The organism is Sorangium sp. So ce367 (genome assembly GCF_051520455.1).
In the GTDB taxonomy this organism is placed as follows: domain Bacteria; phylum Myxococcota_A; class Polyangia; order Polyangiales; family Polyangiaceae; genus Sorangium; species Sorangium cellulosum_B.
Genome location: NZ_CP150334.1, coordinates 9,286,650 through 9,343,246 on the forward strand (window position 1 = coordinate 9,286,650; position 56,597 = coordinate 9,343,246).

Annotated in this window: 50 protein-coding genes (1 of these 50 only partly in view); 18 read left to right on the forward strand and 32 right to left on the reverse strand. The window is 71.9% G+C overall.

The window, feature by feature from the left end; genetic code table 11:
- Positions 1-17: 17 nt before the first annotated feature.
- Positions 18-1,607: a hypothetical protein gene (locus WME97_RS35245; RefSeq protein WP_437544182.1), complete on the reverse strand. Its 1,590-nt coding sequence runs from the start codon at positions 1,605-1,607 to the stop codon at positions 18-20.
- A gap of 283 nt (positions 1,608-1,890) precedes the next feature.
- On the opposite strand from WME97_RS35245, the gene WME97_RS35250 reads away from it, so the two are divergent.
- Positions 1,891-2,022, forward strand: a complete 132-nt coding sequence (locus WME97_RS35250; RefSeq protein ID WP_437544184.1) for a hypothetical protein — start codon at positions 1,891-1,893, stop codon at positions 2,020-2,022.
- An 89-nt stretch (positions 2,023-2,111) separates the two neighbouring features.
- Here WME97_RS35250 and WME97_RS35255 read toward each other — a convergent pair whose 3' ends face one another.
- From WME97_RS35255 to WME97_RS35275, 5 genes are all read right to left on the reverse strand, one after another.
- On the reverse strand, positions 2,112-2,861 hold the full coding sequence (locus tag WME97_RS35255) for a hypothetical protein (protein ID WP_437544186.1): 750 nt from the start codon (positions 2,859-2,861) through the stop codon (positions 2,112-2,114).
- Positions 2,862-3,157: 296 nt separating this feature from the next.
- Positions 3,158-4,084, reverse strand: coding sequence for a hypothetical protein (locus tag WME97_RS35260; RefSeq protein ID WP_437544188.1), 927 nt, complete (start codon positions 4,082-4,084; stop codon positions 3,158-3,160).
- Positions 4,081-4,620: an RNA polymerase sigma factor gene (locus tag WME97_RS35265; protein ID WP_437544189.1), complete on the reverse strand. Its 540-nt coding sequence runs from the start codon at positions 4,618-4,620 to the stop codon at positions 4,081-4,083. The genes WME97_RS35260 and WME97_RS35265 overlap by 4 nt, the downstream gene beginning before the upstream one ends.
- Before the next feature lie 122 nt (positions 4,621-4,742).
- Positions 4,743-5,813 (reverse strand): hypothetical protein, encoded by a 1,071-nt coding sequence (locus tag WME97_RS35270; protein ID WP_437544190.1) that lies wholly within the window; start codon positions 5,811-5,813, stop codon positions 4,743-4,745.
- A complete protein-coding gene (locus tag WME97_RS35275) occupies positions 5,810-6,127 on the reverse strand; it encodes a lactonase family protein (protein WP_437544191.1) in 318 nt (105 codons plus the stop codon). The genes WME97_RS35270 and WME97_RS35275 overlap by 4 nt, the downstream gene beginning before the upstream one ends.
- Positions 6,128-6,737: 610 nt before the next feature.
- Here WME97_RS35275 and WME97_RS35280 point away from each other — a divergent pair.
- Together WME97_RS35280 and WME97_RS35285 are read left to right on the forward strand one after the other, a co-directional pair.
- Positions 6,738-9,329, forward strand: coding sequence for an RTX toxin (locus WME97_RS35280; RefSeq protein ID WP_437544192.1), 2,592 nt, complete (start codon positions 6,738-6,740; stop codon positions 9,327-9,329).
- A 140-nt stretch (positions 9,330-9,469) separates the two neighbouring features.
- Complete coding sequence (locus WME97_RS35285) at positions 9,470-10,915, forward strand: sigma 54-interacting transcriptional regulator (protein ID WP_437544194.1); 1,446 nt, start codon at positions 9,470-9,472, stop codon at positions 10,913-10,915.
- Between the two features lie 412 nt (positions 10,916-11,327).
- Here WME97_RS35285 and WME97_RS35290 read toward each other — a convergent pair whose 3' ends face one another.
- Both WME97_RS35290 and WME97_RS35295 read right to left on the reverse strand, forming a co-directional pair.
- Positions 11,328-12,170 (reverse strand): alpha/beta fold hydrolase, encoded by an 843-nt coding sequence (locus WME97_RS35290; protein ID WP_437544196.1) that lies wholly within the window; start codon positions 12,168-12,170, stop codon positions 11,328-11,330.
- Positions 12,171-12,469: 299 nt separating this feature from the next.
- Positions 12,470-13,474: a hypothetical protein gene (locus tag WME97_RS35295; protein WP_437544198.1), complete on the reverse strand. Its 1,005-nt coding sequence runs from the start codon at positions 13,472-13,474 to the stop codon at positions 12,470-12,472.
- Positions 13,475-13,537: 63 nt separating this feature from the next.
- Here WME97_RS35295 and WME97_RS35300 point away from each other — a divergent pair, with 63 nt between their 5' ends.
- Entirely contained in the window at positions 13,538-14,533 is a 996-nt protein-coding gene (locus WME97_RS35300) for a LysR family transcriptional regulator (RefSeq protein WP_437544199.1), read from the forward strand.
- A gap of 135 nt (positions 14,534-14,668) precedes the next feature.
- Here WME97_RS35300 and WME97_RS35305 read toward each other — a convergent pair whose 3' ends face one another.
- Complete coding sequence (locus tag WME97_RS35305) at positions 14,669-15,397, reverse strand: hypothetical protein (RefSeq protein ID WP_437544201.1); 729 nt, start codon at positions 15,395-15,397, stop codon at positions 14,669-14,671.
- Between the two features lie 679 nt (positions 15,398-16,076).
- Between WME97_RS35305 and WME97_RS35310 the strand changes: the two genes are divergently transcribed.
- Together WME97_RS35310 and WME97_RS35315 are read left to right on the forward strand one after the other, a co-directional pair.
- Positions 16,077-16,493: a peptidase inhibitor family I36 protein gene (locus WME97_RS35310; protein WP_437544203.1), complete on the forward strand. Its 417-nt coding sequence runs from the start codon at positions 16,077-16,079 to the stop codon at positions 16,491-16,493.
- 313 nt (positions 16,494-16,806) lie between these two features.
- Complete coding sequence (locus WME97_RS35315) at positions 16,807-17,394, forward strand: DUF1349 domain-containing protein (protein ID WP_437544205.1); 588 nt, start codon at positions 16,807-16,809, stop codon at positions 17,392-17,394.
- On the opposite strand, the gene WME97_RS35320 is transcribed toward WME97_RS35315, so the two are convergent.
- Complete coding sequence (locus tag WME97_RS35320) at positions 17,314-17,826, reverse strand: DUF3291 domain-containing protein (protein WP_437544207.1); 513 nt, start codon at positions 17,824-17,826, stop codon at positions 17,314-17,316. The genes WME97_RS35315 and WME97_RS35320 overlap by 81 nt on opposite strands.
- Before the next feature lie 94 nt (positions 17,827-17,920).
- Here WME97_RS35320 and WME97_RS35325 point away from each other — a divergent pair, with 94 nt between their 5' ends.
- Positions 17,921-18,190, forward strand: coding sequence for a hypothetical protein (locus WME97_RS35325; protein ID WP_437544209.1), 270 nt, complete (start codon positions 17,921-17,923; stop codon positions 18,188-18,190).
- A 6-nt stretch (positions 18,191-18,196) separates the two neighbouring features.
- Here the strand turns inward: WME97_RS35325 and WME97_RS35330 are convergent, their stop codons facing one another.
- The 5 genes from WME97_RS35330 to WME97_RS35350 all read right to left on the reverse strand — a co-directional run bounded on the left by WME97_RS35330 (position 18,197) and on the right by WME97_RS35350 (position 25,406).
- On the reverse strand, positions 18,197-19,000 hold the full coding sequence (locus WME97_RS35330; RefSeq protein ID WP_437544211.1) for a hypothetical protein: 804 nt from the start codon (positions 18,998-19,000) through the stop codon (positions 18,197-18,199).
- 530 nt (positions 19,001-19,530) lie between these two features.
- On the reverse strand, positions 19,531-21,972 hold the full coding sequence (locus WME97_RS35335) for a family 43 glycosylhydrolase (RefSeq protein ID WP_437544213.1): 2,442 nt from the start codon (positions 21,970-21,972) through the stop codon (positions 19,531-19,533).
- 626 nt (positions 21,973-22,598) lie between these two features.
- Positions 22,599-23,930, reverse strand: a complete 1,332-nt coding sequence (locus WME97_RS35340; protein ID WP_437544215.1) for a hypothetical protein — start codon at positions 23,928-23,930, stop codon at positions 22,599-22,601.
- 196 nt (positions 23,931-24,126) lie between these two features.
- A complete protein-coding gene (locus tag WME97_RS35345) occupies positions 24,127-25,092 on the reverse strand; it encodes a transposase (RefSeq protein WP_437544217.1) in 966 nt (321 codons plus the stop codon).
- Between the two features lie 92 nt (positions 25,093-25,184).
- Positions 25,185-25,406, reverse strand: coding sequence for a hypothetical protein (locus tag WME97_RS35350; RefSeq protein ID WP_437544219.1), 222 nt, complete (start codon positions 25,404-25,406; stop codon positions 25,185-25,187).
- A 147-nt stretch (positions 25,407-25,553) separates the two neighbouring features.
- Between WME97_RS35350 and WME97_RS35355 the strand changes: the two genes are divergently transcribed.
- From WME97_RS35355 to WME97_RS35380, 6 genes are read left to right on the forward strand one after another with little or no spacing between them, the layout of a single operon-like run.
- Entirely contained in the window at positions 25,554-26,612 is a 1,059-nt protein-coding gene (locus tag WME97_RS35355; RefSeq protein ID WP_437544220.1) for a hypothetical protein, read from the forward strand.
- Between the two features lie 57 nt (positions 26,613-26,669).
- A complete protein-coding gene (locus tag WME97_RS35360) occupies positions 26,670-27,242 on the forward strand; it encodes an RNA polymerase sigma factor (RefSeq protein ID WP_437544222.1) in 573 nt (190 codons plus the stop codon).
- Entirely contained in the window at positions 27,239-28,231 is a 993-nt protein-coding gene (locus WME97_RS35365; RefSeq protein WP_437544224.1) for a hypothetical protein, read from the forward strand. The genes WME97_RS35360 and WME97_RS35365 overlap by 4 nt, the downstream gene beginning before the upstream one ends.
- A gap of 34 nt (positions 28,232-28,265) precedes the next feature.
- A complete protein-coding gene (locus WME97_RS35370; protein ID WP_437544226.1) occupies positions 28,266-28,967 on the forward strand; it encodes a hypothetical protein in 702 nt (233 codons plus the stop codon).
- Positions 28,958-29,380 carry a hypothetical protein gene (locus WME97_RS35375; protein WP_437544227.1) on the forward strand — a complete coding sequence of 141 codons (423 nt, stop codon included), beginning with the start codon at positions 28,958-28,960 and terminating at the stop codon, positions 29,378-29,380. The genes WME97_RS35370 and WME97_RS35375 overlap by 10 nt, the downstream gene beginning before the upstream one ends.
- Complete coding sequence (locus WME97_RS35380) at positions 29,377-32,025, forward strand: KGGVGR-motif variant AAA ATPase (protein ID WP_437544229.1); 2,649 nt, start codon at positions 29,377-29,379, stop codon at positions 32,023-32,025. The genes WME97_RS35375 and WME97_RS35380 overlap by 4 nt, the downstream gene beginning before the upstream one ends.
- 160 nt (positions 32,026-32,185) lie before the next feature.
- On the opposite strand, the gene WME97_RS35385 is transcribed toward WME97_RS35380, so the two are convergent.
- From WME97_RS35385 to WME97_RS35400, 4 genes are all read right to left on the reverse strand, one after another.
- Positions 32,186-32,362 (reverse strand): hypothetical protein, encoded by a 177-nt coding sequence (locus WME97_RS35385; protein ID WP_437544231.1) that lies wholly within the window; start codon positions 32,360-32,362, stop codon positions 32,186-32,188.
- A 27-nt stretch (positions 32,363-32,389) separates the two neighbouring features.
- Positions 32,390-35,224 (reverse strand): serine/threonine-protein kinase, encoded by a 2,835-nt coding sequence (locus WME97_RS35390; RefSeq protein WP_437544233.1) that lies wholly within the window; start codon positions 35,222-35,224, stop codon positions 32,390-32,392.
- Between the two features lie 108 nt (positions 35,225-35,332).
- On the reverse strand, positions 35,333-36,379 hold the full coding sequence (locus tag WME97_RS35395; protein WP_437544235.1) for a DUF6268 family outer membrane beta-barrel protein: 1,047 nt from the start codon (positions 36,377-36,379) through the stop codon (positions 35,333-35,335).
- Positions 36,376-37,728, reverse strand: coding sequence for an alpha/beta hydrolase family protein (locus WME97_RS35400; protein WP_437544237.1), 1,353 nt, complete (start codon positions 37,726-37,728; stop codon positions 36,376-36,378). The genes WME97_RS35395 and WME97_RS35400 overlap by 4 nt, the downstream gene beginning before the upstream one ends.
- Before the next feature lie 100 nt (positions 37,729-37,828).
- Here WME97_RS35400 and WME97_RS35405 point away from each other — a divergent pair, with 100 nt between their 5' ends.
- Positions 37,829-38,491, forward strand: coding sequence for a TetR/AcrR family transcriptional regulator (locus WME97_RS35405; RefSeq protein ID WP_437544239.1), 663 nt, complete (start codon positions 37,829-37,831; stop codon positions 38,489-38,491).
- An 85-nt stretch (positions 38,492-38,576) separates the two neighbouring features.
- Here the strand turns inward: WME97_RS35405 and WME97_RS35410 are convergent, their stop codons facing one another.
- Both WME97_RS35410 and WME97_RS35415 read right to left on the reverse strand, forming a co-directional pair.
- On the reverse strand, positions 38,577-39,311 hold the full coding sequence (locus WME97_RS35410) for a ferritin-like domain-containing protein (protein WP_437544241.1): 735 nt from the start codon (positions 39,309-39,311) through the stop codon (positions 38,577-38,579).
- The gene (locus tag WME97_RS35415; RefSeq protein WP_437544243.1) at positions 39,308-39,997 is read right to left on the reverse strand and encodes a hypothetical protein; all 690 of its coding nucleotides are present in this window, start codon (positions 39,995-39,997) and stop codon (positions 39,308-39,310) included. The genes WME97_RS35410 and WME97_RS35415 overlap by 4 nt, the downstream gene beginning before the upstream one ends.
- A gap of 423 nt (positions 39,998-40,420) precedes the next feature.
- Here WME97_RS35415 and WME97_RS35420 point away from each other — a divergent pair, with 423 nt between their 5' ends.
- Positions 40,421-42,406, forward strand: a complete 1,986-nt coding sequence (locus WME97_RS35420) for a protein kinase domain-containing protein (RefSeq protein ID WP_437544245.1) — start codon at positions 40,421-40,423, stop codon at positions 42,404-42,406.
- Positions 42,407-42,504: 98 nt separating this feature from the next.
- On the opposite strand, the gene WME97_RS35425 is transcribed toward WME97_RS35420, so the two are convergent.
- The gene (locus WME97_RS35425; protein ID WP_437544247.1) at positions 42,505-43,440 is read right to left on the reverse strand and encodes an AraC family transcriptional regulator; all 936 of its coding nucleotides are present in this window, start codon (positions 43,438-43,440) and stop codon (positions 42,505-42,507) included.
- 92 nt (positions 43,441-43,532) lie between these two features.
- Here WME97_RS35425 and WME97_RS35430 point away from each other — a divergent pair, with 92 nt between their 5' ends.
- Positions 43,533-44,414, forward strand: coding sequence for an NAD-dependent epimerase/dehydratase family protein (locus WME97_RS35430; RefSeq protein ID WP_437544249.1), 882 nt, complete (start codon positions 43,533-43,535; stop codon positions 44,412-44,414).
- Between the two features lie 193 nt (positions 44,415-44,607).
- Here the strand turns inward: WME97_RS35430 and WME97_RS35435 are convergent, their stop codons facing one another.
- From WME97_RS35435 to WME97_RS35460, 6 genes are read right to left on the reverse strand one after another with little or no spacing between them, the layout of a single operon-like run.
- On the reverse strand, positions 44,608-45,870 hold the full coding sequence (locus tag WME97_RS35435; protein ID WP_437544251.1) for an MFS transporter: 1,263 nt from the start codon (positions 45,868-45,870) through the stop codon (positions 44,608-44,610).
- Complete coding sequence (locus tag WME97_RS35440) at positions 45,867-46,277, reverse strand: hypothetical protein (RefSeq protein WP_437544253.1); 411 nt, start codon at positions 46,275-46,277, stop codon at positions 45,867-45,869. The genes WME97_RS35435 and WME97_RS35440 overlap by 4 nt, the downstream gene beginning before the upstream one ends.
- Positions 46,278-46,279: 2 nt before the next feature.
- Positions 46,280-46,906, reverse strand: a complete 627-nt coding sequence (locus WME97_RS35445) for a YdcF family protein (RefSeq protein ID WP_437544254.1) — start codon at positions 46,904-46,906, stop codon at positions 46,280-46,282.
- Positions 46,907-46,929: 23 nt separating this feature from the next.
- The gene (locus WME97_RS35450; protein WP_437544256.1) at positions 46,930-48,096 is read right to left on the reverse strand and encodes a DegT/DnrJ/EryC1/StrS family aminotransferase; all 1,167 of its coding nucleotides are present in this window, start codon (positions 48,094-48,096) and stop codon (positions 46,930-46,932) included.
- Positions 48,093-48,872 (reverse strand): WecB/TagA/CpsF family glycosyltransferase, encoded by a 780-nt coding sequence (locus WME97_RS35455; protein WP_437544258.1) that lies wholly within the window; start codon positions 48,870-48,872, stop codon positions 48,093-48,095. The genes WME97_RS35450 and WME97_RS35455 overlap by 4 nt, the downstream gene beginning before the upstream one ends.
- Positions 48,869-50,284, reverse strand: coding sequence for a radical SAM protein (locus WME97_RS35460; protein WP_437544260.1), 1,416 nt, complete (start codon positions 50,282-50,284; stop codon positions 48,869-48,871). Before WME97_RS35460 ends, WME97_RS35455 begins: the two co-directional genes overlap by 4 nt.
- Before the next feature lie 152 nt (positions 50,285-50,436).
- Here WME97_RS35460 and WME97_RS35465 point away from each other — a divergent pair, with 152 nt between their 5' ends.
- The gene (locus WME97_RS35465; protein WP_437544262.1) at positions 50,437-51,702 is read left to right on the forward strand and encodes an oligosaccharide flippase family protein; all 1,266 of its coding nucleotides are present in this window, start codon (positions 50,437-50,439) and stop codon (positions 51,700-51,702) included.
- A gap of 52 nt (positions 51,703-51,754) precedes the next feature.
- Here WME97_RS35465 and WME97_RS35470 read toward each other — a convergent pair whose 3' ends face one another.
- The 3 genes from WME97_RS35470 to WME97_RS35480 all read right to left on the reverse strand — a co-directional run bounded on the left by WME97_RS35470 (position 51,755) and on the right by WME97_RS35480 (position 54,634).
- Positions 51,755-52,642 (reverse strand): sugar transferase, encoded by an 888-nt coding sequence (locus WME97_RS35470; protein WP_437544264.1) that lies wholly within the window; start codon positions 52,640-52,642, stop codon positions 51,755-51,757.
- Between the two features lie 62 nt (positions 52,643-52,704).
- Entirely contained in the window at positions 52,705-53,502 is a 798-nt protein-coding gene (locus WME97_RS35475) for an SDR family NAD(P)-dependent oxidoreductase (protein WP_437544266.1), read from the reverse strand.
- Positions 53,495-54,634, reverse strand: a complete 1,140-nt coding sequence (locus WME97_RS35480; protein ID WP_437544268.1) for a radical SAM protein — start codon at positions 54,632-54,634, stop codon at positions 53,495-53,497. Before WME97_RS35480 ends, WME97_RS35475 begins: the two co-directional genes overlap by 8 nt.
- A 53-nt stretch (positions 54,635-54,687) precedes the next feature.
- Here WME97_RS35480 and WME97_RS35485 point away from each other — a divergent pair, with 53 nt between their 5' ends.
- On the forward strand, positions 54,688-55,626 hold the full coding sequence (locus tag WME97_RS35485) for a UDP-glucuronic acid decarboxylase family protein (RefSeq protein ID WP_437544270.1): 939 nt from the start codon (positions 54,688-54,690) through the stop codon (positions 55,624-55,626).
- 34 nt (positions 55,627-55,660) lie between these two features.
- Here the strand turns inward: WME97_RS35485 and WME97_RS35490 are convergent, their stop codons facing one another.
- Positions 55,661-56,597 carry the 3' portion of a glycosyltransferase family 2 protein gene (locus WME97_RS35490; protein WP_437544271.1) on the reverse strand. 11 nt of this gene lie beyond the right edge of the window, so the window shows 937 of its 948 coding nt (coding positions 12-948); the start codon falls outside the window, past its right edge; it ends in the stop codon at positions 55,661-55,663.

The window sequence follows — 56,597 nt, forward strand, 5'->3', positions numbered from 1 at the left end:
CGGCGCCACGGCCGCGCTCAGTACATCAGGTTGCCCTGGCCGAGCACGAAGGTGATGTTCTGACCGAACTGGGCCCGGGCGGTCGTCACGCGCGCGGTCGCGTTCACGATGCGGTTGCGGCGCTCGACCGCCGAGCTCGCCGCGAGGCCCTGGGCGATCTCGGCGCGCGCGAGGTCGAGCTGCTGCGCCGCGGCTGGATACAGCGTCATCGGGGCCATCACCTCGATGGCGTCGTCGATCTCGACGCGGGCGAGCTCCATCAGCTTCTGCTGCACGTCGGCGCGCGTGTTCGCGAACTGGTCGACGAGCACCCGCGCGGCGTCCAGCCGTTGCTTCGCGATGTCGGCGTTGAAGACGGCGTTCAGCGCGCGCAGGAAGCGAGCGATGGCGAGCGCGTCGAGCGGCACGAGGTTGAGCGGCGTCCCGAAGCGCTGCTCGAGCTCCTGGGCGGCGGGAGAGAAGAGGAAGGGCGTCGAGGCGTAGAACGTGACGGCGTCGGTGAGGCCCGGAGCCGCCTTGTCGTTGATCTGCAGGTTGTTGTGGAAGAAGGGCGGCGTGTCCGCGGCCTCGATGAGGGGCGGCGGGTTGAAGGTGCCGTTGCCGAACGAGTTGGGGAAGCCGATGCCCGTGGCATCGAAGTCGGGCGCCGGCAGGTCTCGCCCGCCGAAGCCGCCGTCCGCGAGGAACTCGCCCCCGAAGCTGCCCCCGTTGAGCGGCGACCCCTTGGTGCGCGTGCCGGTGTCGAAGTTGCGGTTGTTGCCGGTGTCCTGGAAGTTCGCGCCGGCGTTGTGGTGGCACAAGTTGCAGCGGCCGCGGTTTGGGTCCATGAACGCTTGCCGGCCATCCTCCGCCTCCGCGTCGAACAGGCGAACGCTCGCCAGATCGAGCTCGTTCAGCCGGCCCAGGCTGAGCTGGAAGGCCAGGGTCACGTCCTCTTCTTCCGGTGTCGGCAACCGGAAATCGACGCCCGGCTCGCGGGCGAGGCGCTTGGGAAAGTGCTGGGTGATCGCGTCCTTGAGGAAGCCGCGCAGCGTGCCGTCGCTCGAGCCGTCCCCGCCCCAGCCGGTCCGCTCCGTGGGGGGATTGGTGGTGCCGTCCCCCGAATCCGCCCGGATGCTGGTGCTGAGCGAGAGGACGTGGTTCACCCCGCGCGAGACGAACCGGTGCGTCGGATCGGCGAAGCCGTCGACGTTCTCGAGGATGGCCGCGTCGTCCAGCAGATCCGAGGTCTCGAGCTCGGCGAGCTCCGGCACCTGCCGGAACACGAAGAGCGGGTCATCGGGGTTGGTCTGGTCGAGGGCCTGGATGAACGGCACGTCGAGCGTCGTGTTGTTGGCCACGGGGTGGCAGGTGCCGCAGGTGCGGCCGTTGCCCTCGAACGTCTCGTGGAAGAAGACACCCGCGCCCGCGCAGATGTCCTGCGAGACGAGCCCGGCGACCACGCGCGGATCCTGCGCGCACTCAGCGAGCCGATCCGCCAGGGCGAGCGATTGCGAAGCTTCATCGAGGGGCTCCGGAATCTCGTCCTCTGCCTGCGAGCACCCCCCGGCGAACAGCGCCATTCCGACGCCGCACGCGAGCAGCAGCCCCATCTTCGAGCGTCCCATCGAGCTTTCTCCGTTGCAAGCGCAGCGCCCGGCCGTGGCGCGCGGCCACGAGCAGGAAAGCGGCGCGTTTCATCCACTCTTCAGCTGTGGTCGCGGAGCCATCCGAGCCGCCCGGCGCGTAAGGCCGCGCCCTGGGGACGTCAGGCGGTGCCAGGAGCGACCTCAGACGAGCGATGATGTAGCTGAACAAAAACGATGTTCAACGTTCGGCGCGGCCCAGAGATCCATTTTTAAAGATTCTTTACAAACAGGCCCGGGAGGAGTCGACACCCTGGCGCGAACGGTGGGCGTCTCGCGGGCCACGCTCGCCCGGCGGTTCCTCGAGGCCACGGGCGCGCCGCCCATGGCGTACCGGGCGACGCTGCGCACCGAGCACGGGCTGAATCACCGCGCAGGAACGTCGATCAGCGCGTGACGTGGATCGAAATGAGCGGACGTCTCGTTCGCCTGGGAATCGCCAACCCCTCGACGAGAGGATTCTTCTCCGTCACGGAGCCAGGGACGTCAGGGGCATCGAGCTGCGGTGTATTCGCCGTTGGCGTCGATGTCCTGGGTATCGGTGCCGCTCAGCCGGACCACGACCTCCGCGGCGTCGATGCTCACGATCTCCATCGTGCCGGACCTCAAGTCGCCGGAGCCCGACCAGCAGCCGCCGTCGCCCCTGTCGGGGCGGGTCACAGTGTAGAACGAGTACAACACCTCCGGCGCGCTCAGATCAATGATGCCGGGCACCTGCAGCGCAGGGGGAATGGCGATACCCAGCGCCCAGTTGTCGCAGCCGTAGTACCGGGATGGATCCGCGCAGGAGCTCACCGGGACGCCGAAGATGATGAAGAGATCGTCCGGAGAAGTGCCCGGCCCGCCGGCCGAGCCACTGCTCTCGGGCTCTCCGGGGAACTCATTCCTGAGGAGCGCGATCGCGCCGGCCGTCGCCGGCCAGGAGCCGCTCCCGGTCGAGGCGGAACCGCCGGCGCCGACCGACGAGGCGTCCCCGGTGCTGGAGTTGCCGCCATTCCCGACCGACCAGCCGCCCCCGGTGCTGGGGTTGCCGCCATTCCCGACCGACGAGCTACTCCCGGTGCTGGAGTTGCCGCCGACGCCGCCGCTGCCGGTCCCATGGGCGTCATCATCGGGCCCGGCCGCTTGACCGCCGCCGTCGTCGCTGTCGTCGCCGACCTCCACCAGGGCGGTGCATCCGGCGCCGAAGGTCTGGAGCATCATCAGCCCAAAGAACAATGAAATGGATGTGTTCACGAGGCGTCGCATTCGTATCTCCCCGGGCCTGTCAGCGCGGCCCGTTGTCACTCCATGAATGACGCCGTTCGTCTGTTTTTATGATCTCCTGATCGATCTTCGTTCGGGTACGACGGTGGGCCTGAACAAGGCGGTCCCCCGGGATCCCGGTGCCGTGGAGGAAGCCGCCTTTGCCGCGAGCAGAGCAGTCGTTACAACCGGCCTCTGGTGCGGCAACGCAGTGAGCGGGGCACCTCGAGAAATCCGCCGATCAGCGCCCTGGCCTCGCCGGGGCGACGGCAGCCCGCGGCCTGCTGTCACCGCTGCGCGCCTCTCAGCTCCGGAACGAGGATCTCGAGCCTGCGGCGGTAGGCGGAGCTCGGGTGCGCCGCGACGAAGCGGTTCGCGCGCGCGAGCGCCTCGCCGCCGCGGCCGAGCGCCTTCAGGGCGCCGACCGCGATCACCTCGCGCTCCTGGGCGAGCGCGCCGCCCGGGAAGCGCGCGAGGTGGGCGTCGGCGAGCGCGAGCGCCTCCGCAGGGCGCGCCGCGAGCGCGTCCTGGGCGCGCTGCAGCAGGCCGAGCTCCGTCTCCGCGTCGGGCAGCGCCGCCTGCGCCGAGCCGCCCGCCGCCGGCGCGCCGGTCGTCGCTGCGGACGCGCGCGCGGGCAGCGGCGCGCCGGTCGTCACGGCGGACGCGCGCGCGGGCGGCGGCTCCGGAGCACGCGCGCGCGGCGGTTCCGCAGCGGGGGGCGCCTCCGCGGGCACCTCCGGCGCCCCCGCGGCGGACGCCGCGGCCCCCGCCGTGGCTGCGACCGCGACCACCGCCGCGCCGGGCGGCGCCAGCGGCGCGCCGGGCGGCGGCTGCGAGCGCGACGGCATGAGCCACACCGCCCCGACGAGGACGACGCCGAGCGCCGCGCCGACCGCCAGGCCAGAGAGCACCGACGGCGGTGCGACAGCCCCCATCGCGGCGGTCCCCGCCGGAGCGTGTGTCGCCGGGGCGCCCGCGCCGCCGCCGGTCGCCGGGGCGCCCGCGCCGCCGCCGGTCGCCGGTCCACCGCCGTCCGCGGGGCCGCCGGGGTCCTTGCCGCCGCCCGGTCCGCCCGGAGGGTGGAGCGGCAGCCGCGCCGCGAGGCGCGCGAGCTGCGCCTTGTCCGGCGCGTCGCGCCGGGCCGCATCGAGGGCCAGGCGGAGCACGTCCGAGCCGCCCTCCGAGCCGATCTGCTTGCGAGGATCGCCGCTCATACGTTGCTCCCCTCGGTGATCCGCGCGGCCCCGACCCGCGACGCGCCGAGCTCGTACCGGCGCATCGCCGCCTCGATCTGCGCCCGGGCCGCGCGCAGCCGCGAGTACGCCGTCTGCAGCGGGCACCCCACCGCCTTCGCGATCTCCGCCATGGGCACCTGCTCGATCTCGTGCAGGACGAACACCGCGCGCTTGCCGTCGTCGAGCTGATCGAGCGCCGCGTCGAGCCGGTCGAGCGCGCGGCGGCGATCGAGCGTCTCGTCCTGCGGCGCCGCCATGACCGGCTCGGGAACGGCCGCGGCCACCTCCTCGCGCCGCCGGTGCGGCCGCCGCCGGTACTCCGACGCGAGCCGCAGGCAGATGCCGTAGAGCCACGTGCGCAGCGCCGAGCTGCCGTCGAAGGTGTCGAGCTTCCGATGCACCGTGAGGAAGACTTCCTGACAGACGTCCTCGACGTCGGCCTCGCCGACGCCGAGCCTCCGCAGCACGCGCCACACGTACGCCGCGTTCTCTTCGAAAATCTCCTCGAGGGTCATCGCGAGAGGCCGGGGCGCAAGGAAGCCGGGCCCTGACCTTGATGGTCGCGAGCGCGCGGTTTTCTGAAAGAAAAGCGACGCCGGGCTTCGAATCAGCAAAATCAGCGGAAGTCACGGGAACATCACGGAAAATCGATGCCAAGAACGACGTCCGCCACCCCGGCGAGCGGCGCCATCCGGAACACCTCGCGGTCCCGGCCCTGCGCGTCGATGTAGTAGAAGGTGTCACGCACGATCGGCACGATCAGCCCGAGCCCGCCCCCCACGGTGAGCGGGCCGGCGAGCTGCCGGGTGAGGCGGACGTCGAGCGCGCCGCCCGCGGTCAGGCGCTCGTCGGCGCGGTCGACGCCGAACCCGAGGCCGCCGACCTGGAGCGCGCCGAGGCGGACGCCCGCGCACGCGGAGAGCCGCGTCTCGCCCCCGAGCGAGACGGGGCACGCGGACACGAACCCCTCGCCCCAGGAGAAGCGCGTCGACGAGGCGCCGGTGGTCGCCTCGTTCGGGAGCCAGATCGCCCCCCCGACCTCGAACGACCAGAACCGGGGGGGCGTGAGGCGCGCGCGGAGCGCGGCGGCGATGCCGGGCGAGGGCAGGAGACCGAGCCCGAAGAGCGGGCCGGCGCCGACCTCGACGCGCCACGGCGCCGGCGGCGGAGGTGCCGGCGGCGGGACCGGGACCAGGACGCGCTGCACGATGACCTGCGGCGCCGGCGGCGAGGGCGCGGGCGACGGCGCTGGAGGCGGCGCCGGCGCGACCAGCGGAGGCGGCGCGCCGGGGGACAGCTTCGCGCTGGGGTCGATCATGAGCGCGATGGCCAGGGCGAGCTCGTCGTCGATCGCGCTGCAGCGCGGCGACGCCGTCGCGATCTCGCGCGTCCCGAGCACCGCGCCGCCCGCGTCGGCGACCGCGATCACCGCGCGCCACCCGCCCGTGCCCCCCGGCTCGATGCGCCCTTCGACGGTGAGCTCGGCGCGGGCGGCCGAGACGAGCGCCGCGCGCCCGAGGCGCGCCTCCACCGCCTGCGCGAGCGCGCGCGCCCCGACGCACGCCTCGGCGCCGGCGAGCCGCACCCAGCTCAGCGACGCGGTCTGCTCGCCGGACGACGCGCGCGCGGGGCGCGCCGCAGCGACGAGCGCCGACGCGGCGAGCGCCGCAGCGACGAGCCCGAGGCGTGCTGTGCGGCGCGCGGTCACGGGCCCGGCGAGGCCGCGATCCCGACGCAGGTGGGCTCGGGGACCTCGGTGACGCGGCCGGTGGGCCGGAGGGCGCCTGTCGCCTCGTCCACGTGAAACGCGACGATGTTGCTCGAGCCCTGGTTCGCGACGAGCAGCAGCTTGCCCGTCGGCGCCATCCGGAAATGGCACGGCGCCTTGCCCTGCGTCGGCGCGTAGCCGACCGGGGACAGCGTCCCGCTGTCGGGGTCGACCGCTGGCTGCGCCGCGGTGACCGGGCGCCGGTGGCGCCGGAGAACGTCCATCAGCGCGAAGAGGCGCTCGGTCCTGTGCATCGCCGGCGACGATCGCAGAGCGCGCGGCCAGCGTCGAGCGCCGCGGCACGCGCAGCGCGGCGCTCGGCCCGCCGTGGCGCCGGCGGTCCGCCACGTCAGTCATGCGCACGAGGGGACTCGCGATCTCGCGCTCTCCCATGCGACCAATTGACTGTGCGGCATCTCGTCGCATCAGGGCTGCATGGCCTCGCGCGGCGCCGGACGCTGCCTGGATGACCGGCGCAGCGGACGCCACGAGCTCGCCGTCCCCGCGGCGTCGATCGCCAAGAGCCATGTGTCCTGTCGTGAGCCGCCGGCACCCCGAGCTCGTGGCACGCGCGCCCACGTGGCACGTGGCACGTGGCACGTGCCATTCGTCCGGCGCCGCCGGCTCGCTCTCGGGCAGGGACCGCCGCGCCATGAGCCCCGCCCTTCGAGCAGTGCACGCCGCGGACGCCGCCTATCGCGCCGCTCGAGGTGGCCCGGCGATCGTTCCGGGCACACCGATTGCCATGAGCCCTTTCGCACGAGCCTGCGCCGAGGGCGACCTCCTGCCTCCGCCACGACAAGGGTCGGCGAGGGCTCCTGCCGCTCTTCTCTCCTGACCTTAACAAATCATCTTCGAGGACCCATGTTGCACCTTACGTCCAGAAAACCGGCGGTCGTGAGCTCGCGCGCGAGCCGCGGCCGGAGGCTCGGCTTCTCGCTCGCGCTGGGCGCCTCGGCGCTCGCCATGCTCGGGTGCGCCGGCGAGATGCCGGGCGCGCCCGGCGCCGACGTCGGCGACGAGCTCGCCACGGTCCCGCAAGCCCTCCGCGACGACGACACGCCGCTCCACGCCGCATTCGACGAGTCGATCGTGAGCGCCGGCCGCGGCCACGCCTGCGCGCTGAGGCCGAACAGCACGATCGATTGCTGGGGTCTCAACGACGAGCACCAGGCCGACGAGCCCGCGGGCAAATACCTCCAGGTCAGCGCGGGCGACGCCCATAGCTGTGCGGTCGGCATGAACGGCAGGGTCCGCTGCTGGGGCCGCAACACCGATGGTCAGGCCACAGCCCCCGTGGATCTCTCGGCGGACCCCTTGGATCCCCCGGGTCCCGACTACACCTTTGTCCAGGTCAGCGCTGGCCGGGATCACACCTGCGCGCTGCGGACGAGCGGCACGATCGACTGCTGGGGGCGCAACAACCACGGCCAGAGCTTGGATCAGCTGTCGCAGTATACACAGCTCAGCGCAGGCGACCTTCACAACTGCGCGGTGCGGTGGAACGGCACGATCAGGTGCTGGGGCAACAACACCTATGGTCAGGGCACGGACCAGACGGGCGCGTACACCCAGGTCAGCGCGGGCTCGTACCATAGCTGCGCGCTGAGGACCGACGGGACGGTCCACTGCTGGGGGCGCAGCAATGAAGGTCAGCTCGACGCCCCCCCGGACACCTTCATCCAGGTCAGCGTGGGCGTCTATCACAGCTGCGGGCTGAAGCCGGACGGCACCGTCGACTGCTGGGGAGACAACGCGCATGGCGGGGCGATCGATCCTCCGGGCATCTTCTCCCAGATCAGCACGCAACGCGGGCTCACCTGCGGACTGAGGCTGGACGGCACGGTCGACTGCTGGGGCACCGACGAGGCGGATCCGGCGATCGGGAGCGTCTTCGGGCACGTCACGGTCGTGGCGGGCACCTTGCACACATGCGCGCTCCGGGCGAACGGCACGATGATCTGCTGGGGGGACAACACGTACGGCCAGTCCACGGCGCAGGCCGGCGCCTACCGGCAGCTGAGCGCGGGCACCCGTCATTCCTGCGGGGTGACGGCGACCGGCGCGGTCAACTGCTGGGGAGACAACAGCCATGGACAGAGCGCGGATCCGCCGGGCAGCTACACCCACGTCGCCTCGGGCCACGACCACAACTGCGGGATCAGGACGGACGGCACCGTCCACTGCTGGGGGAACGACGACTACGACAAGGCGACGGATCCGTCGGGGACCTTCACCCAGGTCGCCGCGGGCGATTTCCACACGTGCGGGGTGATGACGAGCGGTAGCGTCCACTGCTGGGGTCTCAACGCCCAGGGACAGAGCACGGCCCCCCCGTACATCTACACCCAGGTCAGCGTGGGCGCTCACCACAGCTGCGGGGTGCGGAAGAGCGGCGCGGTCCACTGCTGGGGGAGCAACACCTATGGCGAGGCCACGGATCCGGTCGGCACCTTCACCCAGGTCACCCTGGGCCACGACTTCAGCTGCGGCCTGCGGACGGACAGCTTGGTCCACTGTTGGGGGAGGGACACCGAGGATCAGGCCTCGCCGCCCTACGCCTACTTCACCCAGATCAACGCGATGAGAGACCACACCTGCGGCGTGACGGCGACCGGCCGTGTGGGCTGCTGGGGATATCCCGGGTCAGGGCGGACCGCGCCGCCGACGATGGCGTTCTCCCACGTCACAGCGGGCAACAATCACAGCTGCGGCATCAGGGCGGACGGCACGGAGGAGTGCTGGGGAGACACGACTTCTCCCTGGGGCGTGGCGCCCGCTGGCACCTTCACCCAGGTGAGCGCGGGCTTCCAACACACCTGCTGGCTGAAGGCGGACGGCACGGCGGACTGCAAGGGGGACAACACGCACGGTCAGATCACCGCGCCCGCTGGCCCCTTCGTTCAGATCGATGCGGGCTCCTACCACAACTGCGGGGTAACGACGCTCGGCGATGTGGACTGCTGGGGCCAGAATCTCAACGGCAGGGCCGAGGATCAGGACGGCGACTTCCTCAGCGTCAGCGCGGGCGAAAGTCACAGCTGCGCGGTGAGAAAGAACGGCACCGTGCACTGCTGGGGATACAACGACATCGGCCAGACCAACACGCCTCCTGGTCTTTACCAGCAGGTCAGCGCGGGCTTGGAACACAACTGCGGGCTGAAGACAGACGGCACCGTCTACTGCTGGGGAGACAACAACTTCGGCCAGGCCACCGCGCCGGCGGGGACGTACACCCAGGTCGGCGCGGGCTCTTACCACAGCTGCGGGTTGAAGACGGACGGCACGATCCACTGCTGGGGGTCGGATGACCGCGACGTGGCGACGGACCCCGCGGGGACCTTCGTGGAGCTCCGCGTGGGCAGGAGCCATAACTGCGGGGTGAAGGCCGACGGCACCGTCTATTGCTGGGGAAAGAGCGCCGACGGCCAGCTCTGGCTCCCCTTGCCGAACTGACGGCGCTCGGCTCGATCGCGCCCGGCGGCGTGAGCCCGTGGATCTTCGCTTTCGCAGCGCGGCGGGCCTGCGGGTCGACGGCGAGCGCGCCGGCAACGGCGTCGCTCCCGCTGCGGGTCCACGTTACACTCGTCGGCGACGTGGCGCCCACGACATTCACGACGACCCTGGACGACGCGCTCGGAGCGGCCTCGGAACCCTTGTGTTCCACGAAGCCGACACCGGGGCTGGTGCTCGTCTTCTCCGGTGACAGCCCTCGCTGCGATGTCCTCCCGCTCGAGGACGGCGAGCTCACTCTCGGGCGCGGCGAGGTCGGGGGCGTCCCCCTGGACGACCTGCGGATGTCGCGCAAACACGCGCGCGTGCGCTGGACCCAGGGCCAGTGGGAGGTCGAGGACCTCAATAGCCGAAACGGAACGTCGCTCGACGGCGTTCCGTTGACCGGCGCGCGCGCGGGCGGTGAGCTGCGCATCCTGCGCACGGGCTCATCGGTGTTCGTGATCCGGGCCGACGTGGCGCCGTTCCGGGCGGGGATCTCCACGGCCGGGGCCACGATCCTCGGGGCGACCCTCGCCCGTGCGTGGTACGCGATCGATCGCGCGGCGCACCTCGGAGCGACGCTCCACATCACCGGCGAGAGCGGGACCGGCAAGGAGCACGCGGCGCGGGCCTTCCACGCCCTCGGCCCGCGGCGCGGGGGGCCGTTCATCGCCGTGAACTGCGCCGCCATCCCCAACGGGCTCGCCGAGCGGCTGCTCTTCGGCGCGCGCAAGGGGGCCTATTCGGGCGCCGTGGCCGACGCCGACGGGTACGTGCAAGCCGCCCACGCCGGGGTCCTCTTCCTCGACGAGGTGGCCGAGCTCGACCTCGGGGTGCAGGCGAAGCTCCTCCGCGCGCTCGAGGCAAAGGAGGTGATCCCGCTCGGGGCCGCGCGGCCCGTGCAGGTGGACTTCGCGCTCGTGTCGGCGAGCCACAAGGACCTGCGCGCGCAGGTGGCCGCAGGGAAGGTCCGCGAGGATCTCTACTTCCGCATCGCGCAGCCGGCGGTCCGGATTCCGCGGCTCCACGAGCGGCCCGAGGAGGTGCCGTGGCTCGTGGACGCGGCGCTGCGGAGCGCCGTCGCTGCTGTCGAGCGCGGCCAGGAGAGCGCGCCGCTGGTGGCCCACGCGTCGCTCATCGAGGCGTGCCTCGTGCGGGCGTGGCCCGGCAACGTGCGGGAGATGATGGCGGAGATCCGCGCAGCGGCGCATGCGGCGCAGCTCGAGGAGAGCCCCGTGGTCCAGACGCGGCACCTGTCGCCCTCGGCGGGGCAAGCCTTCGTCGCGCCACAGGCGAGCGCGCCGGAGCAATCCGCGGGGAGGAGCCAGCCATCGTCGCTGCCCCCGCCGGGCGAGCGGCAGACGCGGCGGGCGGCGTCGCTGCCCGCCGACGAGGTCATCGAGGCGGTGCTGCGCCGCGAAGGGGGGAACGTGGCGCGCACGGCCCGCGAGCTCGGCGTGCACCGGACGCAGCTCCGCCGCTGGCTCGGGCGGCGCACGGCGACCGACGAGGCCGCCGGCGGCGACGACGCGGAGGGTGACCCCTGAGGGAGCCGCCGGGGCGCCGCCCTGGCCGGCGTCGCGCGGGTGCCTCGGAGGTGACGCGGCTCGCCGGGCCTCACCGGATAACGCGGTACGCGGCGGGCGGCGCCAGGCTTCATCGGATAACGCGGTACGCGGCGGGCGCGACGCCCTGCCTTCTGGGCGACCGAGCTGCCATGTCTGCAAGCCCCGATCTCACGAATGAAAGGCATCAGGCGTTTGCCTCAGGGAAAACCCAGGGAAAGCCTGAAGGATCACCCTGGCCCGCATCCTGCTAAGGACGTAAACCAGAGCGCCCGTGACGGCTTCCCCCCCCGCCGTCGAATGGGCGCTCTTTTTTTGTGCCCTTGCAGGGGGCGCGGGCGGCTCCGCCCCATGCGGGTAGGACCCGCGCGCTCGGCTCTCGGGCGTCCCTCGCTCAGGGCGCGCCAAGGAACTCCCGGATCGTTGCGAGCGCCTCGTCGCGCGCGTCGTCGAGCACCGCGTGCCCGGCGCGGGGGAAGCTCCGCGCCTGGACGAGCTCCCGGGGCAAGGCGGCGACGAGATCGCGCGCATCCGCGGTCGTCGCGAACGGGTCGAGATCGCCGGACAGCACGAGGGTGGGGCACCGGACGCGCGCGAGGTTCGCGCGTAGGTCGTAGGTCTGCATCTCACCCGCCACGAAATAGCCGCCCACGTCGAGGTGGAGGACCGCGCGGCGGAGCGCGTCTTCCTCCGGCGGCGACTGGCGGTAGAGCGGGAGGCAGACACGGATGTAGTCGTGGAAATTGGGCATCGGATCCGCGAAGAACCGGCGCGCGATGTCGGCCGCCTGCGCGCCCCCGAGCCGCTCGAAGACGGGCAGCATGCGATCGAGGCGGAGCTTCGCGGTTGTGCTCGTCAGGATCAGCTTCCCGGGGTGATCGGGGTATCGCGCCGCGTACGCCTGCGCCACCATGCCTCCGAACGAGTTTCCGAGCACGACGGGCCGCTCGATCTCGAGCGCGTCGCAGAACGCCCGCACGTCGTCCGCCCACGTCTCGAGGTTCCACCGCTCCGGCCCGCTGCGATCGCTGCGCCCGCAGCCGCGGTGATCCAGATAGACGACCTGCGCCACCTCGGCGAGCGCCGAGCCGAACGGCACGAACTCGGTATGATCGCCTCCCGGCCCGCCGTGCAGCAGGATCACGGTAGGTCGCTCCCGCATCGCGGGCCCCTCGGGGACGAGCTTCGCCCCTTCCACATCGAAGAACAGCCGGACATCGCCTGTCTGCACTCTCATCGTGATCGAGTGAAACCACGGACCGCGGCGCGACGCCAGGCCTCGCGCCGCCGGCCCCCGCGGCCTCGGATGGCTTCGCGCTCGGAGATGAAGCAGAGCGCCGGTCTCCCCCGACGCGCAGAGCGCCGGTCTCCCCCGACGCGCAGAGCCGCGGTCTCCCCCGACGCGCAGAGCAGAGCGGCGGTCACCCGCACAGGAGACGGGCCCAGATCGGCGTTTTCGGCGCGCAAGCGCACTCCGGTGCGCTGAGCACCGAAAACGCCGAGATGGGCCCGTATCCGAAGCGGGTGACCGCCGCTCTAGAGGCTGAGGATCCAGGTGCGGAGCACGGCTAGCCCGGCCTCGTCCACGATCTCGGTCCCGAGGGGCGGCATCGAAGGCCAGTCCGGATCGCGCCTCCGGGCGCGCTCCACCACATCGCTGCCGTCGGGATCGCCCGGGTCGATCACCGGGCCGACGGCGGTGCGGTAGGTGGCCGTCGACTCGACGGACGCGAGCTCGCCGACCCGGAGCGTGAAATCGAACCTGCGCTCCGGGTCATAGCAGCGCGCGCCGTCGCTCTTCGGGCGGCTCCGGTTGTGGCAGTGGCTGCAGTTCGCGTGCAGCCAGCCGAGGGCATCGCGCGTCACGGCGTCTCCGGGCAGCTGGATCGGCCGGCCCGGAGGCTCCGACAGCATCCCGCGGGCGATGACCTCGTCGAGGTCGACCTCGCCCCGGCTCGTGGCGAGCTGGATCGCGGAGAAGCCGAGCACGCGGCTCCTGGTCCCGCCGTGGCAGCCCATGCACTCGGCCGCCGCGGGCACGTCGTGCGGCGTCCCGCGCGCGTCCGCGGCGCCGCCGGGCGTCGCGAGCGCGTCGGTCCCGTCGGCGTTCCAGACGTAGGCGACCGAGGCCCAGTCGTCGGGGGCGGGGCCCACCTTGGCGAGCAGGCGGGTCTCGACGAGCGCCCCATCCCTCCGGAACTCCTTCCACAGGCGGGTCCCGTCGGGGAACTGCCATGCATCCTGATCGCCGGTGTCGATCTGCGCGCCGGGCGGCAGCCGGATGAACCGCTGCTTCTCGGCGCCGTCGCTCCAGAGCGCGAACCCGGGCTCGTAGGCCACCACGTCGCTCGCCACCGCGCGCGCGGCGATGTCAGCGTAGAGGCCGGTCTCCGACAGCGCCGAGGGCAGCTCGGCCTGGCGCGCTGCATCGGGCGGATCGCAATCGTGGAAGTCGTCGCAGCCCGCGGCGGCGAGGCCGGCGGCGGCGAGCCAGAGCAGGGCGGAACCAGCGCGGGTCGGGCGCCTCTCGCGGGTGGACATGGCCGTATCTAGACAGAGGCCATGTGCCATCTCCAGTGATGGTTCGTGATACATAATATCACCGTGGTGAATCTATCGACCATCGACCTCAACCTGCTCCACGTCCTCGCGGTCACGCTCGAGGAGCGCAGCGCGACGCGCGCCGCGCGCCGGCTGGGCGTCACGCAGTCGGCAGTCTCGAACGCGCTCGCCAGGGCCCGCGAGCTGCTCGGCGATCCGCTGCTCGTCCGCGATGGCCGCGGCATGGCGCCGACGCCGGCGGCGGACGAGCTGCTGCCGGAGCTCGCGGCGGCGATGCGCCAGCTGCGGTCGATGATCGAGCACCGGCGGGTGTTCGACCCGCGCTCGTCGACCCGGGAGCTCACGCTCGCCTGCGCCGACAACTCGCAGATCGCGGACGTGCCGCCCGTGGCGGCGGCGCTCGCGCGGGAGATGCCGCTCGCGCGGCTCCGCGTGGTGAGCATCGATTACCTGGTGGCGTCGGGGGGCATGTCCGCGGGCGGGCTCGACGCGGCGCTCGGGGTACAGAAGCGCGACCCTGGGCTGCGCGTCGCGCCGCTCTACCGGGATCCGACCGTGGGGGTCGTCCGCCACGATCACCCGATCGTGGGCCAGCGTCTGACGCGGGGCTCCTTCCCGCGGCTCGGCTTCATCGACGTGCACATCCCGCTCGGCCGTCCGGGTCGTGGTCACGCCATGGTCGAGCAGGCCCTCCGCGCGCAGGGCCTGGTCCGCCGGATCGCCCTCGTGGTCCCTGGCTTCGCGGCCGCGACGATGGCGGCAGCGACCAGCGACCTGGTGGCGTTCATGCCTCGCCGCGTCGCCGTGGCGCTCGGGTCGCACCTCCCCGTCCGGATCGTCGAGCTGCCCGTGAAGGACCTCGGGCACGAGATCTCGCTCGCGTGGCATGAGCGGACGCACAAGGACCCGGCGGCCGCCTGTTTGCGGAAGGTCATCGTGGAGACCCTGCGTGCGGCTGGCGGCGGCGGCTGCGACGAGGCCCGGCAGATGAAGCGGCAGCAGCGCCGCCACGATGGCGGGGGATCAGGCGGTCATTGACCGAAGACATCGTCCTTCTCGGCGATGTCGTTCACGCCGTCGTTGCCCTGGCAGATCGACTGCGCGGCTGAAAAATGCTGCTGGGTGTCGCCGCGGACCGTCGCGAGCGTCCGGGGTCGTGAGGCCCGGCTGGCCTCAAGAGGGGGCGTTGACCTCGAAGTTCCAGATCGTGTAAGGACCGACGGCATCTTCGCTGGCAGCCTTGAAGAACACCGCGCTCGAGTAATCCATGAACAGCGTGTGGATCGTGTTTGCCGCCAGGGATTCATAGACGAACCACTGCCCGTCGCTGATCCTGCGGTACCAGAGCTGAATGGGCATGTCCCCCACGGTGATGGTCGACATCCTGAACGGCCGCGGAAAACTCTCGTTGGTCCCGTTCCAGACCTTGATCCACTGGTCCGCGACGTGGGACTGGAGCTTGCGCGGCTCCGCCGGCCAGTTCGGTATTCCGCACGCACCGCCGATCAGCTTGGCGGTCCCCGGCCCTTGGCCGTCGCCGGGGTCGACGAAGCCACACCCCGTGAAGCCCGGGTTGGTGAAGGACAGGTGGTAGTGACCGTACCCCGATCCGTCCTCCACGTTGATGTAATTGGCGCCCTGCTGCATGCCCTCGCAATACTGGCGATACGTCCAGCACGAGCCCTCCGCTTCCTCGCAGGGAACGAGGTAGCCGTCCGCGTACCCCGTCTCATAAGTGAACGTCGCCCTCGCGTCGGCCCACATGCCGTTCAACGCATCGAAATCGTCGAAGCCGACGAAGCAGCTCAAAGCCGCCCTGGCAGGGCTGGCCGACAGCATCGCGCCGAGCGCCATGGAGGCGGCCACCGCGCCGCGCAGCAACGTTCGAATCGTGGTGTTCATGGGTCTCTCCGGTCTCTCTTGTTCGGGTTGGTTTCTCACGGCGCGGCCATGAGCTCGTCGAGCTCGCGCAGGACCGGCGAAAGGAAAGGCGTTCGCTCCCGCCGTTATCCCGGCTGAGGCGGCGCGACGCTGGTGCCCCGCACCGTCCGGGAGCCCCGTAGAGCAACGCGCATACCAGGAGAAAGCGCGCTGCTGTCCGCCGCCGTCTCCGCGCCGGAGCGAGTCCCTGTCCCCCGCGGGGACGCGGCGATTCCAGCCGAATGGCGCTCGTCGACGGCGCGGGAGCCCTGACCTTCGCGAGCGGCGAAGGCCACCGCGGGCCGCGCGCGTCACGCAGACGGCCGTGACATGTCACGCCTGCTCGTCACGGTGCGACCGTGACATGTCACGCTGCTTGCGACGGAGCAGTCGGAACTCTCCGCGCCCTGCGGCCTCGATCGACGAGAACGTGTGCCTCGCGTGCCGCCCATGCAACGAGTTCGAGGCAGGCGCCACAAGAACTTCCATGTCGATGAAGCCACCATCCGGGATGAATGAAAGATTCCAGGCACATGCGAACCCGCGTGGTTCTTATGCTAAACCATGTTAACAACAGTCGAAGAAGGGGATGCGTGAATAGCCTCCGGTGCTAGGTCCCTCCGCAGTACCTGCCCATGGGTGGGCAGGAGGAGGAAACCACATGCACTTGCTCCAGCACGTTCAGAAGCTCCGTCGTTTCACTCCGTCCCGCTCCCTGGGCTTGCGTGCCCTGTTGGGCGTCGGCCTCCTCGCGGGGGCAGGCCTGCTGCTCCCCGAGGTGGCCTCGGCGCAGGAGGACCCCATTCCCTGCCCGTTCGACAACGTCCTCTGCCTGTTCGAGGAGGAGGGCTACGGCGGAGAAATCTTCAACGTCCGGGCGCTGAACCCGCAGGTGGGCACGTGCGTCAACCTTCCGGAGCACGGCTGGGAGGGAAGGGCACACTCTGCCTACAACACCAACGGCGCCGGCGCCGCGATGTTCCAGAACGAGGACTGCATCGGCTACCCGTACCCCATCTACGCGGAGAGCGGCCTGAGCCCGCTGCCGTTCATCCCCAAGAGCGTCTACGTCTTCTGACGCCATGATCGGGCGAAAGGCGATGGGCATCGCGGCCATCGCCTGACGCGCCCGGGGGGGCGGAGGATAGCCCGCGCAAAGCCGTTCCGACCTGTCAAGAATTTCCCGCCAACGACCGGCAGTCGGTAGTGGTCGTGTTTGAACATGAAGGCGGGAAGGCGGGAAGAAAAGACCAATGATCTTCCCGCCTTCCCGCCTTCATGTGAACTCGCTCCGGGCAAATGCGACCACTACCCGGCAGTCGACATAATGTACAAGAGTACGATCCGCTGATCCGCCTAAAAATCAACGGATCCAACGAGTTCACTCGGCTGTGGTATATTGTCTACACCACGCTGAGCGCAACAGGCGGCTCCTCCTCCTCTTCTTCCTGGCCGCCGGCCTCAGCGGCGTCACGGCGGCGTCGCTCTTCGGCCTCGCCATGCACCGCGCGATCGCGCCGCGCATCCGCCGGATGGTGACCGCCGTCCAACGCTTTCTCCAGGGATCGCCCGGCTCCACGGCGCGAGATTCTGGATCGAGCCGTAACCCGCCGGCGCGCTGGGCAGTGGAGCCGGAGCGGAGCGTGCTCGTGGTCGAGCCCAGCGCGAAGACGGACTACTGGCAGCGGACGCACTACGGCTTCCGCAACGACAACGGGCCTTTCCTCTTCACCCGCGCCGGCGGCGACTTCGTGATGACCTGCCATGTGCGGTTCCGGCCGGCACACCAGTACGATCAGGCAGGGCTCATGGTGCGGATCGCGGAGTCGTGCTGGCTGAAGACGTCGGTCGAGTTCGAGCCGGACGGCCCGAGCCGGCTCGGCCCCGGCGCTGACCGCTCAGCCGGCAGGGCAGCGCAGCGAATCGTCCACGGGAGCGGGAACGGCGGCGGTGGCCGGCGCGTCGGGCGCGGGGAATAGGTGGCGGAAGGTGAACGCGCGGGGCGTCGGGCCGTGCCGGCGCAGGTGCTCGAGCCGCTCCTCGGCCTCGGCGACGGTCGGGATGTGCCCGGCCGGGACCCACCACAGCGCCGTGATCGCCTCCTTCATCGGGACGAACCATTCCCGGCGGCGGCGCATCACGGCGGCGTGCTCCGGATTGCGGAAGACGAAGTCGGACAGGGCCTCTGCCGATTCCCACACCGACATGTTCACGAGGATCTGGTCGTCGCCGAACGCCCGCACCCCGGTGGCGTCGCCGCCGTAGCCCTGCAGCCGCCACACGAACCCTGGCGCGGCGTCGGCCAGCGCGTTGACCGGGGCGAGCGCCGACACGAAATCGGCCAGCCGCGCCGAGTCGAGCGGCTCCAGCGGCAAGGCGATGTTGACCTGAGCGAGGTGGTGGGACGGCATCCGGGGAGTATACCATCGCGGAGCCTACGGCTGGCGGAGTCGCCGTGAGGACTCGAGCGCCGGAGAGGCGGAGACCGACTGCAAGACCCCGTTCGTGTACCTCTACGACGTGGCCCTGCAAAACGACGCGAAATTCACGTTCCCCACGACGCGGAAGGCGCTCTCCACGTTCCCCGCCGTCGCCGAGATCGGCCTCGTGGAGTATTACGAGGGCGGGCGGCGCCTCGGGGTCACGGTGAAGAGCAAGGAGCAGGGCGAGGCCGTGATTGCGCACGTGAAGGCGAACACGAAGGACGAGCACCCGGAGCTGATTTGTTATGCTCCGAAAAAACCGCGGGTCATCGAGATGAAGGCGGGAAAATGAGCCCCGTCACGCCCCCCGCCGGCATCCCGTGAAGTAGAGCGCCGATCCGGAGACCCCCGCGTCCCACGCGTACCCGTCGCTCCCGGGCACCGAGCGCGCGATCGAGAGGAGCTCGTCGGGCGTGTAGGCGCGCAGCGCGGAGACCGTGCCGTCCCACGCGAAGAGCGCCGGGATCAGCGGGGCGACGTACGTGAGCGCGAAACGCGACGCCCGCCGCGGGCGCACGAAGGGCATCGCGGCGAGCGAGCCCGCGAAGAGCATCGCCATGTTGAACCCCATCGCGAGCGGCGCGAACACGACCGGCATCCGCCGCAACATCGGCGACGCCGCAAGGTCGAAGAAGCCGAAGGGCTTGCCGTCGCGGACGATCGAGGTGACGAGCGCCGTCACGGCCTCGGGCGGGAAGTGGTGCAGCGCGCCCCACATCGTGCGAAGGCCGTCGAGCTCGGGCGGGACCGCGAGAGCGTCGACCGGCTCCGCGCGGTAGACGACCTTCGGGTCGGCGAGCGCGGCCACGCGCGCGCGGCCCGCCTCGTTCGGGTACCGATCGGTCAGGGTGAACCGGACGTCCACGCGCCGCTCGCTGCGGAGGGCGCGGATCGCCTGGAGCGCGCCGCCGCCGCCGCCCGAGCACACGTCGACGACCTCGGCGCGGGACGTCCGGTCGAGGAGCGCGGCGAGCTTCGGCACGACGCCGCGGTAGAAGCCCATGCGGTCGACGCCGAAGTCGAGCAGGTCGGTGCCGCCGTCGCGGATCGCGGCCGGCATCCAGGGGAGATCCTCGAGCTCCACGAGCTGCACACGTCGCACGGCCGCGATGATGGGGGCGCCGCCGCGGCGCTTCAAGGACCGCGCTCGGCCGCCCGCCCGAGGGGCGCGAAAAAAAATTTAGCTCCCGCCGATGAGTCGAGGCCCCCTGGGGAGGCGCGTAGCTCGAGCACCGGTGGAGGAACGTCGGCGAGCTGGCGTATGCGCTCGTCGCGTTCGGTCCGCCCGGAGGCCATGTGTACGTCGAGCGGGCGCGCCGCGTGCTCGGCCTCCGGGGCGCCGGGCTGCCGTCGTACAGCCAGCCCGGCATCACGCTCCACCCGCCCGGCGCGACGACGGGCAGCGCGCAGGGCGCAAGGGGAGAGTCGGCTGGGCATCACCGCCTACGCGCGGCCAGCTACGGCAGCCTACCCGGTCGACGCGGGCGAATGAAGCTGCCGTCGAAGGCGGCTTCGTTCAACGACCGGCAGTCGACATGATGTACAAAAGTACGATCCGCTGATCCGCATATAAAAATCAACAGATCCAACGAGTTCACTCGGCTGTGGTGTATTGTCTACATTACGCTGAGCTCATCCGTTCTTCCCAGGCACGAAGCGGAGGGACGCGAGGCGCAGCAGCTCACCAGAGCCGCCCTTTGCCCTCAGGTAGACCTCGTGGGAGCCGGCGGCGCTCACCTTGCATGTCACGGTCGTCCAGGTCTCCCAGCCGCCGGTGGCGGGGACATCGCAGGTCGCGACGCGGCGGCCGCCCGCCAGCGGGTCGAGCCATACCTCGACGGCGCCGCCCTTCGCGCTGGAGGCCTGCAGCTCGATCTCGACCGACGCCACGCCGCCGCTGCCCAGATCCACGCTGCCGTACATGGCCCAGTCGCCGTCCTCCAGGCCGCCCAGCACCGGTCCTGCCGACTGGCTCGACACAACCTCGGTGCCGGACTCCTGGTCCGGCTCCGCGGCCGCGATCGCGGTGAAGCCGTCGCGGTACGTGAACAGGTCGAAGTCAGCGCTCGCGTTGCTGGCAAAGACGCCGGCCTGGCTGCCGACCCAGCCCATGTTGACTGTATCGTAGTCCTCGAGCGCGCTGATTTCGATCGGCTCGCCCACCTGGGTCCAGGTCAGGCGGTCCGTGCTGAACCAGCCGGTGGCCTCGTGGTCCTTGCCGTGCACCAGCTTCAGCCAGAGGGTGCGCTCGGCCGGCGCCGGGGCATCGAAGCGGATCTCGGTCGCGTCCACCGCTTCATAGGCGCTCTCGTCGGCGTTGAGGACGGGGACGACCGACCGGAACGAGAAGCGGACCCGGTCTTCTGCGTCCGCCCGGACGCGCGCCACCGACACCTCCTGGCTGATGGGGTGCACCCACGTCGGGAACGCCGTGAGATCCTGCTCCGGGACGGCGTTGCCCAGGCGAACGCCAGCCGCGTCGCCCTCCGCTTCGGGGGCGAAGTCCATCCTCACGATCATCGCCTTGGCGTGCAGCGCGTCCTTCTGGATCACCCACCGCGTCTCGTCCTCCGCCGGCTTGAGCCGGAGCCACCCGGCGCGGTCGGTGACCGAGTAGCGATCGGACGGCATGTTGCCGTAGAAAGTCCAGGCCGGTGCGAGCTTGTCCCCGGTGAACTCGTCGTTGACGGGCAGCAGGAACGGGATGTCGCTGGGCGGCAGCGCCGGCGCCGGCGCCGGCTCGCCCAGGCGAGCGTTCACGACCGGGACCCCGGCGCCGCTCTCGTCGTCGATCCAGGTCACCTGGCTGAGCAACCCCTGCCGACCCAGGCCACGCCAGTTGCTGTCGCACTCGTACGAGTGGGAGAAGACCCACCACGTGCCGTCGCCGATCTGGAACGGCGCTGTGCTGTGCTGCGCGCCGCTGAACGGGGCCTCTCCCTTGAGGACGCTGCCCAGCGGCGTCCAGTCCTCGGGGTTGCTGCTCAGCGTGGCCGAGCGCCACCCGTACTGCTCGCCGCCGCACCCCGTGTGGGTCGAGTCGAAGTAATAGTAGAAGCCGTTTCGCTTCGTCATGGTGGGCCCCTCGGCCCAATTGGCCTCGACCGCGCTGTCGGGGTTGGCCGCGGGATCACCGCACCCCCCGTTCTCCACGTCCCAGTTGACGAAGCTGAGATCGATCGACTCGCCGCTGAGCTGCCCGGTTTCGGGATCGATCTTCTGGAGCAGGTTGACGCCGAAGTTGTTCTCCTCGCCGCCCGTCCCTCCATTCCATTTGCACTGCCCCGCCTTCACGACGAGGTACGTGGTCCCGTCGTCGTCGACGAACACCGAGTCGTCATAGCCGGTCCCGCGGTCGAACGATACGAGCTCCGGGTCCTCTCCGGGCGGCGTGTAGGGGCCCACAGGCTCCACGTGGACGGGCTCTCCCCAGGGCCCTGCCAGGCTTTCGGCCTCCGCGAAGTACTGGTTGAAGTTGACGGCGAAGTAGACCCTGTAGCCGGCGGCGACCTTGACGATGAAGCCGCCCCACGTCCCGCCCCCCGCCGAGGTCGAGGCCTCCAGGCCGGACCACGCCGGATCGACGACGCGCGACACGCGCTCCCAGCGGATGAGGTCCCGCGAGTGCAGGATCTCGACGTTGGGTGAGATGTTGAAGCTGGAGCCGGTGATGTAGAAATCGTCCCCCTCGATGTAGATGTTCATGTCCGGGTGATCGCCGGGCAGGATCGGGTTGAGGTAGGTGGACTGGGGCTCGCCCGGCCAGCTCGCTGTCTCGAAGGCGGCGGTCAGCGTCTTGTTCCCGTCCACCGTGACTTCCACGACGTCGTCCGCCTCGCTCGCGGCCCCGCTCCATCCCGTGAAGTCGGCGCTCGGCGCGGGTCTGGCGGTCACGGTCACCACTGTGCCGGCCCTGCGCAGGTAGGTTCCAGGCGGAGGATCAGTCGTCCCGTCCCCCTTCGCCTCGATGGTCAGGGGATATTCCACGGGCGCTACCTGCTCGTCCCCTCCGCAGGACATGGGCAGGGACCCGATCAGGATCATCGCCGTGATGCAAGCACTGTGTTTTCTCATGGTCATGTCCTGAGTCGTTCTGGCCGCCAATCCCGGCTACAAGGATCTCTGGCGGGTGCGCATGACGACCCGTGCAGTCTTCAGATCGAAAGGACGAGCGCGGGCCCACTGTGAACGCTCACACGACGGGTGTCAATTTCCCTCGCGACGGGCGCGAGGTCGTCCGGCTGGCCGGTGCGGCGGAGCGGCCTCTGCCCGATAAGTGGTTATCGAAGCCGCTGCCACCTGGCCAGTGCTCCACCCCCTCCACGCCCGACGGTCTCCACGAGCCGGATTGGCCCCGACCAGCGCTGATGTGGGCGAACGCGGTGACGCACGGAATCTGGGTCGATGTCCTCCTGGACGGCGAGCCTCGCCAGCGCGCAACCGGCGTCGAGCGAGGCGGGGGCGAGCCGCATCCGGCCTCCCCTCGTCTCGCCGCGCACGATGGTGGGCGCGGTATACCCCGGCTGCATCTGAAACACGTCGAGTTCCTTCAGCGGCTCATCGCCTCTTCGGCGGCGCTCCCGGCCGCACGTCAGATCGTGTCGAACCAGCCCGTGGAGGACCGTCTCCTCGCCAGGAGATCTCGGCGGCCTCTCGGACAGCCGGTTACAGGCAACCCGGGTCGGGCGCCGCCGCGGGGGCTACCGGATGCCCTCTCCTCGCCGGGTGACGACGAGATCGTCGCCGTCGCTGATCCTGCCGTTTTCGGCGCGCGGACCGCCTGCCTCGCCATCCTTGCCGACGCTGAACAGGCTGTAACCGCCGCCGTCCGGGCTCTTTCTGTACACGAGAGGTCCTGTCCCACAAGGGTCTTGCGCGAGGGCCGGGAGCGCCTCGGGGTAGCCGCCGTCCGTATACGCCCGCTCCGCCTCGACGGCCGCGCGCGCGAGGAGATACGACGCTCGCAGGGCGCAATCCCGCCGCGCCAGGTCCTGGAGAAACTCAGGGTCACGGAAACTGCCGAACGGGGTGGCCTCGGCGGCGAGGGAGTCGATCGCGAGCTCCCGGAATCGTCCTATCTGAGACGGATCGCGCTGCGCATCGAGCGCGATCTGCTCCGCGCGCCGCAGCCGTGCGTCGAGCTGGGGGATGCCCTCGCCGAACACGGCGTCCGCCGGGAGCACCAGGGTGAGCGCGAGAACGCTGGTGGACGTCACGCGAAGAGGGATCTCCTCGGCGGAAGTGCCCCCCTCGCTCAGGCCCACGGCCGTCTTCCGGAGGTCCAAGCGCTCCTTCCGGATAGCGTCGGAGAGCAGAGGCAGGTGGCGCCCTCGCTCCGCGAGCGCCTGGTCCAGCTCGGCGAGCTCCGCGGGCGCGAGCCGCGGCGCGCCGGCGACCAGCGCGGCGACGCCGCGGTACGCGGGCGTGGCGGCAAACGCGCTGATCACGACAGCGGTGTGCGACCCAGCGGACATGTCCGCGCTGACCCTGGCCACGGTGAGATAGCGATCAAGGGCGCCGCGCGCGTCTCCCCTGGCCGCGAGCGCGTGCCCCTCGATCAAGGCCAGTCGGCTCGCCCTCAGCGCCGGCCACACCAGCGCGAGATCGCCCACCGGCTCGTCTTTCGCCAGCTCGACGTGAGAGCACCGCGCCGCCTGCCGGAAGGCGTCCAGCGCCGGGCGCTGCCGCTCGATAACGGCGAGGAGCTCGGGGGAGAGCGGCGCGCTGGGCCCAGCCTCGATCGCTTGCTCCAACATCTGGGAAAGGGGGCTCAGCGGGATCATCGGTATTCTCGCATAGCTCGCCCCGCAGTCCTCGCCTCCGGCGCCTGCGCGGGCGGCCCGCGCGCGCTCGCGGATCCGCGCGCGCTCTGCGTCCCACTCGGCCTCGGTGGCATCCACGTAATCGCGGAGCCGGGATTGCCCCCAGGCCGATGCGCCGGCCCGGAAGAGCACGAAAAGCGCGGCCGTAGCCGCGAGCCCGACGCCCAGATGCTTCAGCCTCCTCCGGAGTCGCGCCTTGCTGTCTGTCATCGGCTATGAAAAGCCCGGGCGTGACTGGCTATTCCGTGCCATTCTGTCAACCCCAGCGGTCGTGGATCGCGATGCCGCCGTTCGTCGGCATCGTCACCGAGCTGTTCCAGCGAGCGCCGAGCGCACGCCCGTGCGACGAGGTCTTCGGTGCCGCGCGGCCGGATCTTCGGCAAGAGGCTAGGACGAGCCGGCGGGATCACGAAAGGCAGAACCGCGCGGCGACGAGCCGCCGGCGCCCACCGCACGGACACGCGAGCACATCCTCCCAATAGACGCGGCGGATGAGGGAAGCCCAGTCGATGCGTGCGTAGACCGGCAGGACGATGCCGTCGCCGAGGCTCGTGCGCGCGCTCGCCGGAGGGTCCCAGGTAGCCGCGGGAGGTGGCGCCGTGATGTCGTTGGCGCAGGTCGGTGGCGCCGTCGCGCTCGTCTTCGTCTCCGGCACCGGGATGCCCGTCGCCGCGGGTCCGTGAGCCACCACGGCGGCTCGCCACGACGAGCCCGACGCGAGCACGCCGGAAAGGCGCAGCAACGGGTACCGGGGTGGAGGCACGAGAGCCGCGATGCGCGCCAGAAAATGCACGGGCGCCAGCACCAGGTGAGTCGCGCCGTTGCGACGGGGCTTGCGAAGACGGTACGCGACGCGGCCATCGGGCAGGAGCGAGATGCGCTCCAGGCTGAAAGGCGGGCGCGCGCCGTAGCGGCACAGCCGTTCAAGGCCGGCGCGATCCCCCGCGCGGAGCGTGACGCCCGCATGGATGTTGAAGCCTGCCACCTCGCCGGCCCACGGGCTCTTGCCCCGGGGGCGGAAGCGATCCTCGTCGTCCGCCTCTGCGAGGGGGACGCCGTCCTCATCGAGGCGCACAAAGGTGCCGCCGAAGAACGACAGTTGCATGCACGCTTCGAGCGGGGAGAGCTCGGGGACCTCGTTGGAGCGCTCCTCGCTCGGCCGGTCGTCCACGAGCTTGCTCCGCCGCAGCCACCGCATCATGCGCTTCTCGACGCGCGCGGCGACAGCGGCGATGTCGTCGCGCGAGGGCGCAGGGCCCTGGTGGAAAACGACCTCGGGACCGTCCTGTCGAGTGAATACGCCATCGAGCGCGACGACGTGGAAGTGCACGATGCTCCCAAGCGTAGAGTCGAACCGTTGCACGAAGGTCACCGAGCCGGTCTCGCCGCCGGGCGTGCCGCGCTCGGTCGCCTTCTGTTTCTGCCAGCGCGCGAGCTCCTCGACGAAGATGCGACCCGCCGCGGTCAGTGCAGCTCGGCGATGGCCACCGCCACGAGCGCCCCGTCGCGCGTGAACGCCGCGTCGCTCGCGAGCCCCATCCTGTGGCCGTCGTAGAGCCTGGCGCGCCAGCGGCACGCGCCCACGTCCCAGAGCGCGACGTCTCCGCCGTCGTGGTTGCCTTCGATGACGGCGCCGACGACCAGGAGCCCCAGGCCGTCGGAGGCGGCGACGACGAACTGCCCCATCGCGTAGGCCTGGCGCGGCCCGCGCGCGTCGAGGCCGTCGTCGTCGCCCTCCAGCCGCCAGAGGAGCGTCGCGCCGGGCGACTCGTTCCGCCGCGCGCCCGGCGCCGTGCCTTGACGACGTCGCCGAGCGAATGGATAAGCGGCGGCATGAGATCCGCGGCGCTCGCGCTCCTCGCCGGGGCCGCGCTGGGCACCTTCGATCGCCACGCCGATGCGGCCCCGCGCACCTCGTCCCTCGCGTGGGTGCGCATGCCCGGGGCCGAGGCGTGCGTCGACGCGCGGACGCTCGCGCTGGCCGTGGAGCGGCGGCTTGGGCGGGTCGCGTTCGTGCCGCCCACCCTCGCGGAGGTGGCCATCGAGGGGCGGATCGAGCGCTCGCAGGAGGCCAGCGTCTGGCGAGCGACGATCCGCGTGTTCGGCGCGAGCGGGGCGGCGATCGGATCGCGGGAGCTCGAGGCCGATCAGGTCGATTGCCGGGCGATCGACGAGCAGCTCGAGCTCGTGATCGCGTTGCTCATCGATCCCGACGCCTCGCTCGTGCCCCCTGGCGGCCCGGCAGCGAGCGCGGGTGGGGGAGCGCCGGGCGCAGGCGCGCCGGTGCGGCTCGTACAGCTCCCGCCGCGCGTGACCGGGGCTCCGGCGCTTGCGGTGTGTCCGCCTGCTCCGGCGGCCTCGAGCGCGCCCTGGCGGGTGGGGGGCGCGGTGGCTGCGGTGGGGGGGCTCGGGCTCGTGCCCGGGCCCGCGAGCGTCGGGCTCGGGGTTCGCGTGCACGTGGCGCCGCCGCGAGGGCCGGGGTTCGCCCTGGGCGGCGCGCTGTGGGCGAGCCCCGTCGTCTCCGAGGTGCCCGGATCGCCGGCGTTCTCGCTCGCACACGGGACGCTGTCCGTGTGCCCACTCGAGACCGCGCGCGGCGGGACGGCGCTCTCGGGCTGCATCGGCGCGATGCTCGGGTCGCTGCGCGTCGAGGGGCCCGCGCTGCCGAGCAGGTTCCGCCATGAGCGGCTCGTCGTCGACCTGAACCTCGACACGCGCGTGCGGCAGCGCTTCGTGGGCCCGCTGTTCGGGGCCGTCGGGCTCGGGATCGCGGTGCCGACCGTGCGGGACGTCTATTTCTATACCGACGCGGCGGGCGCGCGGCACAACGTCTTCCAGGCGTCGCCAGTGGCGGCGATCCTCGACCTCGGCCTCGGCCTCGAGCTGCCGTGACCGGGCCGCGTCGATCGCTTCAAAACGCCTCGCCCGCCCCTCCACTCACCCCAGCGCATGTCCCCGCTCGCCAACGCGCTCGAAGGCCCACCGCGCGCGAGCCCCGCGCCGGGAGGTCTGGTCCCGTCCTTCGAGCAGCTCTTCGTCGATCACGCGCCCTTCGTCTGGCGCGCGCTGCGGCGGCTCGGCGTCCACGACGCCGACGCGGAGGACGTCTGTCAGGAGGTCTTCATGATCGTCCACCGGCGCCTCGCGAGCTTCGAGGGCCGATCGTCGGTCCAGACCTGGATGTACGGCATCTGCGTCCGGGTCGCGGCCGATTACCGCAAGCGCGCCCACCGGCGCCGCGAGTCCACGCGCGCCGATCTGCCCGAGCAGGTAGCGCCCGAGGATCAGCACGGGGCGCTCGAGGACCGGGAGGCGCGCGCGCTCCTCGACGCGTGCGTGCAGACGCTCGACGACGACAAGCGCGCGGTGTTCGTGCTCTTCGAGCTGGAGGAGCTGCCGATGACGGAGGTCGCCGAGGCGGTGGGCTGCCCGCTTCAGACGGCGTACGCGCGGCTCTACGCGGCGCGCCGGGTGGTCGAGGCCGCCCTGCGGCGCGCCACGGCCGGGAGGAGAGTGCCTTGAGCAAACCCCAGGATCCGCCGCGCCTCGTCGACGCCTCCTCCGACACTACCGACGCCGTGCGCGCCGTCCTGCGCGCGGGTCAGCGCGAGCTGCCGGGGCCCTCCGACCTCGCCCGCCTCGCCGCGCGCCTCCCGCTGGGGCCGCTCCCGCCCTCCGGCGCCTCGCCGCCGGCCCCTTCGCCGCCGGGCAACTCGCCGCCGACCGCCGCGCCGCCGGCCGCTGCGCCGCCGACCCCTTCGCCTCCGCTCACGCCCGGGCACCTCGCCGCGGCCGCCGCGGCGCCTTCCGTGATCCCCAGCGCGCTCCTCGGCGCGCTCCTCGGGCTCGCCGTCGTGGGCGGCGTGTGGTGGCGCGACGCCGTCACCGCGCCGCGCCATGCCGTCACCGCGCCGAGCGAGCCCGCGCCCAGCGTCATTGCGAGCGCCGCTGGGCCGAGCGTCCCCGCGCCCACCCCCGCCCGCTCGCCGCCCGTGGATCCCGGCCTCGATGACGCCGGGCACGCTGGACCGGAGGCCGCGCGCGGCGCGGCGGGTGAGCCCTCGAGCGCGAGTGCGCCCCGCGGCGAGCTCCCCCGGGGCGCGACCGCCGCCGCGCCGCGCGCGGAGGAGGCGGAGATCCGCGCGCTGCGCGCGCCGAGCAGCGGGGCTCCCGCGAGCGCGAGCCCTCCTTCCGCCGGCGCCGCCGAGGAGGCGGAGACCGAGGTCCACCTGCTCCAGCGCGCGCAGGACGCGCTCGCCGCCGACCCAGGCTCGGCCCTCGCGCTCACGGGCGACCATGCGCGGCGCTTCCCCGCCGGCGCGCTCGGTCAGGAGCGCGAGCTCATTGCCATCCGCGCCCTGCTCGCCCTCGGCCGCGCGGCCGAGGCGCGCGCCCGCGCCGCGAGCCTGCTCGAGCGGTTCCCCGGCTCGGCGTACCGCGGCAGGCTCGAGTCGCTCGGCCTCGAGGAACCATCTCAAAAAAATGAGCCGGTCTCTCCACGTACCCAGTGACCGCACGATGCGGTCCCTTCGATGGAGAACTCCAATGTCGAATCGCTTCTCTTCGCGCGCCTCGCGTCCGTTGCGCGCCGCGAATCTCCTCATTCTCGCTTCGCTTGCGGCGACTTCGCTGGTCGTCGGCGGCTGCTCGACGGATCTCCAGATCGGCGACGAGTCCGGCGAGGGCGGTGGTCCCGACACCGCGACGAGCACCGGCGGCGCCCCGGAGAGCACCACCTCCGGCGCCCCGGAGAGCACCACGGTGGGGGGCACCGGCGGCGCCCCGGAGAGCACCACGGTGGCGGGCACGGGCGGCGCCCCGGGCGCGCTGGCGGAACCCGCCTTCGCGCTCTTCAACGAGCAGATCACGACCCTCACGCCCGCCCAGAAGCAGAACTGGCTCGAGCCCGGCGAGGTGCTCGAACCGAAGACGCTCATCATCGCCGTCGTCTACGAAGGAATGTGGACATGCAGCGATCCCGTGTTCGTAGGCGGCCTCGGTGGCCCGAGTCGGAACCAGACGCTGATAGGGCTGCCGCCATCGCTGCAGAAGGTGGGCAAGTACGACTTCTCGTCGACCGACGTGATCGCATTCCACACCGAGTGGGTTGACGCTATGGGCAACGGTGGGGGAAGGGAGTCGCCCCTCACCGAGGGCACGATCGAGGTCCTGAGCATCGATGACACGGCCATCACCGTGCGCCTCGAGGACTCGCGCCCGGACCACGTGGTCCCGCGTTGCCCCTGATCCGCGCAGGCCGCGTCACGTTCTCGCGGCGCGGGCTGTCGGTCGTCGCCGTGGTCGTCCGGGAGCTCCGCTACCTGGACGCGTTCGTGCGCAGCTCGAACCGCGGGCTGGCGCTCGCCGGCGCCGCGCTCCTCGCCGCGACGGCGCTGATCGCCGCGTTCGCGAGCCGGGCGACGGTGGGGCGGCCGGCCGGCGCGATCGTGGCGGGCGTGGAGCGGGTGGCGCGCGGGGAGCTGGTCGGCCAGACGCCGCGCTTTCACGCGGTCAGGTTGGTGGAGCCCGACGAGGACGTGGGCCCGGACCGGATCCACGAGGCGCTGCGCTACGGGCGGCGCCTGTCCGTGGATTCCCGTAGAAGCCTCCTGATCTCGGCAAAAGCGGTGCTGAAGTACCTCGAGGAGAACATCCGATGACCCCGTTGTACACATGGCGAGACGTGGAGCGCGCCCTGCGAGGCGAGGAGGCTCCGCCCTGGCTCGAAGTCTCGGCGGACCTCGAGGCGCTCAACGTCACGTGCGCGCCCGGACGCCGCGCGGACGTGGCGAGGCGACTCGCCGATGTGTTCGGACCCAAGATCGCCGTCGATGGCGTGACGCTGGCGCTCGAGTCGACGCTCAAGGCGCCCCGATCGCTCCGCATCGAGATCCACGAGTCGGACGAAGACGCGACGCCGTCGCCTCACGTGGTCCGCCCCCTCTGGACCGACGCCAAGGAAGTCCCGGGCCCTATCCATCCGCTCCCCGAGGGCTCTCCGAGGCTCGCGGCGTTCTATTCGTACAAGGGCGGCGTCGGCCGTACGACCACGCTTCTGGCCACCCTCGGAGCGCTGATCGAGCCGCCCCCGCGAGGGGGCCATGTTCTCGTGGTCGACGCGGATCTCGAGGCCCCGGGGCTGACGTTCGAGATCCCCGGCCCCCCCGACCGCTTCTGCCTGCTCGACTTCCTCGCGCTCGTGCACGACGCGGACGACTGGCGCGCCGTGCTCCCGCTCGCCACCGAGCGGCTCCGCCGGAACAGCGAAGGGCTGGAGCTCTCCGGGGGTCGCGCCACCTTCTATTTCCTTCCGTCCCACCGCGACAAGGAGCAGCTCTTCGCGCAGCCGGTCACGATCGAGCAGGTCGTGCGAGGACCGGGGCGGGCGCACGTCATCGCGGAGGCGCTCGCGGCGCTGGGTCAGGCGCTCGGCGTCGATGTTGTCCTCGTTGATCTCCGCGCGGGCGTCACCGAGCTCTCCTCCCCTCTCCTGCTGGATCCGCGGGTCCAGACGATCCTGGTGACGTCGTGCAGCGGGCAGTCGATCCGGGGTACCACCTTCGTGCTGGAGCGCATGAGAAGCCGCGTGCGGAAGGAAAGGCGCCCCGAGGTGGTCCTCTCGATGATCCCTCCCTCCTTCACGAGCGAGGCCATCGCGCGCCTCTCCGGTGATCTGCAGGACTCCATTCCCCACGCCGCGGACGACATCGCGGAGGAAGCGGTGCAGGGCAACGTACATGAGGCCCACTTCGCGGAGGCGCTCATCCGGTTCGATTCCGTCGAGCAGCTGCTGCGCGATCTGCTCCCCGGGACAGACCTGGGGAAGCGCGCAGCGCCCCGACTCGCGGCGCTGCTCGCGCCCCGGGCGACGCCCGCGGCCACGCCCTCACCGGCTCCAACGGCACGCGGCCTGAAAGCGGTCGCAGCGGAAGCCAGGAAGCTCGAGTACGCGGAGGGCAACGCCAAGCTCGGCCTCCTGGTGACCCCGGCCCTCGCGGCACTGGTCGACCAGTTCCCCATGGGCCTCCCCGCCGCCGTGGTGCTGGGCGCGAAGGGGGCCGGGAAGACCTTCGCCTGGGGTCAGATGGTCCTGGCCGGCGACTGGCGGGAGTTCTCCGCGCTGGTCTCCAGCAGCGCCCCCGCTCTTCCGCTCCCGGGTCAACATCAGGCCTTCGTCTTTCCTCTCCTCAGCCCGGTGAACAAACAGCCGGATCTCGCCGCGAAGGTGGCGGACGCCGAGCGTCTCGTCTGGGAAGCCCTCGGCCCGCGCCCTCCGGGCACGGAGGCACCGCTCACCGAGGACGCGATGCGCACCGACCTCGATCGAGCCCTCACCCGGGACACGGACGACACGGAGTTCTGGACCCGGCGCGTCGCCGCGCGCCTCGGTCTTCCAGAGACCGCCGGGGTGAGCGTCGAGGCCGTCGCCGCCGCGCTCGCCCAGCGCGGCGTGGCCGTGTGCCTCGCGATCGACGGGATCGAGGACTCGTTCCAGCCTGGCCCCCAATCCCCCCTCAGCGGAGGCCAGCAACGTCTCCTGCGAGATCTGCTGCAGCGCTTCACGCTCCGGGTGCGCGACCTGCGCTCGCCCCACCTCGGCGTCGTCACCTTCGTGCGCCGCGATCTCGCGCAGGCCGCGATCGTGCAGAATTTCGGCCAGTTCGAGGCGCTTCACGGCAAGTTTTCCATCGTCTGGACGTCGACGGAAGCGCTGCGGCTCGTCGCCTGGATCCTCGATCGCGCGGGGCTCCACGTCATCGATCCGGAGCGCATCCCGCTCGCGCCCTACGACGAGCTGCGCGAGGGACTCAAGGCCTTCTGGGGCGACCGCCTGGGCTCCGAGAGATCCCGCGAAGCCCACACCGACCGCTGGGTCGTCGCCGCCCTGTCCGATTTCCAGGGCCGCCTGCAGGCCCGCGATCTCGTGCGGCTCGTCCGATATGCGGCGGAGAAGGTGCCCGACGAGCCGAAGCTGACGCCGCGATCGCTCCGCGATGCGCTCGTCGAGTGCTCGGCAGCGAAGATCAAGGAGCTCGAGGTCGAGATCCCCGGTCTCTTGCCTCTGTTCGAACGTCTTCGCAAGGCGCCCGAGGAGCGGCGAAAAATCCCCTTTCAGGCGGAGGATTTCGAGCTCGCGCGCGCGGACGTCGCCTTTCTCGAGACCCACGGCGTGGTCATCCGTGTCGAGCAGGATGAGCTCTATCTCCCCGAGATCGTGCGGCACGGTCTCGGCTTCCGCATGGACAAGGGTCGCCGCGCCCGCGTCCTCGCCCTCTACCGCGCCGCGCAGGCCCGGCGCCCGTGAACCGCGCCAGCGCACAATCCTGTCACGAAGCAGGTGGCGGTGAAACCCAGGGGGGAGGATCTTGTTCGTCCTCAGCGCGGCGTGAGAGCAGGCGCTCGACGACCGCTCGAAACGCGCGACCGACACCTTCCTCGGCGAGTTCTGCGTCACGCGTCACGCGTCACGCGACGGGCGGCGGCGGCGGCGGCGGCGGTAGCGAGGGCTGCTCGCCATCGAGGCGCCGGCGCACGTACCCGAGGTAATAGACGCGGCAGATGAGGGAAGCCCAGTCGATGCGTGCGTAGACCGGCAGGACGATGCCGTCGCCGAGGCCGCATCGACGAGTACGGCATCCCACGGCCGCGGAAGCGGCCGCCCTGAGCGCTCACGAGCGCGACGAGCGCGCGGCGCGCTCGTCCGCCTCGCCCAGCGCGCGGGACGCCCCTTCCCGGATCCCGCGGAGCACCGCCTCGACGTCCCGCTCCGCGCCCAGGGCGAGCCCCCGGTCCGCGAGCGCGCGCGCGGCGGCCGGGTCGCTCCCGGCGAGCGCCTGCTCCGCCGCGTGCAGGTAGAACTCCACCGCGAGCCGCGGCTCGCCGCCCCGCTCGAAGTGCTCGGCGAGCACCTTGGCGTCGTGCTCTCCCGCCTGCAGCAGCCACTCGGCGGCGAGCCGGTGCCCGAGCGCGCGATCGTGGTCCGGCAGCATCGCGTAGCAGCCGTCGCGGATGAGCGCGTGGCGGAACGCGTACTCCTCCTCGTCCGAGAAGCGGCTCTGCTCGCGGCGCTCGAGCAGCTCGCGCTGGAGCATCCAGGGCAGCCAGTCCACCGCGAGCGTCGACCCGCCGGCGTCGCCGAGCAGGGCGAGCGCCCCGGTCTTCCAGAACGCCTCGCCGAAGACGCTCGCCGCCCGCAGCAGCCGCCGCGCCTCCGCGGGGATGGCCTCGAGCCGCGCCTCGACCATGCCCAGGATCGTCTCCGGCAGCCTGTCCGCGCGCCCCTCCGCGACCGCCCGGATGAGCTCCTCCAGGTAGAAGGCGTTGCCGCTCGCGCGCTCGACGAGGCGCGCGACCTCGGAGGGCGGGAGCCCGTCGCCGAGCATCTGCCGCACGAGCTCCTCGGCCGCGCGGCGCGGCAGCGCGCCGAGCGTGATCTCGTGGACCTCGCTGCCCTCCCAGAGGACGGGGAAGACCTTCCGCACCTCGACCCGCGCCAGGTAGAGCACCGCGAAGGGCCGGTCGTGGAGCTCCCGGAGGGCCCGCGCGATGAGCTTGAGCGACGCCGCGTCGCCCCACTGGATGTCCTCGAGCACGAGCAGGTACGGCCCCGCCGCGCACGCCGCCTCCATGAAGTCGAGGTAAGCGAGCGGGATCTGGTCGGCCATCAGGGCCGGGCTCTGCCGCGCCTCGAGGAACCTCGGGTCCGCCTCGCCCGGGAACGGCGTGCCGACGATCTCGCCGAGGAACGCGGCGATCCGCGTCCTCTCGCCCGGCGTCAGCGCCTTGGCGCGGGCGACCAGCGAGAGGAGCCGCTCCCGCTGCGCCGGGGCGGGCTCGCCGCCGGTGATCCCGGCCGCGCCCCGGAGCGCGGAGCCGAGGAGGGAGAACGGCGAGCCCGCGCTCAGCGAGTCGCCTCGGCCGACCGCGACGGTGAGCTCGGGGTGCCGCTCCCGCAGGATCTCGATGAGCTCGTACCGCAGGCGGGATTTGCCGATCCCGGGCGGCCCGGTGATCAGGATGGCGCGGGGCTCGGGCCCGCCGAAGCTGTCTTCGAGGAGCTCGCGCAGGTTCCGGAGCTCCCTGTCGCGGCCGACGTAGGGGCTCGGCTTGCCGAGGAGCGTCCGCGCCGACCGGCCGACCTCGCGCTCATGCAGCAGGAAGAACGTGCCGGGCCGCGCCGGCTCGATCTCGAACCGCGCGTCGAGCAGCGCCCGCGTCACGTCGTCGATCCACACGGGGGCGGGCCTCCGCTCCGGGCGCGCGTCGCGCTCCGCGAGGGCGAGGAGCGCGGCCGCGCGGTCCATGACCGGGCCGACAGGGAGGCTGCCGGTGTGCTCGGCCCGGCCGGTCGTGAGCACGACGGAGGCCTCCGGCACGACCTCGACGAGCTTCAAGGCGCACCGCGCCGCGCGCGCGGCCTGCAGGGCGGCGTCGCCCACGCCGGCGATCGAGAGCACGATCGTCCCGTCGGCGAGCGCGTCCACGCGGGCCCCGAACGGCTGCGCGCTCGTGTAGAGCTTCCTCGTGAGGTCGCTCGGCGCCGCGGCGACGAGCGTGCTGGCCGCGCTGTCGCAGGGCGAGAAGCGCGGCTCCCGCGCGGCCACCAGCGAGAGCAGCCGGAGCTCGCACGCCGTGATCGCCTCGTACAGGACGGGGGGCGCGGCCAGGCCGCTCGTCGGATCGCGCTCGAGGGCGTCGAGCGCCTCGACGACGGCCGAGCCGTCGCGCGGCCGCTGCTCCGGGTCCTTCGCGAGCATGCGGGCGACGAACTCGTCGAGCTCCTGCGGCACCTCGGGCCGGAGGTTCCGCACGCGCGGCGGGTCTTCCATGAGGAGCTTCGCGAGGAGGGCCATCACGTGCTGGCCCTGGAACGCGGGCCTGCCCGTGAGGCACTCGAAGAGCACGGCGCCGAGCGAGAAGATGTCGGCCCGCGCGTCGAGGCGGTCGCGCTCGCCGGTGGCCTGCTCCGGGGCCATGTAGCCCGGGGTCCCCATCACCGAGCCGGTCTGCGTGAGCGCGCCGATGGTGCGCTTCATCCGGGCGATGCCGAAATCGAGCACCTTCAGGCCGACGACCTCGCCGCCGACGAGCAGCAGGTTGCTCGGCTTGACGTCGCGGTGGACGATGCCCCGCGCGTGCGCCGCCCCGAGCGCCTCGGCGGCCGCGCGGAGCAGGGCGAGGCTCTCCTCGAGATCGAGCTTCTGCCGGGCGAGGCGCTGCGCCAGGCTCTCCCCTTCGAGCCATTCCATGGCGAGGTAGGGCACCCCGTCGGGGGTGATTCCGTGGGCCACGTGCCGGACGATCCGCGGGTGATCGAGCTCGGCGAGGATCCGCGCCTCGTGCTCGAAGCGGTGCGCCGCGCTCCGGTCGGGCTGGCCGAGGAGCTTGAGCGCGACCTGCGCCCCCGTGGCCCGGTCGACGGCGCGGTAGACCGTCCCCATCCCACCGGAGGCCGCGACGCGCTCGAGCTGGAAGCGGCTGTCGATGACCTCTCCCGGGCGCATAAGGCGGAGGATGCACCGGCGTCGAGCCGTCTTCAACGGTCCGGCGGGGACCCGCCCGTCGGTGTGCGGCTATACGCTCGCGCGGCGCGCCAGGCGGTGAGTCGCGCTTCAGCTCTTCGGGATGCGCCATGTCACGCCGGCGCGGAAGAAGAGCACGTTCGGGATGCTCTGCCCGCCTCCGGGGATACCATCGTCCTCGTCGTTCATCGGCTCGTAGCGACGGAACAGGCTGTGTCCCGCCTGGGCGGTCACCCACACCGACGAGAAGGCGCGCACGCCGAGGGTCACGCCCGCGGTCGCGACCGAGTAGGCGACATGATCGAGGCACTCCTCGGGCCGCGCCGCCCGCTCGTCCTGCTCGGTCGCCGGGTCGTCGGCCGGCTGGGCCGCGCACGGCCACGCCCCGGTGACGCGCGGGTCGCGCACGGCGTAGGCGTTCCCCGCCAGGTCCGCGCGCAGGCCGACCTCGACGCGATCCGAGAACAGGAGCTTCGCCGACGCGAAGCCCGGCAGGAAGGCCTCGACGCGGAACAGGGGGCTCGGCGTCCAGTCGACGTACGCCGCCGGCAGCGGGAGGAACGAGCCGAAGCTGTACGACGCGAGCGCGCCGCCGCCGAGGACGAGCTTCTCCGAGAGCGTGCGGGTCACGAGCCCGAGCGCGCTGACGCGGACGAGCCCGCCGTCGAAGGCCTCGAAGTCGCCCGCGAGCCCCGGCGCGACGCGCAGCGAGAGCGACCAGTCGTCGGGGAGCAGCTGGACGAACAGCACCGGGACGTCGACGGCGTGGAAGGCCCGGAGCTCGTCGAAGCCGGGCGGGGCGCCGGCGTACGAGATCGCCTCGACGTGGTACGTCGCCCCCGGGATCAGGAACGTCTTCTCCCCGAGGGGGATCGGCACGTTGGCGTTGACCTCGTACGACGAGACCTGCGCCCGCACGGGGCGCGGGTCCTCGATCGCCGCGCCCGGCATGTACTGCGCGCTCAGGTCCACGAGATCGGGGAGCTGGGCCCACGCCGCGCCCGGCGCGAAGACCGCGACGACCGCGAGCAGCGGCGCCAGGGCGAGGAGCCGCGGGGGGCGCGCGCTCCGGCGGGAGGGGCCCCCGCCGGGGCGCTCGTCCGTGGAGCGCGCGGCGGCGCGATCGGCGGGCCTCATCGCGCCACCCGCTCGTCGAGCCAGTCGAACAGCCGCGCCTGGGCGAGGAGCTGGTTGCCGCCCTGGCAGTGGACCTGCGACGCCGTGCCCGCGTCGAACACCATCATGTGCTTCGGGCACGTGAGCGCGCCGTAGAGGCGCTCCGACTCGCCTGGAGACGCGTCCTCGGCGCTTCCCTCCATGATCAGCGTCTCGCAGCGGATGCTCGCGACGCCACCTTCGTTGTCGTACTTGCGGAGCTCGTCGATCACCTCGTGCGGCGTCGAGACGCCGTGCTTCCAGGTCACGTCATCGAAGTACCAGCGCGCGTCGGGCAGCACAACCGAGGCGGCGTCGATGGCGCGGTCGAAGGCCGCGGGGCCGCGCGCGTGCAGCTCGAGCAGGCCGGGCATGGACGCGAAGTGGCTCAGCATCGCGTCGCGCCAGCTGACGACGCCGGGGTTGGCGACGAGGGCGCGCAGGCGGCGCTCGCGCGAGGCCGCCCGCGGCGCGAGGTAGCCGCCGAACGAGAGGCCCATCAGGACAAACTTGCCGGCGTCGAGCCGCTCGTCGCGCTCGGCGAAGTCGAGCACGCGCCCCACGGGGACCTCCCAGTCGGGCCGGAAGGGGTGCCCGTGGAGGCGCAGCGAGGCGCCCTGGCCCGGGCCGTGGAACGAGAGGACGTGGTAGCCCCGCTCGAGCGCGCCGTCGACGACCCACATGGTGTCCTCGGGCCACGCGTGGAGGCCCTGCTGCAGCACGATCGTGGGCGCGCGCGCCACCCCGGGCGCGTAGTGGACGCGGCCGTGGAGCACGCCGTTCTCGTAGGGGATATCGACCTGCCGGGAGTCGTAGCCCCGCATGCGGAGCGCCCGGTCATGCAGGTCGAGCCCCGCGATCGTCGCCTGGACCAGGCGCGGGTCGGAGCGGTCCGCGTAGCGCATCAGCCCGGCCCGGTAGTACGCGCCCGCGCGCAGGAAGTGCGACGCGGCGCTGCGCGCGTGGCCGCGGGCCTCCGCCTCCTCACCGTAGCCCCGCACCCGCTTCGCGGTGGCCAGCCACTGCTCGAACCACGAGCGCTCGTCGCCTGGGAGGATGCGGGTCGCGGTGTCGAGCACCTCGCCGACGTCGGTCAGCCCCATCGACGCGAGGCCGAGCCAGAACACGATCTGCGCGTCCATCACCGGCTGGCCGGTGAACTTGAACCGGTGCCAGACGGGCGCCGCCTGGCCCCGCCCGAGCGTGTCGTCGCCGTGGAACCGCGCGGACGCGACCTCCTGATCGACCCCGCGGCGGCCCGCCGCGAACCCGAGCGCCGCCGCGCCCCCCGCGACCGCCGTGTGGGTGAGAAACCTCCGCCGCTCGAGCATCGGTGCACCTCCAGCGCCTGACGAAACAAGTGATTGAAACATATGTTTTAACAGTTGACGCCTGCCGGACGCGTCGTCAAGGTTTGTTTCAAACAATCGTATGAACGACCGTGACCCCCTCGCCCCTGCGGACGATCTCGATCCACGGCAGCGGCTCGTGGTCGCAGCGATCGATCAGATCGAGAAGCACGGCATCGGGCAGCTGACGGTGCGGAAGCTCGCGGCGGCGGCCGGCGTCAACATCGCCGCGGTGAACTACTATTTCCGGTCGAAGGAGGCGCTCGTCGCGGCGGCGCTCGAGGGGTCGATCGGGAACATGCTGTCGGACACCGAGGACTTCCTCGCCCGCATGCCGGGCGATCCCCTGGAGGCGCTGAGCGGGCTGCTCGGCTACTACCTCGAGGGCGGGATGCGGTACCCGAACGTGGGCAGGGCGCTCCTGCACGACGCGTTTCACGCGGACGACTACAGCGGTCCTTTCCCGAAGCTCTTCGCGCCGGTGATGGAGCGCCTGCGCGATCTCGTCCGGGCGGCGGTGCCCGGGCTCGAGGAGCGGGCGGCGGCGCGCCGGGTGGTGGCGGCGCTCTCGGCGGTCTTCTTCCCGACGTTCTTCGCGGGGCTTTACGAGGGGCTGAGCGCGCTCGGCTCGCCGGCCGACCGCCTCGCCTATGCGCGAGAGCTGGCGCGGCAGACGCTTGCGCCCGTCGCGGTCCCGGAGCCGGCGGGGCCCGCGCCCCGCGGCAGGCCGCAGAAGCGCGGGTGACCCGCGGGGGCATCGAGGGCCCCCGGAGGAGGGGCGGGCGTCGACGACAGGGGCGTCCCGGCGGCGCGGGCGAGCGCGCGGGAGATCAGCAATCGAAGAAGCGGCGAAGCCCGGGGCGGATGACCTCCTCGATGGTCTCATCGAGCAACACCCGGGCTTTCAGGCCGCTGCACAGCCCGAGCTGCTCCCCGTCCGGCGGGGCGTCGTGGGCCGGCAAATGCGCGTGCTCGTGCTCCACGAGGTGCCGGAACGCGACGGGCAGGTAGCGCTCGACCGCTTGCCGCTCCGCCGAGGAGAGCTCCGGCGCGACCTGCTCGAGGAGGCGCCAGCCGAAGCGGGCGTGCCCGACCTCGTCGGCGTAGATGCGCGTCAGCAGATCGAGCAGCGGCCCGGGCGGCATCTCCAGCCGCTCCGCGCCGATGAGGGCCACGGCCACCGTCTCGCTCATGCAGCAGATGTGGATCACGTTGCGGAGCGCGGCCGCGCGGGGGGGCGCGTCGCGGTGCAGGGGGAACTCCGGGCGTTCCGGGACGCTCGCGGTCGCCGTCCCGCCGAGGGCCTCCACCACGGCGCCGCAGAGGATGCCATGGCGGCGCTCCTCGTCGGCGAAGCCCCGGCACGCCTCGGCGAGCTCCGGCGGGAAGCCCGCCTCGGCGAGCTGGCCTGCGAGCGCCTCGAACACGGCCGACGACCCGTGCTCGTTCACCATCCGCGCGTGCCAGGTGCCGATCGCCGACGGGAACAGCGCCGCGGGATACCCGCTCACGTCGAAGGCACGCGCGCGCGCCTCGCCGCGGAGATCGAGCGTCGCGGCGTTCATGCGACCTCCGACCGGGCATCATAGGCGTCGAGCGCCGGCGGGACCGGCGGGCCCCAGGGCGTGCAGAACGTCCGCGTATAGAGCTCCCCCTCGGGAGCGACGACGTCGCCGAAACAGCAGGCGTGCCGGACGGGCTCGGCCTCTCTGTAGGAGATCGCGTCGGCGTCCACGCCCACGATCAGCGCCGTGCAGCAGTTCACGAAGGAGGCGTCTCCGGCGAGGGCCGCCCGCTGCTCCTCGGAGATCCCCGTCCCGGGGGCGGGCAGGCGCTGCAAGCCGTAGTCGACACAGCAGTCGAGCTCCGCGCGGGGGCGAGCCTCCGTGTCGTCGAGGCTCACCTGCTCGGCGCACGCGAGCCCGGTCGGCATGGGCGGCGCGCCGCCCGCGCCTCCCGCGCCGCCCGCGCCACCTGCGCCCCCCTCATCGGGCGTCGGAACGACCCCACTCCCCGTCGAAGGTTCCCCACCGCCGCCGGTCGTCGCGCCGACTCCGCTCGTCGCGCCGACTCCGGCCGAAGCCGGGCCGTCCGGCTCCCCTGCCGGGATCTCCTCGTCGGGATCCAGCGGAGACGACTGCCCGCCAGAGACGTAACGTCCACTGCAGCCCGCCAGGGCGCCACAGGCCAGCGCTCCCAGCGCGACCCTCGCTGCTGCACGCAATGCTGCCCGTCTCGTCTCCTCACGCATAAGCTCTCCTCCAGTAAAACAGGCTGTTTGCCGCAGGGCGCGGCGCGGGCCGAGCACTCGGCCCATGTGGACCAGTGTAGGCGCGCAGCACAGCGAAGAGAATTTGCATTTTCCGCACACCATTGAACTGAAATTCAGAACAATGGCGCCGCGGCATCCTCCGGCGAGCTACGCGGGCAAGCGCGTCTGGATCCGCGCGCGCGCCTCCGTCTCCGCCCGGGACGGTGCGATGCGCGCAGCGAGGCAGAGAACCTCGGGGCTCGGGTCGCGCTCGCGTCCCTCGGCGGCGAGCTTCGTGGCCGCCGGCTGGCCCAGGACGAGAGGTCCGAACACCTCGGGGTACTCCCTGCACGATGCTCAGTTCGGAAGGGGTTGACACGTAGCGACACCTACAGTTCGCTCTACGCCCGGTAGAGGAAGCGCGTGGACCCCCCTAGCCTTGTCGACCTCCATCCGGGCGCCTTGTTTCACCGGCGCTACCGCGTCATCCGCCGCATCAAGGCCGGGAACATGGGCGCAGTCTACGAGGTCACGGACGAGAAGACTCGGAGCCGCCGCGCTCTCAAGGTCATGCTTCCGGACCTGGTCGAGCATCCTGATCTCCGGAGCCGTTTCGAGCTCGAGGCACAGGTCACGGGTGACATCGAGAGCGAGCACATCGTCCGCATCTCCGATGCGGGGATCGACGAGGCCACCGGGACGCCTTTCCTGGTGATGGACCTGCTTCGAGGCGAGGAGCTCGGAGCGCTTGTTCGGAAGCAGAAGGCGCTGCCGCCGGGTGAGGTCGTGATTTACCTGCAGCAGGTGGCGCGCGCGCTCGACAAGACGCACGCCGCGGGCATCATCCATCGCGATCTCAAGCCCGAGAACATGTTCGTCACCCGCCGTGACGACGATTCACCGTGCGTGAAGATCCTTGATTTTGGCATTGCCAAGGTGGTGGAGCAAAGCCAGAAGGCTCGGACCACCCAGGCGCTCGGCACGCCGCTGTACATGTCGCCCGAGCAGATCCGGGGTGACCGCGAGATCGACCCCCGCGCCGATCTCTACGCGCTGGGCCACATCGCCTACGCGCTCCTCACCGGAGAGCCGTACTGGGCCGAGGAGGCAAACCTTCACGAGGCTATCTTTCCATTTCTGTCGACGGTCCTCGGGGGTGTGGTCGAATCGCCCAGCCACCGCGCCCAGCGCCGGCGCGGCGCTGGGCTGCCGCCTGCATTCGATGCGTGGTTTCAAAAAGCCACGGCGCCGCGTGCCGAGCACCGCTTTGACCGAGCGAGCACCGCGGTCGCCGCGCTGGCGACGGTGCTCGGCGTGAGGACATCGAAGCGGCCGGCATCGTCGCCTGGCGTGTACGAGGCTCCGCGCTCATCGCCGTCCTCGCATGCGCTCGACGATACCGTCCCTGTGGAAGACGCCGTCCAGCGTCCGCCGGAGCAGAGCAGCAAGCGGCCGCTTCCAACGCCGATCAACGCCGCGCAAAGTGCGCAGGAGCAGAACGGCACGGTGCCGCTCCCCACGCTGGTCGGCGCCGCGCAGCGTGCGGCGGAGCAGCACAGCACGGTGCCTCTCCCGACATTGCGCCGAGCGACGCACCGGCGTAGTCAGGACGGAAGCACCTTCCTTGCGCCCGTCAACACGCCTGCGGTTCGATCGAGGACGTCGAGGACGCTCCCACCCGTGCTGGGTGCGTTGCTGGTTGGGGGCGCTCTATGGTTTGGCGTCGCCATGCTCCGCGATCAGGCTTCGACGAGCCAGGCGGAGGAATCCGGCCTGCTCGCAACGACGACGCTCGCCGCAACTGGAGCGCCCAGCGCGTCGGCGGTCTCCTCGGTAACGCGACTGGCGGACGAGAGCGTGTCGCTTGGCTCCTCACAACCCTCTGCGACCGCCGAGCCACCCGCTGCGACCGCTGAGCCACCCGCTGCGACCGCTGAGCCGTCCGCACCGCCTCCCATGAAGGCGCAAACTCCTGCTTCACAGCCCTACGCCAAGCCTATATCCATCACCGAGCGTGCTTTGCCGCCGAACGTACCTGCGAGCACTCCTACCGCGAATCCGAACCCACCAACGACGAATGTGCCTCAGAACCAGCAACCGGCCGCAGCCGGCGTGAATGTCGCGGCGCCGCAGGCCAGCGTGGCGACTCTCAGGGTTGTCATACCGAACCCGGTGGCGGCATTGCCCGGACTGAAGGTCACACGCGACGGACAGCAGCTAGGACAGGAAGCGTGGAACACGCCGCGGCCGATCGACAAGGGGACGCACGTGCTCATGGTGACGGCCCACGGGAAACAGCCATGGATCAAACAGGTCCATATCCATGCCGACGGTTTTGACGCATCCTTTACCGTACCTATGCTGCGTGATGCCGAACCTGCCGCGCCAAAGCCACCTGCCTCGCCCTAGCGAGGGGGATGGCGGCCGCGTCGTGACACCGTGGATTCAGGGGTGGCCCCCTCGCCCCGGTAGCGCGGTCGTCCGAGAGGCGACGTGCTCGCGCAAGCTCAGGAGCGCGGCTCTCCGCCTTCGGCTCGGTACGCCCCCGGCGGGATCCCGACCTCCCGGCGAAATGCGACGTTGAAGGCCGCCTCGTCGTGGTAGCCCACGGACGACGCCACCTCGGCGAGGGCGAGCCCGGGGCGCTCTCGCAGCGTCTCCTTCGCGAGCTCCATGCGCCAGCGCGTCAGGTGGCGGAGGGGGCCCTCTCCCACGTGCTCGCGGAAGGAGAGGGCGAAGCCCGAGCGGCTCATGCCGGCCTCCCGCGCGAGCGAGGCCACGGTCCACGCGCGGGCCGGGGCCTTGTAGAGCGCGTCGAGGGCGCGGGCGACGCGCTCGTCGGCGAGCGCCGCGCGGAAGGAGCCGGGAGGCGCGGGGCGCTCGAGCTCCGCGCGAATGGCCTGCAGGAGGAGCAGCTCCGCGAAGCGCGCGGCCATGACCGGCGCGCCCGGCCGCCGGCCGCTCACCTCGTCGCGGATGCCATCCAGGAGCCGGCCGAGACCGGGCACCGGCTCACCGGCCCCGCCGTCGAGGAGCACAACGGAGGGCAGCGCGCGGAGCAGCAGCGACCGCCCGGCACCCGCGACGTGCATGGCAGCGCAGAGCACCACCGTCCTCGCGCCCTCGCCGCCCAGCCGGCGCCGCACCGTCTGCGCGCCCGGCCGAGGCGGTGAGAGCCAGCGCTCCTCGTCGACGACGGCCGCCCCCGGCCGGTGCCTCAGGCAGTGGGGGACGCCGTGGGGCAACAGCAGCAGATCGCCCTGGCCGGCGCGGATCTCTCGGCCGTCGAGCTCCAGCCACATCTCGCCTTCGAGGAGGTGGTGGAGCAGGACGACCTCTCGGGGGCCGATACGGGCCCCCCACGGCGCGCCGAGCTCGACGCGGCCGAAGAGGCTGGTCTCGATGCGCACGTGGCGGAGAAGCGCTGTCAGGACATCGGGCATTGGACGATCACAAAAGAGCGCTGGACGCTATCACATGGAGGGTCCCCCGGTCCGTCGCCATGGTTCAGCCACCGAGTCACGAGGAGGCAACCATGGACGTTTTCATCACCGGCGCGAGCGGCTTCATCGGATCTGCGGTCGCCCGCGCCCTGGTCGCGCGCGGCCACCGGGTGCGCGGGCTCGCGCGCAGCGACGCGTCGGCAGCGAAGGTGCGGGCCGCTGGCGCGGAGCCGATCTGGGGCAGTTTATCGCAGGTCGACGTGCTCGCGCGCGCGGCAGCGGCCGGCGACGGGGTTGTGCACACCGCGGCGACGACAGGAGAGGATCGCCCCGCCACGGACGAGGCGGCGGTGACGGCGATGCTCTCGGCCATGAGCGGCGGCGTCTTCATCACGACGACCGGGGCGCCGCGCGCGCGCTCCTCGCGGGTGCCGGTGTCGGAGGAAGAGAGCGTCAACCCCGGCGGAGCGCTCGAGTGGCTCGTGGCGGCCGAGTCGCGCGTGCTCGGCGCGAAGGCCGTCCGCGGCCTGGTCGTGCGGCCGCCGATCGTCTATGGCGACGGCGGAGGTCCGGTGGCGGGCCTGGTGCACGGCGCGCGCGCCGCCGGGGTGGCGCGTACCATCGACGATGGCGAGAACCGCTGGTCCACCGTCCACGTGCGGGATCTGGCGGTGGCCTACGCGATGCTGCTGGAGTCGGACGCAAGGGGCGTATTCCATGCCGCCGAGGCGTCACCCGAGCCCATGGCGGCGCTCTTCGCCGCGATAGGCGACGCCGCCGGGGTCCCCGTGGGCTCGTGGAGCCTCGCGGAAGCCCTCGCTGCGCACGGCCCCATCGCCGGCTTCCTGGCCATGGACGCCGCCCTCGACGCGACGAGGCTGCGCGGCCTGGGCTGGTCCCCGGAGGTCGGAGAGGCGCTCGGAGGCATCTGCGGCGCCCTGCGCGACCCGGCGCAGGGGTATCGGACACCCTGAGCCCACCGTAGGTGCCGTGACGGCGACATGAGGAGAGGCGCGCCCTCAAGCCTCCTCTCGAATTTTTTCGGAGAAATTCACAGGGAGGCGGGGAGACGGGGAGTTAAAATACCTTGAATCTCCCCGCCTCCCCGTCTCCCTGTTCAATTTCTCTTTGTCAGATGTGCCCCACAGCCGCACATCCATCCCCGCCTCACGGCAAAGCGCCGTCGCGCGCGGCGCTCGCCGCCTCCCCTCCTCGCTTGTTGTCGAGGGCGAGCAGCACGAGATAAGAAAGGGCACAGACAACGAGGCTGCCGAACACGAGCATCGGCAGCGAGTAGGCCAGCCGCTCCAGGCCCACCCCCTCGATCAGCTTGCCTGTGAGGGCCGGGAGGACCATGCCGCCGAGGCTGTCGCCGACCAGCACGAGCCCGGTCACCAACGCCGTCATGGGCACGATCTGCCCCGCGAGCGTGAAGCCGCTGGGCCAGAGCGGCGCCATGAAGAGCCCGAGCCCGAGCGCGACACCCCACAGGAGCGCGCTCGTGGGCGGCAGGACCAGCATCATCGCGGACAGCACGAGACAGCCGCCCAGCCCCACAGGGATGACCTGGCGCGGCGTGAAGCGGATCGCCACCGGGATCGAGAGAAGCCTCCCGATCGTGAACGAGAGCCAGAACCCCGAGGTGAGGTACGCGGCCCCGGTCGCCGAGACGACGCCCAGCGTGAGGGCATAGGTGTAGATCCAGCTCCCGAACGAGATCTCCCCGCCGACGTAGGCGAACAGGTACACCACCGCGACGAGCACCGGAAGGAGGGGCAGCGCGCGATCCGCGCCCTTCGCCGCGGCGTCCTTCCCGGCCTTTTCCTGAGGCTCGGGACAGTGTCGCATCGAGAGCACGCCCAGGGCGACGAGCGCCGAGAAGGCGGCCACGGCCCAGTACGCCGCGTGGTAACCGCCCCAGGCGACCGGGACGCGCGCGACAAGGAGCGGCGACAGGAACGCGCCCAGCCCGAAGCAGAAGTGAAGCCCGTTCATGTAAGGGCTGACCTTCTCCCCGTGCGTCCAGAGGAGCAGCGCGTTCGCGCCCGTGTTGACGAGCCCCTCCGCGAGACCCCGGCAGAACGCCACGACCACGAGCAGCCACAACCACGGCACGGCCGGGATGACAGCGAGGCACGCCGCGGCGATCAGGTGCGCTCCCCCGAGCAGGTTGTGCCCGTGCACGCGATCGAACAGCTTGCCTCCCCAGAGCGTGCCGAGCGTGTAACCAACCCCCCCGCCGAGGAACAGCGAGCCCATGTCCCCGACGCTGGAGCCCGTCTGCCGCGCCAGGTCCGGCAGGGTCGGCCCGGTGATCGCCGTGATGAGGCCCAGGCAGATGAAGAGCCCGTAGTAACCGGCCGTCTGGCGCAGCGCCCTGTCGCTCCACCGGCTCGAGACCGGACGCTCCTCAACGGCTGCAGTGCTCATCGCTTCGCTCCTTTTACCCGATGCGGGGACTCATGTGCCGGCCCAGGCGCGGCAGGGGATCCGGGGGGATCGTCGGTGCGCGAGGCGCTGGCCGCGCGCTCCCGCTCGTGCTCGATGCGCCACGACTCGAAGGCCAGCGCCTGGAGCGCGGAGAGGACAAGGACGGAGACGTCGGTGTTGACGTAGAGCCAGATGAACCCGAGCCCCAGGCCGCGCACGAGCAGGGCCACCGCCGCCCCGACGGCGACGTTGCCGCCCCAGAACAGGAGGCACACGCCCACGCAGCGGATCGCGCGCCGGAGCGCGGGCGGGAGGAGCCCGGCGCGCATCCCCCGGCGGCGCCCCGCCGCGTAGACCACGCAGGACGTGGCGGCGACGACGCCCAGGATGTAGAGCGCGTCCGGCACCGCTACACCTCCCCGCGGAGCCGCGACAGCGCGCGCGCCGCGAGCTCCTGGAGCAGCCGGCCGATCGCCGAGAGGCGCTCCCCCGGCAAGCTCGACGCCGGCGACCCCTCCTGGACGGGCGCGGCGAGGACCTCGAAGCCCGCGCGCTCGAAGAGCCGGCGCGCGCGGGCGATGCGGTGCGCGCCGGTGACGAGCAGGATCCTCCTTGCGCCCCTGGGCAGCAGGAGCTCCGCGCTGCGCTCGGCTTCCACCGCGGTCGTCAGCCCGCGCGGCTCCGTGAGCAGGGCCGACGCGGGGACGCCGAGGCCCTGCGCGAGGCGAGCGCGCGACTCGGCCTCGCTGGCCGGCCCGTTGCGGCTGCCGAGCATCAGCACGAGCGGCGCTCGCCCCTCACGGTGCAGCGCGACGGCCTCGACGGCGCGCCGGAGCGAATCCTCCGGGAGCCGCCCGTCCGGATCGACGTCCGCGCCGAGGACGACCACCGCGTCGGCCTGCCCCGCGTCGGGCGCCGACGCCATCCAGCGATCGAGCGGCGCCGCGACCGGGGTGAACGCGGCGACGACGAAGGCCACGAGCCCGATCACGCCGGCCGCGGTGCTCAGGCGGTCCCACGCTCCTTCCATGCGCATGCGTCGGATCCCTGGAGCCGCCCCTACGTGGCGCCCAGGAGCGCGGGCCTCGAGGAGCGCGCGAGCAGCCGCCGCGCCTCCAGCTCCTCCGCGACGCCGTGGATGGCGGCCTCGACGCGCTCGAGCGTCTCCTCGCTCATCCGGCCGTGCAGGGGAAGGCAGACCTGGCCCGCGCAGAGCCGGTCCGTGTTCGGGAGGGCGAGGCCCGCGGGCAAGCAGTCCAGCGCGTGCAGCGGCGGGTAGAAGTACCGGCGCGCCTCGACGCCGCGCCGCGCGAAGGCCGCGATGACGTCGTCGATCGAGGCGTCGATCAACCCGACGCCGAGGTTCTGCCCGTTGGGGTTCACGCCCGGCGGGATGCGCTGGGTGCGGTACACCTGCGGGTGCCGGGACAGGGCCGCGCGCAGCCGGTCGAGGTACGTCCGCCTGCGGGCCAGCGCCTCCGGGAGCCGGCGGAGCGACGAGAGCGCCAGGGCGGCGCGCAGCTCGTCCAGCTTGGCGTTCATCCCCGGGACCGACGCCGAGAGCGGCTGCGCGAGCCCGTGGTTGCGCAGCCGGCGCATCGCCGCGCTGATCTCCCGGTCCGGGGAGACGACGACGCCGCCCTCCGCGGCCACGAGGACCTTGGTGGCGTGCAGCGAGTAGGTCGTCGCGGTGAGGAGCGCCTCGGCCTCCCGGCTCGCCGCCTCGGTGCCCATGCCGTGCGCGTTGTCGTAGATCACGGCCGCGCCCGCGCCGCGGGCCTCGCGCGCGATGGCGGCCAGATCGGGCGGGACGCCGAACACGTTGACCGGCAGGACCAGCGTCGCGCCGCGCTCCGCGAGCAGGCGGCGCAGGTGCCCCGGATCCAGCGTCCAGGTCTCCGGGTCGATGTCGCAGAAGACCGGCTCGAAGCCCGCGTGCACCGCGGCGTTCAGCGTCGCGATGAAGGTGAAGGCCGGGAGGATCGCCCTGCCCCGCCGCACCGCCGCGGCCTCGATGGCGAGGCTGATCGCGACGGCGCCGTTCGAGACGGCCACGGCCTCCTCGACGCCGAGGAACGCAGCGATCGCCCGCTCGAAGCCCTCGGTGAGCGGGCCGCCGTTGCTGAGCCGCCCCGAGCGCAGGACGTCGGCGATCTGCGCCGCGATCGCGTCCGGCTCGTCCACCTGCGGCGAGACCATGGGGATGAAGGGTCGCTGGTCGCTCATGCTTGTCTCTCCGGACGAAGGCGCTGGTGGACGACGCGGCCGATGAACTCCGGGATGCCGAGCAGGTACCGCCGCCAGAGCCGCCGCGGCTCGACCGCCAGGCGGTAGAGCCACTGGACGTGGCTCCGGCGCACCCACTCGGGCGGGTACGCGACGGCGCCCGCCACCTGATCCAGCAGCCCCCCCATACACCAGGTGGCGCGCACCTGGAGCGCCCCGAGGTGCTGGCTCACCCAGAGCTCCTGCTTGGGCGGGCCCAGGCCGACGATGAGCAACGCGGCGCCCGACCCGTTGATCTGCCGGACCACCGCCGCCGCCTCCTCGGGGGCGAAGTACCCGTGGTGAACGCCGGCGATCCGGAGCCCCGGGCGCTCCGCGACCAGGCGGCGCGCGACCTCGTCGGCGATCCCGGGCGCGCCGCCGAGCAGGAAGACCGAGGCCCCGCGCTCGGCGCAGAGGTCCACGATCCGGCCCAGCTCGACCGGGCCCACGTTGATGCGCTCCGGGCACGGCCCGCCCAGCAGGCGCGCCGCCCAGACCACCCCGATGCCGTCGGCGTACACGACGTCGGCCTGCGAAACCGAGGCGCGGTACGGCGACTCGCGCGCCGCCAGCGTGGCGCAGTACGCGTTGACGTAGGTGTAGTAGTCGGGCCTTTCGCGCTCCGCCTGCAGGGCCTCGTCCAGGCGGCGCAGCAGCTGCTCGAAGGAGAGCCGCGTGACCGGGACGCCGAGGACGTCGACCCGGGGCGCGCTCGAGGGCGGAGCGACGGTCATGCCTCTCCCCTCGCCGGCTCCACCTTGTCCTGCGCGCTGATGAACGCGCGAGGATCGCTGACCGGCGCGCGATCGAGGACGGGCCGCGCCTCGTCGGTGCCGAACATCGCGACGTAATCGCCGTGGAACCCGTCGCAGATGTCGCGGAGCGCGCAGCGCTGGCACCCCGCGCCCTTCTGGTAGCCGTTGTGCTCGACGCGGTTCAGCGCGTCGTGGCGGTAGGCCGCGTCGCGATCCCCGCGGCGGCGGAGGAGCCGGTAGGACAGCCCTTCCAGCTTCCTCATCACAGGGCCGAGCCGCGGGTTCGTGTCGGCGCGCAGCATCCGGCCCCGGAGGTCGATCGCGTCCGCCAGGCGGAGGAGCGGCTGCCGGAGCCGGCCGAGGCGCGGCCGCGCGCCGAGCGGGACGGGCGGCGACACCGCGCCGGCCCGCATCCGCTGCGGGCCCTTGTTGGTCCAGGTCCAGCTCGCGAAATCCCACTCGTGCGGGTCGTACGAGAGCTGCTGGTAGTTGTACACCGACGGCCAGTGGCGCTCGGGGACGATGCAGTGGGGCAGGTACCGGACGTTCGCCTCCACGCCGGCCTGCGCGAGCACGTCCAGGGCCTCGTCGAGCGGGCCCCGCAGGTCGCCATAACGAGGCACGTTCTCCGCGGTGCGGGCGCCCTCCTTGCGCTGATCCGCGAAGGGGTTGAAGGCGAGGAAGTTGACGGCGCGCGCCCCCAGCTCCACCGAGAGCCTCGCGATCGCCGGGAGCTGCGGCACCGCGAGCTTCGACATCACGCAGTTCACGCGGAACGGCACGTCGAGCGCGATGAGGTGGTTCAGCGCGCGCATCTGGCGCACGTGCGCGCCGCTCACGCCCACGGCCACGTCGTGCGCCTTCCCGAGCCCCTGGACGCTGACAAGGAAGTCGGCGACGCCGGAGTCCTTGAACTGCTGCGCCTTGTCGCGCTTGTCGAGCACCAGCGCGTTCGTGATGAGCGTCGGCGCGAGGCCGATCCCGGCGCAGTACCGGATCAGCGCATGGATGTCGCGCCAGATGGTCGGCTCGCCGCCCTGGATGTCGATCGCGTTGTTCCCGTAGAACTCGACGAGGGTCCGGCAGATCTCCTGCGCCTTCTCCAGCGACATGAACGGGTGCTCGGGGTGCTCCTTGTCCTCGATCCGATCGAGGAAGTAGCAGAAGTGGCAGCGCAGGTTGCACGTCTGCCCGAGCCACAGCACGCCCCGGCGCGTGAGCTCCCGGGTCCGGCCGTGGGGCCGCGGCGCGGCGGCCGGGCGCGCGGCCGGCACCGCCAGGGCGAGGGCCCGCTCGAGCAGGATCTCCGGCGGCTCGATGTCCGCCGATACCAGCGACTCCTTTCGCCTGAGCTGCACCAACGAAACGTTGCCATCCGTGCTGGTCTTCACGTGGTCCTCTCCTGACTTGGATCCTTCACGCGCGGCGCGGCGCCCCGCCGCTCCACGTGACCGCCGACGGGAAGTTGAACCGCACCGCGATCGGGGCGATAGGGGAGCGGCATGCGCGCGCTGCGACCTCCGGTGAAGGATCTCCTCCATCCATGACGTCGTCGGCGCTCCGCGAGGACGCCCCGCCGCCGGCGAGGCGAAGCGTCTCGGGCAGCATGGCGCTGAAGACCGCGAGCGATCTCGTCTCGCGCGGCGTCCGCATGCTCCTCGCCGTCGTCGCCGCGCGGCTCCTGGGGCCCGCGGGCTTCGGCGACTACAGCTACGCCTTCGCCGTGGGCTTCCTGCTCGGCGAGCTCGCGGACCTCGGCCTGCACCTGTTCATCGCGCGCGAGGTGGCCCGCGATCCCGGCGCTCCCATCGGCGCGCTCGTGCGTCTCAAGCTCGCCGTGACGCTGGCCGCCGGCGCGGCCGGCCTCGTGGTCGGCCTCCTCGCGGGCGCGGCCTCGCCACGCCGGACGCTCGTGTGGCTGCTGACGGCCGCCTGGCTGATGGCCTCGTTCGTCGAGATGCTCAACCAGGTGTTCCGCGGGCACCAGCGGATGGAGCGCGAGGTGCTGGTGGCCGTCACCATGGCGGTCACGTCCTTCGGGCTGGGGACGGGCGCGCTGCTCTCGGGGCTCGGCGCGCTCGGCCTGGCGTGGGGCCTCGTCGCGGGCCACCTGGTCGCCCTCGCGCTGGCCCTGGCCCTCGCCGCCCAGCTCCTCGAGCGCCGGCAGTGGTCCAGCCAGGGCGCGGCGCTGCCGCAGGGCTTCCTCCGTGAGGCCGGGCCGCTCGCGGTGGTGATGGTCGCCAGCCCCCTCTACTTCCAGCTCGATCTCCTGATGCTGGGCTGGATGAGCACCCCCCACGCGGTCGGCGACATGAGCGCGGTCCAGCGCATGATCGGCGGCGCCATGATGCTGCCGGGCGTCGTGCGCGCGGCGGTCTTCCCCGCCTTCGTCGCCAGCCGCTCCGCGAGCGCCCGCAGGCGCCTCGCCACGCTCACCTTCGTCGGGCTCATGGCCGCGGGCGCGCTCATGAGCGCCGTCGTGTGGTGGATGGGCGGGCCGCTCGTCCGGCTCGTGTTCGGCCCCGACTACGCGAGCGCCGTGCTGCCGCTGCAGCTCCTGACCACGGCGCTCGTGTGGATGGTGCCGGAGCTCGCCATCGGCCCGATGCTCTTCGCCGCGGGCCAGCAGCGCCCGTACGCGGCCCTCTGGACGGCCACCGTGCTCCTCATCGCGGCCGGCGACCTGTGGGCGGTGCCCGCGCACGGCGCCGCCGGCGCCGCCGCGGTGAAGCTCGTCGTCACGCTCGGCCTGGTGGCCGGCGAGGTGATCGTCCTCTTTCGCGTCAGGGACCACCTCGGGGCCTCCTGAGCGGCCGGGGAGCGGCCCTTTCACGGCGTCGTCGATCACCCGGCGCACGGCGTCAGTAGCTCCCCACGCCGAAGAGCATGCGCAGCGGCGTGACCGCCATGATCTTCAGGTCGCCCCAGAAGCTGGCGTTGGTCAGGTAGTAGATGTCGAGGATGACGCTCTGGTCGAAGGTCACCTGGTTGCGCGCCACGACCTGCCACAGGCCGGTGATCCCGGGCCGGCCTTCGGTCCGGAGGCGGTGCCACGGCTTGAGCGCGTCGAACTCCGCCATCGGGTAGGGCCTCGGCCCCACCAGGGCCATGTCGCCCGTGAGGACGTGGAGGAGCTGGGGGATCTCGTCGAGGCACAGCCAGCGCAGGACGCCGCCCAGCCGCGTGACGCGCGGATCCCTCGGGTCCTTGGGGATGACGACCCCGTCGTCGCGCACGAAGCCGGGGATCTCGCCGCGGATGACCGAGAGCCGCGCGGCGTCGCCCCTGTCCTCGCCGTCCCGGCGCTGCGTCCGCATCGTCCGGTACTTGAAGAACCGGAACGGCTTCCCGCGCAGCCCCGCGCGCGGGGCGATGTGGAACGGCCCGCCCGGGGACTCGAGGTGGATCAGCAGCGCGATCGTCAGCCACAGCGGCGCGCCCCCGAGCAGCACCGACAGGGCCACGAGCGTCTCGACGGCCCGGGTGGCCGCGGCGTCGAGGCCGCCCCGCTCGCCCGAGCCGAACCGGACCACCGGGAGCCCCTCCGCGGTCCGCTCGGACAGGCCGAGGCGCGCCGCGAGCCACTCGAGGTCCCGCGACGCGATCGCGACGGCCTGCGCCCGCCCGCGCGCCCGCCGCAGCTCCTCCCCCACCGCGTCGAGGCCCTCGACGACGACGGGGGCGCCCGGATCCAGCGGAGGAGGCGGCGCGGTTGCACCTTGAGGGAAGGACGTCGTTGCACAGGTCAAGAAAACCTCCTGGTGGTCTCCGGTCCGGCGTCGCGGCGGTTCCCCCGCCCTGCCGTCTCGCCTCAGCCCTCTCTCAGCTGCTCCCCGAACGCCCGGCGCGTCCGCCACCGCGCCCACGCCGGAAAGAGCTCTCCCACCACGCTGCGGAGGCGGAGCCGCAGCGGAGCGCCGCCCTGCGCCCGCGGCGCGCGCCAGAGCGCGGCCACGCTCTCGGCGACCCGCTCCACCGGGACGCCGCCGTCGTGCGGCCGGGACACCGAGCCCCGGCGCCGCCGCTCGTCCTCGTGCAGGCCCGTGTCCACCCACCCGGGGTGCACCTGGGAGACCCGGATCCCCCGGGGCGCGAGCTCGAGATCGAGCGCGTCGCTCAGCCCGCGGACGGCGAACTTCGTGGCGCAGTAGACGCTCTTCATGGGCACGGCGCGGAACGAGACCTCCGAGCCGACGTTGATGATGTGGCCTCCGCCGTCCCCCATCGCCTGCGCCGCGTGCCGGCATCCGAGGATGACGCCGAGGAGGTTGGTGCGGACGATCGCCTCGACCTCTTCGAGCGTCATCTCGTCGAGGCGCCCGTAGCCCTCCCGGGCGGCGTTGTTGACGACGACGTCGATCCCGCCGAGGAACGCGCGCGCCGCGCCGAAGAAGGCGCGCTGGGAGGCGTCGTCGCCGACGTCCACCGTGCCCGTGCCGAGCCGGCCAGCGTTTTCGGGCGCGGCGCTCTGCTGCAACGCGAGGAGCGCGCGCTCGTCCCGCGCGCCGGCGAACACCCGGTGCCCCTCCGCGAGCGCGCGCGCGACGATGGCCCGCCCGATCCCGCGCGAGCCGCCGAGCACGACGATGGCGAGCGTCCGCTCAGGCACGCGCGACCCGCGCCAGCAGCTCGCGCCCCAGGCTGCGCGCGAGGAGCTGCTCGCTGCTCACGAGGTGCTGCTGGTTGAGCCACGGCGCCGCGCAGGCGAAGCAGCCGTGATCGCGCAGGTGCTCCCACGCGGCCCGGACGCCGACCTCGAGCACGCTTTTGGCGGGGAAGTCCGCGAGCCGCTGGTTGCATGGGTACATGCGGCCGTCGCCGTCGATGAAGGCGTAGTACCGGCCCGCGCTGCACGGCAGGTACTCGAAATGCTCCCGCCGCTCCTCCCGGGTGACGCGATCCCCCTCGTGGTGTTTCCACCAGCGCGCCATGTTCTCCCAGACGCGCTCGCGGAAGACCATCGGCGCCCCCCGGCGCTTGTGATCGAGCAGCGCGTCCGCCAGGGCCTGCCGCTCGCCCGCGTCGAGGGAGTTGTCGCCGTGCATGCGCAGCTGCCGATCGGACTGCGGGGCGTAGGTCATGACGACCTCGAGCCGCGCGCCGAAGCGGCCCGCCAGCTCGAAAAGCCAGGGCACCTGGTCCTTGTTCCGGCGGTTCAGCACCGCCTTCACGATGCGCGGAATCCCGCGCGCCTGGCACGCCTCGAGCGCCGTCATGGCCACGGCGAAGGTCCCCTGACCGCGGTTCAGATCGTTAATCGGCTCCGGACCGTCGACGCTCACGACGATCGAGCTCAAGCTGGCGAGCTCGTCCACACGCTCCTTGACCCGGAATCCGCTGGTGACCATTCCCACCGAGATCCCTCGGCTCACCGCTCGCTCGACGATGCGGCCGATGGATTTGTGCAGCATCGGCTCACCGCCCGTGAGCGTCAGGACCGCCGTCCCCAGCGCCGCCGCCTCGTCCACGATCGCGAACAGCTGCTCGACCTTGAGCTGTCCGATGTCGTCGTGCCGGTGGTGGTAGTCGCCGTAGCAGTACTCGCAGCTCAGATGACATCGATTGGTAACACACACATCCACCCAGATTGGACGCGCTTCGCGGGCGAGCTTTGCGCGGACGAGCGAGCCCAGGTAACGAGGTGAGCGGTGCACGCGCTGCATGATAAAGAACTCGCCTCCAGATGTCATCCGGTCTTTGTAATATCTATTTCCTATGGTAAGGAGATTTCGACCAATCACGGCGCCACGGCCCAGAGCTTTACCGAACAGCGCGTCAAGGAGGTATTTTTCCGATGAGTGCGAGCAAGCGAATCCTGGTCACGGGTGGGGCTGGTTTCCTCGGATCGCACCTCTGCGCGCGGCTCCTGGCCGACGGGCACCACGTGATCTGCGTCGACAGCATGGTGACGGGGCGTGACGAGAACCTCGGGCCGCTGCTGAAGAACCCGCGGTTCGAGCTGCACCGCTGCGACGTGAGCGAGCCGCTCCGCTTCGAGGTCGACCAGATCTACAACATGGCCTGCGCGGCGTCGCCCGTGAAGTACCGGGCTGATCCGGTGCACACGCTCAACACGAACGTGTTCGGCGCGATCAACGTCCTCCGCCTGGCGCAGGAGCTGGGGGCCCGGGTCCTGCAGGCCTCCACCTCCGAGGTCTATGGCGACGCGCTCGTCCACCCTCAGCACGAGGACTACTGGGGGAACGTCAACCCCATCGGGCCTCGGGCCTGTTACGACGAGAGCAAGCGGGTCGCGGAGACGTACTTCTGGGAGTACCGCCAGACCCGCAACGTCGATACCGTCATCGTGCGCATTTTCAATACCTACGGCCCGAACATGGACCGGAACGACGGCCGGGTCATCGCCAACTTCGTTGTGAAGGCGCTGCGCGGCGAGGCGCTGGAGCTGTACGGCGGAGGCCACCGCACGCGCTCGTTCTGCTTCGTCAGCGACCTCATCGAGGGGCTTGTCCGCGTGATGAACGCCAAGGACCTGACCGGGCCGGTCAACCTCGGGAATCCGGCCGAGACGAGGATGCAGGACCTCGCCGAGCTCATCATCCGCAAGACCGGCGGGCGCGCGAAGCTGACGATGACCGATGCCCTCATCGACGATCCCCATCGGCGCAGGCCCGACATCTCCCGGGCCACCGAGCTGCTCGGCTGGCGTCCTCTGGTGGATCTGGACTCGGGCCTCGATCGCACGATCGACTGGTTCCGCCCGCGCGTCTGACGCCCGGTGGGGCGCCCTGCCGGGACACGGGCGCTCAGCCGCCCTTCGACGGGAGGCGGCCGGAGGTGGCCATGACGCGCCCGCCGCGGCCGGCGCTGACGTCCGCCAGGATGCGATCGCGCTGCGCCCGGATCCGCTCTCCGAGCACGCGGTGGATCGCAGCCCTGAGGGCCATCCCTCCGAGCCCGCGCGTGACCGCGAAAGGACCCGGCGCCGATCTCAGCCGGTCCAGGAGGATCCTTGGCGCCGACTGCGCCGAGAGCAGGCGGGCGCCGTCGCGCCTGTAGAGCTCCGGGTAGCTCGAGCGGAGCTGCTCTCTCGCGGCGGCATTGCGCGCCAGCGCGCGGACCACGTCGGCCATGCTGTCCACCTCGAAGTGGATGGGCGCCTCGGGGACGACGACCAGCGCGTCGCCGGCGACGAGCGCCGTGAGCCACGAGTCCTCGGTCACGAGGTCGACGGGCAGCCGAGGGAGCGCCCCGGCAGGCAGGAGCCCACGATCGGCCATCACCGCGCCCAGCCGATCGCGATCGATGGCATAGAGGCGACCGGAGATGTAGTCCTGACCGAGGCTGGTCGTCAGCAGGCGGAGGACGGTGCCGAGCGGCGGCGGCGGCGTCCCGCGCGGCTGCTCGAAGGCCGCGGCGACGGCGGCGTGCGGAGAGCGCTCCAGGGCGCGCAGCAGGGCCGAGATGGATCCCTCGGCGGGGCGCACGTCCGCGTCCGTGAACACGAGGCGACGGTTGCGCGCCCGGGCCACGAGGGCGTTCCATGCGTTGTTCTTTCCGAGCTCGCTCTCGATGACGGTGAGCCGCGGCTCCCGCCCCCGGAACGCCTCGACGACACGCTCGGTGCCGTCCGTGCACCCGTTGAGACAGACGAGGATCTCGTCCACCTCGGGGCCGAGCCGCGACAGCTCGGTGAGGGTCGCCTCGATGGTGCGGACTTCGTTGTACGCCGGCAGGCAGATG

What these genes read in the sequence shown, in the direction of transcription:
- WME97_RS35245 (WP_437544182.1), bottom strand. Translation starts at nt 1,607, where the DNA reads ATGGGACGCTCGAAGATGGGGCTGCTGCTCGCGTGCGGCGTCGGAATG.
- WME97_RS35260 (WP_437544188.1), bottom strand. Translation starts at nt 4,084, where the DNA reads ATGAGCGGCGATCCTCGCAAGCAGATCGGCTCGGAGGGCGGCTCGGAC.
- WME97_RS35265 (WP_437544189.1), bottom strand. Translation starts at nt 4,620, where the DNA reads ATGACCCTCGAGGAGATTTTCGAAGAGAACGCGGCGTACGTGTGGCGC.
- WME97_RS35275 (WP_437544191.1), bottom strand. Translation starts at nt 6,127, where the DNA reads ATGCACAGGACCGAGCGCCTCTTCGCGCTGATGGACGTTCTCCGGCGC.
- WME97_RS35280 (WP_437544192.1), top strand. Translation starts at nt 6,738, where the DNA reads ATGTTGCACCTTACGTCCAGAAAACCGGCGGTCGTGAGCTCGCGCGCG.
- WME97_RS35290 (WP_437544196.1), bottom strand. Translation starts at nt 12,170, where the DNA reads ATGAGAGTGCAGACAGGCGATGTCCGGCTGTTCTTCGATGTGGAAGGG.
- WME97_RS35295 (WP_437544198.1), bottom strand. Translation starts at nt 13,474, where the DNA reads ATGTCCACCCGCGAGAGGCGCCCGACCCGCGCTGGTTCCGCCCTGCTC.
- WME97_RS35305 (WP_437544201.1), bottom strand. Translation starts at nt 15,397, where the DNA reads ATGAACACCACGATTCGAACGTTGCTGCGCGGCGCGGTGGCCGCCTCC.
- WME97_RS35310 (WP_437544203.1), top strand. Translation starts at nt 16,077, where the DNA reads ATGCACTTGCTCCAGCACGTTCAGAAGCTCCGTCGTTTCACTCCGTCC.
- WME97_RS35320 (WP_437544207.1), bottom strand. Translation starts at nt 17,826, where the DNA reads ATGCCGTCCCACCACCTCGCTCAGGTCAACATCGCCTTGCCGCTGGAG.
- WME97_RS35335 (WP_437544213.1), bottom strand. Translation starts at nt 21,972, where the DNA reads ATGAGAAAACACAGTGCTTGCATCACGGCGATGATCCTGATCGGGTCC.
- WME97_RS35340 (WP_437544215.1), bottom strand. Translation starts at nt 23,930, where the DNA reads ATGACAGACAGCAAGGCGCGACTCCGGAGGAGGCTGAAGCATCTGGGC.
- WME97_RS35350 (WP_437544219.1), bottom strand. Translation starts at nt 25,406, where the DNA reads ATGGGGCAGTTCGTCGTCGCCGCCTCCGACGGCCTGGGGCTCCTGGTC.
- WME97_RS35355 (WP_437544220.1), top strand. Translation starts at nt 25,554, where the DNA reads ATGAGATCCGCGGCGCTCGCGCTCCTCGCCGGGGCCGCGCTGGGCACC.
- WME97_RS35360 (WP_437544222.1), top strand. Translation starts at nt 26,670, where the DNA reads ATGTCCCCGCTCGCCAACGCGCTCGAAGGCCCACCGCGCGCGAGCCCC.
- WME97_RS35370 (WP_437544226.1), top strand. Translation starts at nt 28,266, where the DNA reads ATGTCGAATCGCTTCTCTTCGCGCGCCTCGCGTCCGTTGCGCGCCGCG.
- WME97_RS35380 (WP_437544229.1), top strand. Translation starts at nt 29,377, where the DNA reads ATGACCCCGTTGTACACATGGCGAGACGTGGAGCGCGCCCTGCGAGGC.
- WME97_RS35390 (WP_437544233.1), bottom strand. Translation starts at nt 35,224, where the DNA reads ATGCGCCCGGGAGAGGTCATCGACAGCCGCTTCCAGCTCGAGCGCGTC.
- WME97_RS35395 (WP_437544235.1), bottom strand. Translation starts at nt 36,379, where the DNA reads ATGAGGCCCGCCGATCGCGCCGCCGCGCGCTCCACGGACGAGCGCCCC.
- WME97_RS35400 (WP_437544237.1), bottom strand. Translation starts at nt 37,728, where the DNA reads ATGCTCGAGCGGCGGAGGTTTCTCACCCACACGGCGGTCGCGGGGGGC.
- WME97_RS35405 (WP_437544239.1), top strand. Translation starts at nt 37,829, where the DNA reads ATGAACGACCGTGACCCCCTCGCCCCTGCGGACGATCTCGATCCACGG.
- WME97_RS35410 (WP_437544241.1), bottom strand. Translation starts at nt 39,311, where the DNA reads ATGAACGCCGCGACGCTCGATCTCCGCGGCGAGGCGCGCGCGCGTGCC.
- WME97_RS35415 (WP_437544243.1), bottom strand. Translation starts at nt 39,997, where the DNA reads ATGCGTGAGGAGACGAGACGGGCAGCATTGCGTGCAGCAGCGAGGGTC.
- WME97_RS35425 (WP_437544247.1), bottom strand. Translation starts at nt 43,440, where the DNA reads ATGCCCGATGTCCTGACAGCGCTTCTCCGCCACGTGCGCATCGAGACC.
- WME97_RS35430 (WP_437544249.1), top strand. Translation starts at nt 43,533, where the DNA reads ATGGACGTTTTCATCACCGGCGCGAGCGGCTTCATCGGATCTGCGGTC.
- WME97_RS35435 (WP_437544251.1), bottom strand. Translation starts at nt 45,870, where the DNA reads ATGAGCACTGCAGCCGTTGAGGAGCGTCCGGTCTCGAGCCGGTGGAGC.
- WME97_RS35445 (WP_437544254.1), bottom strand. Translation starts at nt 46,906, where the DNA reads ATGCGCATGGAAGGAGCGTGGGACCGCCTGAGCACCGCGGCCGGCGTG.
- WME97_RS35450 (WP_437544256.1), bottom strand. Translation starts at nt 48,096, where the DNA reads ATGAGCGACCAGCGACCCTTCATCCCCATGGTCTCGCCGCAGGTGGAC.
- WME97_RS35455 (WP_437544258.1), bottom strand. Translation starts at nt 48,872, where the DNA reads ATGACCGTCGCTCCGCCCTCGAGCGCGCCCCGGGTCGACGTCCTCGGC.
- WME97_RS35465 (WP_437544262.1), top strand. Translation starts at nt 50,437, where the DNA reads ATGACGTCGTCGGCGCTCCGCGAGGACGCCCCGCCGCCGGCGAGGCGA.
- WME97_RS35485 (WP_437544270.1), top strand. Translation starts at nt 54,688, where the DNA reads ATGAGTGCGAGCAAGCGAATCCTGGTCACGGGTGGGGCTGGTTTCCTC.